This is a genomic window from Streptomyces sp. NPDC029138 (assembly GCF_055564375.1).
Window position 1 is genome coordinate 18,570 of sequence record NZ_JBVHWM010000026.1, and the last position, 57,671, is coordinate 76,240.

At 73.0% G+C, this 57,671-nt stretch carries 47 protein-coding genes and 1 pseudogene (1 of these 48 only partly in view); 25 read left to right on the forward strand and 23 right to left on the reverse strand.

The features are described 5' to 3' along the window. Positions 1-813 (forward strand): aromatic amino acid lyase (locus ACZ4WH_RS21065; protein ID WP_468182554.1); only part of this gene is annotated, 813 nt, incomplete at its 5' end. A 162-nt stretch (positions 814-975) separates the two neighbouring features. On the opposite strand, the gene ACZ4WH_RS21070 is transcribed toward ACZ4WH_RS21065, so the two are convergent. Beyond that, positions 976-1,431, reverse strand: a complete 456-nt coding sequence (locus ACZ4WH_RS21070) for a tellurite resistance TerB family protein (RefSeq protein WP_468182556.1) — start codon at positions 1,429-1,431, stop codon at positions 976-978. Between the two features lie 169 nt (positions 1,432-1,600). Between ACZ4WH_RS21070 and ACZ4WH_RS21075 the strand changes: the two genes are divergently transcribed. Then, positions 1,601-1,969, forward strand: a complete 369-nt coding sequence (locus tag ACZ4WH_RS21075; protein WP_468182558.1) for an ArsR/SmtB family transcription factor — start codon at positions 1,601-1,603, stop codon at positions 1,967-1,969. A 359-nt stretch (positions 1,970-2,328) separates the two neighbouring features. On the opposite strand, the gene ACZ4WH_RS21080 is transcribed toward ACZ4WH_RS21075, so the two are convergent. The 3 genes from ACZ4WH_RS21080 to ACZ4WH_RS21090 form a co-directional block, all read right to left on the reverse strand. Continuing rightward, the gene (locus ACZ4WH_RS21080; RefSeq protein WP_468182560.1) at positions 2,329-3,321 is read right to left on the reverse strand and encodes a sporulation protein; all 993 of its coding nucleotides are present in this window, start codon (positions 3,319-3,321) and stop codon (positions 2,329-2,331) included. Positions 3,322-3,469: 148 nt separating this feature from the next. Then, positions 3,470-3,931 carry a DUF6114 domain-containing protein gene (locus ACZ4WH_RS21085; protein ID WP_468182562.1) on the reverse strand — a complete coding sequence of 154 codons (462 nt, stop codon included), beginning with the start codon at positions 3,929-3,931 and terminating at the stop codon, positions 3,470-3,472. A gap of 5 nt (positions 3,932-3,936) precedes the next feature. After that, positions 3,937-4,635, reverse strand: a complete 699-nt coding sequence (locus tag ACZ4WH_RS21090) for a DUF6230 family protein (protein ID WP_468182564.1) — start codon at positions 4,633-4,635, stop codon at positions 3,937-3,939. 644 nt (positions 4,636-5,279) lie between these two features. Between ACZ4WH_RS21090 and ACZ4WH_RS21095 the strand changes: the two genes are divergently transcribed. Further along, a complete protein-coding gene (locus tag ACZ4WH_RS21095; RefSeq protein ID WP_468182566.1) occupies positions 5,280-5,930 on the forward strand; it encodes a Tat pathway signal sequence domain protein in 651 nt (216 codons plus the stop codon). Between the two features lie 18 nt (positions 5,931-5,948). Here the strand turns inward: ACZ4WH_RS21095 and ACZ4WH_RS21100 are convergent, their stop codons facing one another. Continuing rightward, positions 5,949-6,932 carry a lytic polysaccharide monooxygenase gene (locus ACZ4WH_RS21100; protein ID WP_468182568.1) on the reverse strand — a complete coding sequence of 328 codons (984 nt, stop codon included), beginning with the start codon at positions 6,930-6,932 and terminating at the stop codon, positions 5,949-5,951. A gap of 433 nt (positions 6,933-7,365) precedes the next feature. Here ACZ4WH_RS21100 and ACZ4WH_RS21105 point away from each other — a divergent pair, with 433 nt between their 5' ends. Then, on the forward strand, positions 7,366-8,013 hold the full coding sequence (locus ACZ4WH_RS21105; protein WP_468182570.1) for a ScbR family autoregulator-binding transcription factor: 648 nt from the start codon (positions 7,366-7,368) through the stop codon (positions 8,011-8,013). Between the two features lie 22 nt (positions 8,014-8,035). Further along, positions 8,036-9,238 (forward strand): damage-control phosphatase ARMT1 family protein, encoded by a 1,203-nt coding sequence (locus ACZ4WH_RS21110; RefSeq protein ID WP_468182572.1) that lies wholly within the window; start codon positions 8,036-8,038, stop codon positions 9,236-9,238. Here ACZ4WH_RS21110 and ACZ4WH_RS21115 read toward each other — a convergent pair. Both ACZ4WH_RS21115 and ACZ4WH_RS21120 read right to left on the reverse strand, forming a co-directional pair. Next, positions 9,231-10,496, reverse strand: a complete 1,266-nt coding sequence (locus ACZ4WH_RS21115; RefSeq protein WP_468182574.1) for a cytochrome P450 — start codon at positions 10,494-10,496, stop codon at positions 9,231-9,233. The two genes, ACZ4WH_RS21110 and ACZ4WH_RS21115, sit on opposite strands and share 8 nt — an antisense overlap. Continuing rightward, a complete protein-coding gene (locus ACZ4WH_RS21120; RefSeq protein ID WP_468182576.1) occupies positions 10,493-11,311 on the reverse strand; it encodes an alpha/beta fold hydrolase in 819 nt (272 codons plus the stop codon). The genes ACZ4WH_RS21115 and ACZ4WH_RS21120 overlap by 4 nt, the downstream gene beginning before the upstream one ends. 152 nt (positions 11,312-11,463) lie before the next feature. Here ACZ4WH_RS21120 and cyc2 point away from each other — a divergent pair, with 152 nt between their 5' ends. The 5 genes from cyc2 to ACZ4WH_RS21145 all read left to right on the forward strand — a co-directional run bounded on the left by cyc2 (position 11,464) and on the right by ACZ4WH_RS21145 (position 18,788). Beyond that, complete coding sequence (cyc2, locus tag ACZ4WH_RS21125) at positions 11,464-13,617, forward strand: germacradienol/geosmin synthase Cyc2 (RefSeq protein WP_468182578.1); 2,154 nt, start codon at positions 11,464-11,466, stop codon at positions 13,615-13,617. 115 nt (positions 13,618-13,732) lie between these two features. Continuing rightward, the gene (gene phsA / locus ACZ4WH_RS21130; RefSeq protein WP_468182579.1) at positions 13,733-15,607 is read left to right on the forward strand and encodes an O-aminophenol oxidase PhsA; all 1,875 of its coding nucleotides are present in this window, start codon (positions 13,733-13,735) and stop codon (positions 15,605-15,607) included. 142 nt (positions 15,608-15,749) lie between these two features. Beyond that, positions 15,750-16,313 carry a PDZ domain-containing protein gene (locus ACZ4WH_RS21135; RefSeq protein ID WP_468182581.1) on the forward strand — a complete coding sequence of 188 codons (564 nt, stop codon included), beginning with the start codon at positions 15,750-15,752 and terminating at the stop codon, positions 16,311-16,313. Positions 16,314-16,671: 358 nt separating this feature from the next. Further along, a complete protein-coding gene (locus ACZ4WH_RS21140; RefSeq protein ID WP_468182583.1) occupies positions 16,672-17,799 on the forward strand; it encodes an aminopeptidase P family protein in 1,128 nt (375 codons plus the stop codon). A gap of 53 nt (positions 17,800-17,852) precedes the next feature. Beyond that, positions 17,853-18,788 carry an aminoglycoside phosphotransferase family protein gene (locus ACZ4WH_RS21145; protein WP_468182585.1) on the forward strand — a complete coding sequence of 312 codons (936 nt, stop codon included), beginning with the start codon at positions 17,853-17,855 and terminating at the stop codon, positions 18,786-18,788. A 91-nt stretch (positions 18,789-18,879) separates the two neighbouring features. Here ACZ4WH_RS21145 and treZ read toward each other — a convergent pair whose 3' ends face one another. Continuing rightward, entirely contained in the window at positions 18,880-20,625 is a 1,746-nt protein-coding gene (treZ, locus tag ACZ4WH_RS21150) for a malto-oligosyltrehalose trehalohydrolase (protein ID WP_468182586.1), read from the reverse strand. 177 nt (positions 20,626-20,802) lie between these two features. Here treZ and ACZ4WH_RS21155 point away from each other — a divergent pair, with 177 nt between their 5' ends. Both ACZ4WH_RS21155 and ACZ4WH_RS21160 read left to right on the forward strand, forming a co-directional pair. Beyond that, positions 20,803-21,354: a DUF1707 and FHA domain-containing protein gene (locus tag ACZ4WH_RS21155; RefSeq protein ID WP_364858983.1), complete on the forward strand. Its 552-nt coding sequence runs from the start codon at positions 20,803-20,805 to the stop codon at positions 21,352-21,354. A 110-nt stretch (positions 21,355-21,464) separates the two neighbouring features. Next, positions 21,465-21,878 carry an SSI family serine proteinase inhibitor gene (locus ACZ4WH_RS21160; RefSeq protein ID WP_468182588.1) on the forward strand — a complete coding sequence of 138 codons (414 nt, stop codon included), beginning with the start codon at positions 21,465-21,467 and terminating at the stop codon, positions 21,876-21,878. 327 nt (positions 21,879-22,205) lie between these two features. Here ACZ4WH_RS21160 and ACZ4WH_RS21165 read toward each other — a convergent pair whose 3' ends face one another. Together ACZ4WH_RS21165 and lpdA are read right to left on the reverse strand one after the other, a co-directional pair. Continuing rightward, the gene (locus tag ACZ4WH_RS21165; protein WP_468182590.1) at positions 22,206-23,456 is read right to left on the reverse strand and encodes a M14 family zinc carboxypeptidase; all 1,251 of its coding nucleotides are present in this window, start codon (positions 23,454-23,456) and stop codon (positions 22,206-22,208) included. 137 nt (positions 23,457-23,593) lie between these two features. Beyond that, the gene (gene lpdA, locus ACZ4WH_RS21170) at positions 23,594-25,063 is read right to left on the reverse strand and encodes a dihydrolipoyl dehydrogenase (protein ID WP_468182592.1); all 1,470 of its coding nucleotides are present in this window, start codon (positions 25,061-25,063) and stop codon (positions 23,594-23,596) included. Between the two features lie 100 nt (positions 25,064-25,163). Between lpdA and ACZ4WH_RS21175 the strand changes: the two genes are divergently transcribed. Then, complete coding sequence (locus tag ACZ4WH_RS21175; RefSeq protein ID WP_468182594.1) at positions 25,164-26,090, forward strand: LysR family transcriptional regulator; 927 nt, start codon at positions 25,164-25,166, stop codon at positions 26,088-26,090. Positions 26,091-26,130: 40 nt separating this feature from the next. Here the strand turns inward: ACZ4WH_RS21175 and ACZ4WH_RS21180 are convergent, their stop codons facing one another. The 3 genes from ACZ4WH_RS21180 to glgX all read right to left on the reverse strand — a co-directional run bounded on the left by ACZ4WH_RS21180 (position 26,131) and on the right by glgX (position 31,189). Beyond that, positions 26,131-26,439, reverse strand: coding sequence for a hypothetical protein (locus ACZ4WH_RS21180; RefSeq protein WP_468182596.1), 309 nt, complete (start codon positions 26,437-26,439; stop codon positions 26,131-26,133). Between the two features lie 184 nt (positions 26,440-26,623). After that, positions 26,624-28,993: a malto-oligosyltrehalose synthase gene (treY, locus tag ACZ4WH_RS21185; protein WP_468182598.1), complete on the reverse strand. Its 2,370-nt coding sequence runs from the start codon at positions 28,991-28,993 to the stop codon at positions 26,624-26,626. An 84-nt stretch (positions 28,994-29,077) separates the two neighbouring features. After that, a complete protein-coding gene (glgX, locus tag ACZ4WH_RS21190; protein ID WP_468182600.1) occupies positions 29,078-31,189 on the reverse strand; it encodes a glycogen debranching protein GlgX in 2,112 nt (703 codons plus the stop codon). 198 nt (positions 31,190-31,387) lie between these two features. On the opposite strand from glgX, the gene ACZ4WH_RS21195 reads away from it, so the two are divergent. From ACZ4WH_RS21195 to ACZ4WH_RS21210, 4 genes are all read left to right on the forward strand, one after another. Further along, the gene (locus ACZ4WH_RS21195; protein ID WP_468182602.1) at positions 31,388-32,200 is read left to right on the forward strand and encodes a Tat pathway signal sequence domain protein; all 813 of its coding nucleotides are present in this window, start codon (positions 31,388-31,390) and stop codon (positions 32,198-32,200) included. Positions 32,201-32,253: 53 nt separating this feature from the next. Further along, positions 32,254-33,600 carry a copper amine oxidase gene (locus ACZ4WH_RS21200; protein ID WP_468182604.1) on the forward strand — a complete coding sequence of 449 codons (1,347 nt, stop codon included), beginning with the start codon at positions 32,254-32,256 and terminating at the stop codon, positions 33,598-33,600. A 116-nt stretch (positions 33,601-33,716) separates the two neighbouring features. After that, positions 33,717-34,955, forward strand: a complete 1,239-nt coding sequence (locus ACZ4WH_RS21205; RefSeq protein WP_468182606.1) for an SAV2148 family HEPN domain-containing protein — start codon at positions 33,717-33,719, stop codon at positions 34,953-34,955. 102 nt (positions 34,956-35,057) lie between these two features. Further along, positions 35,058-35,786, forward strand: a complete 729-nt coding sequence (locus ACZ4WH_RS21210; protein WP_468182608.1) for an exonuclease domain-containing protein — start codon at positions 35,058-35,060, stop codon at positions 35,784-35,786. Between the two features lie 80 nt (positions 35,787-35,866). Here ACZ4WH_RS21210 and ACZ4WH_RS21215 read toward each other — a convergent pair whose 3' ends face one another. Continuing rightward, complete coding sequence (locus ACZ4WH_RS21215; protein WP_468182610.1) at positions 35,867-36,730, reverse strand: phosphotransferase enzyme family protein; 864 nt, start codon at positions 36,728-36,730, stop codon at positions 35,867-35,869. A gap of 176 nt (positions 36,731-36,906) precedes the next feature. Here ACZ4WH_RS21215 and ACZ4WH_RS21220 point away from each other — a divergent pair, with 176 nt between their 5' ends. From ACZ4WH_RS21220 to mgt, 4 genes and pseudogenes are all read left to right on the forward strand, one after another. Beyond that, positions 36,907-37,839: a carbohydrate ABC transporter permease gene (locus ACZ4WH_RS21220; RefSeq protein WP_468182612.1), complete on the forward strand. Its 933-nt coding sequence runs from the start codon at positions 36,907-36,909 to the stop codon at positions 37,837-37,839. Beyond that, positions 37,836-38,723 carry a carbohydrate ABC transporter permease gene (locus ACZ4WH_RS21225; RefSeq protein WP_468182614.1) on the forward strand — a complete coding sequence of 296 codons (888 nt, stop codon included), beginning with the start codon at positions 37,836-37,838 and terminating at the stop codon, positions 38,721-38,723. Before ACZ4WH_RS21220 ends, ACZ4WH_RS21225 begins: the two co-directional genes overlap by 4 nt. Beyond that, positions 38,723-40,003 carry an ABC transporter substrate-binding protein gene (locus ACZ4WH_RS21230; protein WP_468182616.1) on the forward strand — a complete coding sequence of 427 codons (1,281 nt, stop codon included), beginning with the start codon at positions 38,723-38,725 and terminating at the stop codon, positions 40,001-40,003. Before ACZ4WH_RS21225 ends, ACZ4WH_RS21230 begins: the two co-directional genes overlap by 1 nt. Positions 40,004-40,167: 164 nt before the next feature. Beyond that, positions 40,168-41,410, forward strand: a pseudogene (mgt, locus tag ACZ4WH_RS21235) (macrolide-inactivating glycosyltransferase). A gap of 156 nt (positions 41,411-41,566) precedes the next feature. Here the strand turns inward: mgt and ACZ4WH_RS21240 are convergent. Continuing rightward, on the reverse strand, positions 41,567-43,810 hold the full coding sequence (locus tag ACZ4WH_RS21240) for an MMPL family transporter (RefSeq protein WP_468182618.1): 2,244 nt from the start codon (positions 43,808-43,810) through the stop codon (positions 41,567-41,569). Positions 43,811-44,239: 429 nt separating this feature from the next. On the opposite strand from ACZ4WH_RS21240, the gene ACZ4WH_RS21245 reads away from it, so the two are divergent. From ACZ4WH_RS21245 to ACZ4WH_RS21260, 4 genes are all read left to right on the forward strand, one after another. Further along, positions 44,240-45,262 (forward strand): ketopantoate reductase family protein, encoded by a 1,023-nt coding sequence (locus tag ACZ4WH_RS21245; protein ID WP_468182620.1) that lies wholly within the window; start codon positions 44,240-44,242, stop codon positions 45,260-45,262. Positions 45,263-45,330: 68 nt separating this feature from the next. Continuing rightward, positions 45,331-45,990, forward strand: coding sequence for a mycothiol-dependent nitroreductase Rv2466c family protein (locus ACZ4WH_RS21250; RefSeq protein ID WP_468182622.1), 660 nt, complete (start codon positions 45,331-45,333; stop codon positions 45,988-45,990). A gap of 274 nt (positions 45,991-46,264) precedes the next feature. Then, entirely contained in the window at positions 46,265-47,761 is a 1,497-nt protein-coding gene (locus ACZ4WH_RS21255; RefSeq protein WP_468182624.1) for a hypothetical protein, read from the forward strand. 60 nt (positions 47,762-47,821) lie between these two features. After that, complete coding sequence (locus tag ACZ4WH_RS21260; RefSeq protein WP_468182626.1) at positions 47,822-48,145, forward strand: hypothetical protein; 324 nt, start codon at positions 47,822-47,824, stop codon at positions 48,143-48,145. A gap of 42 nt (positions 48,146-48,187) precedes the next feature. Here ACZ4WH_RS21260 and ACZ4WH_RS21265 read toward each other — a convergent pair whose 3' ends face one another. The 8 genes in view from ACZ4WH_RS21265 to ACZ4WH_RS21300 are tightly spaced (at most 51 nt apart) and all read right to left on the reverse strand, a layout consistent with a single transcriptional unit that may run on beyond the window. After that, positions 48,188-49,525, reverse strand: a complete 1,338-nt coding sequence (locus ACZ4WH_RS21265; protein ID WP_468182628.1) for a protein kinase domain-containing protein — start codon at positions 49,523-49,525, stop codon at positions 48,188-48,190. Beyond that, positions 49,526-50,539, reverse strand: coding sequence for a protein phosphatase 2C domain-containing protein (locus tag ACZ4WH_RS21270; RefSeq protein ID WP_468182630.1), 1,014 nt, complete (start codon positions 50,537-50,539; stop codon positions 49,526-49,528). Between the two features lie 8 nt (positions 50,540-50,547). Continuing rightward, a complete protein-coding gene (locus tag ACZ4WH_RS21275) occupies positions 50,548-51,216 on the reverse strand; it encodes a vWA domain-containing protein (protein WP_468182694.1) in 669 nt (222 codons plus the stop codon). Positions 51,217-51,267: 51 nt separating this feature from the next. Continuing rightward, a complete protein-coding gene (locus ACZ4WH_RS21280) occupies positions 51,268-51,393 on the reverse strand; it encodes a hypothetical protein (protein WP_468182632.1) in 126 nt (41 codons plus the stop codon). Next, positions 51,390-53,090, reverse strand: a complete 1,701-nt coding sequence (locus tag ACZ4WH_RS21285; RefSeq protein WP_468182634.1) for a TRAFAC clade GTPase domain-containing protein — start codon at positions 53,088-53,090, stop codon at positions 51,390-51,392. Before ACZ4WH_RS21285 ends, ACZ4WH_RS21280 begins: the two co-directional genes overlap by 4 nt. Continuing rightward, positions 53,087-55,798 carry a GTPase-associated protein 1-related protein gene (locus tag ACZ4WH_RS21290; RefSeq protein WP_468182636.1) on the reverse strand — a complete coding sequence of 904 codons (2,712 nt, stop codon included), beginning with the start codon at positions 55,796-55,798 and terminating at the stop codon, positions 53,087-53,089. Before ACZ4WH_RS21290 ends, ACZ4WH_RS21285 begins: the two co-directional genes overlap by 4 nt. Continuing rightward, entirely contained in the window at positions 55,795-57,081 is a 1,287-nt protein-coding gene (locus ACZ4WH_RS21295) for a TRAFAC clade GTPase domain-containing protein (RefSeq protein WP_468182638.1), read from the reverse strand. Before ACZ4WH_RS21295 ends, ACZ4WH_RS21290 begins: the two co-directional genes overlap by 4 nt. A 3-nt stretch (positions 57,082-57,084) precedes the next feature. Further along, positions 57,085-57,671, reverse strand: partial view of a hypothetical protein gene (locus tag ACZ4WH_RS21300; RefSeq protein WP_468182640.1) — the end only. 1,612 nt of this gene lie beyond the right edge of the window; the window shows 587 of its 2,199 coding nt (coding positions 1,613-2,199); its start codon lies off the right edge, out of view; it ends in the stop codon at positions 57,085-57,087.

Here is a 57,671-nt window from a genome sequence, read left to right on the forward strand (position 1 = left end):
CGTTCGGCGTCCGAGCGGGACGGGCTTTCCGCTGTGGGTCGCCGTATGGAGGACCCGTCGGCGTCCGAGCGGGGCGGGCTTTCCGCTGTGGGTCGCCGTATGGAGGACCCGTCGGCGTCCGAGCGGGGCGGGCTTTCCGCTGTGGGTCGCCGTATCCAGGACCCGTACGGATTCCGCGCGTTCCCGCAGGTGCACGGCGCCGCCCTGGATGCCTCGGCCGCGCTGCGCCGGATCGTCGAGACCGAGATCAACTGCCCCTCGGAGAACCCCGTCCTCACCCCGGACGGCCACCTCTATCACCACGGCGGCTTCTTCGCCGCCCCCCTCGCGTTGGCGCTGGACGGCCTGAACCTGGCCCTGCTGAAGACCGCCCAGCTCTCCGCCGCCCGCCTGTCCGCGCTGAGCCGCCCCGACCTCACCGGCCTGCCGGCCTTCCTCGCCACCGGCCCGGCCGGCAGCTCCGGCACGATGATCCTGGAGTACACCGCGAACTCGGCGCTGGCCGAGCTGCGTTCGAGCGCCGCCGCGCCGGCCTCGGCCGGACACGCCGTCCTCTCCCACGGCCTGGAGGAGGCCGCCGGTTTCGCCGGGCAGGCGGCCCGCCAGACGGAACGGGCCCGCGCCGCCTATGCCACCGTCCTCGCCTGCGAGCTGGTGTCCGCCGTCCGGGCCTTGCGCCTCCACCCGGAACCGCCCACCCTCCCCGCCTTCGCCCTCGCCGCCGCCACGCTTCCCACCGGCCTGGAGGACCGCCCACTCACCGGGGACATCGAGACGGCGACGGAGCTGCTGCCCCGCCTGGCGGAGTTCTGAGTGCGGGAATTGTGAGCGCCGTTCCGTGCGGAGCGTCATTCAGTGCGGAACGCCGTTCCGTGCGGAGCGTCGTTCCGTGCGGAGCGTCGTTCAGCGAGGTGCGTGGACGAGGCCACGGCCGAGGTCCGGAGCATGCGCTCATCCCCCCGCGCTACATGAGGCTCAGAGGTCGAACTCGTGCGGCGGCAGGTCCAACGTGTAGCACGCCTCACGCACCACGGCCTGCTCGTCCTTGTCGAAGTCGCCGTCCGCGCCGCCGATGACGATGCCGATCTGGATGACGGCCCGCGCCTCGGCGGGCTTCTTCTTCGCCTTGGCGATCTCCTGCAACACGCTCACCTTGCCGAAGGCGAAGTCCGTCGTCAGCTTGTTCAGGTTCTCCTCGAAGCGGTGGCGGAGGTCGTCCGCCGGGAAGTTCTGCAACACCTCGCTGGTGGCGATGAGCTGGGCCACCCGCTGCCGCTCCGACGGATCCACCGTCCCGTCGGCGGCGGCCACCAGCGCGCACATCGCCATGCTCGCATCGCGGAACGCGCCGCTCTTCAGGTCGTTCTTCCTCGCCACCAACTGTGTCTGCATCTGCGACGCCGACTCCTTGACGCGGTCCCACAGGGCCATGCGCACTCCTCATATCGGCCGGCGGGTGCCTCCGGCACCCCGACGGTGACTTCTACAGCAACGTAGAAACTAACGGGACGGCCGGGAAGTTCCGGAGATCTACACTGACTCCGCGGACACGGCCCGCACAGCCGGAACACAGCGACGACCCCAGCGGAGGAAGGCGACAGTGGCGACAGCGCCCGGCACCGGCTACCAGGACCCCTCCGCCGAGGTGCTCGCCGAGGCGGCCGCCGCCTTCGGACTGCTCGCCACGCCCGCCCGGCTGCACATCGTCTGGGCGCTGGCCCAGGGCGAGAGCGACGTGACCGGCCTCGCCGAACGGGTCGGCGGTGCCCTGCCCGCCGTCAGCCAGCACCTGACCAAACTCAAACTCGCCGGACTCGTCCGCTCCCGCCGCGAGGGCCGCCGCCAGGTCTACTTCGTCGACACCGCCGAACAGGCCGCCCTGGTCGAGGTCGTACGCCTCCTCGTCGGCCGGCTCGCCGAGCGGAAGCCACCCGCCGCCGTCCCGGCCCGCCGGCTCCGTGGCCTCTGACCGCGGAACCGGCACCGCCCTCCAGGAACTGCGGCGCCTGGACACCGGCCCACACGGCCTCACCGACGCCGAGGCCGCCGCCCGTCTCGTCGCCCTCGGCGAGCACACCCCGCCCCGCCCGCGCACCCCCCACCGCACGCCCGCGAGGTGCCGGTGGCCGGCCTCGTGCCCGGCGACGGCGTCCGGCCGGGCCAAGGTGAGACAAGCGAGGCAGAGAAGGGGGCCTCATGTTCCGCAACGGACCTGAGCCTGGCGCCTGCTGATCGTCGCGGTCCTGTTCCTCCTGCTGTCCGTGTCTTGGAAGCTCCCCGACACCGCCCAGGCTCCGCCGGCCGTGCGGCGCTCCTCCTGCCGCTCTCCTAGCCCTCGTCGCCGTCGTCCTCCTCGCCCTCGAAGAAGTCCCCGATCTCGTCGACGACTTCCGCGGCCACCATGCCGCCCACGACGCCCACGGCGAGGCCGGCCGCGCCCGCCGCCACGGCCGTGCCCAGGCCCGGGCCGGAGTGGTGGGGGCCGGGGGAGTGGTGACCGGGCTGGTGCGCGCCGTCGTGGCCGTACGCCGCGTGGCTGCCGTAGGCGTCGCGGTGCTCGGTCACCTGACGGATCCAGCCGTCCACCTCTCTCTGCCAGTCGCGGGCCGGCGCGTCCTCGTGGCGCACGATGAACCGGGTCAGGGCGTCGTGTCCCGATGACCACAGCCCGCCGCGCTTGTCCGCCTCCAGGACGACCTCGACGCCCGTGGGGGAGGCGAGGAAGGTCAGCTCGATCTCGCTCACCGCGTGCGCGTACTGCGGGGACGGGGTCAGCTCGATCTCCTGGTAGAAGGGCAACTGCTGGCCCGTACCGCCGATGCGGCCGTACTCCAGGTCGGCCGAGCGGAAGCCGAAGCCCAGCTCGCCGAGGGCCTCCAACACGGCCTCCTGCACGGGCAGGGGTCGGACGGCCAGTGGGTCCAGGTCGCCCTTGTCCCGGGCGCCGGCCACCGCTACCTCGGTGCGCACGCCCAGCGCGATGCCGAGCGGCTGCCCGTGCAGCTCGGTCACCGGGGTCTCCCAGGGCAGCGGCACGCTGAACGGCAGCTCGCTCTCCTCCTGTTCGCCGAGTCGGAAGCCGCCGCCGATGGTGAACCGCTCGAAGACGACCGCGCCCTCGCTCTCGCCCTCCGCCTGCTCCGCCTCCACGCGGGCGATCAGCTCCAGGCCGATGTGCTCGACCTCCACGGCCGCCGTGCCGCCCCGCAGCAGCACCCGGCCCGCGAGGGCGCCGCCGGGCAGCGCCGCGCCACCGTCCAGCACCGTGTCCACGGAGGGGCCGCCGACCCCGATCGCGCCCAGCAGCCTCTTGAACACCATGCCGTAGCTCCTTCGTCCATCGCGTCACCCGGACGGCTCTCCACCGCCGTCCGACTGCCCGATGAACTCCCGGCAAGGGCAAACAAGTTCCCAAGTCACCTGTTCGGGGGACCCTCGGCTCATGATCCGGCCCGGTCCGGCCTCCGGCTCAGGCCGCCCTCTCCGCCCTCTCCGCCCCCTCCGACGTGAGGGCGCGGGACTCGGCCCGGGCCTGTCGCCGGCGCTTGCGGCGGCTGACGCGTGGTTCCTGGTCCGGGAGCCAGCCGAAGGTGAGGCAGCTGCCGGTGGCGCCGAGGAGCAGGCCGATGAAGAAACCGCCCAGGTTGGAGGTGAGCCAGCTGCCCAGGGAGAGCAGGATGCCGGTGATGGAGTAGAAGAGCCGCTGGGAGGGGTTGAAGAGGATCAGCAGGCCCAGCAGCACCATGAGGGTCGGCAACAGATAGCCGGCCAGGCCCTGCATGCCGATGTGCAGCACGACCTTCAGCGAGGCCTTCTCGGTGAGCAGGATCTCGCCGCCGCCGAGGGCGAGCAGCAGCCCGCCCCAGAACGGCCGGCGGGCCCGCCATCCGCGGAAGGCGAGCCTCGGTCCTGGACGTGGACGGTCCGGCACGGCGATCAGCAACCCGATTCGCTGAAGCGGAGCTTGAGACCCGGCAGCTTGAACACGCCCGCCGTGGTGGCGTAGTTGGTCTGCCGCAGATGAGCGATCCGCACGGTGTCGGCCTGCTGGCTGAAGACGCCGATCGGGCCCTTCACGCCCGCCTTGGTCAGCGTGCTGGCGTCGTTGCCGATCTCGATGTTGTTGAACGCCGCGTCGCCCGACAGCTCGGTGGAGTCGGTGGTCAGGTCGGTCGCGCTGACCTTCTCCGACCCGCTGCCCGCGGTGATCAGCAGGTTGGTGCCGCCGAGGTCGACGCTCTGGCACAGCTTGGTGAGCGTGGCTTGCTTGATCGCGGAGGTGACGACGAGCACCTGGCCGCCGGTGTCCCCGGCGTTCGGGCTGCCCTCCGCCATGTTGTCGAGCCCGCCGAACTGCTCGAACCCGGTGCCGTTGAGTTCGGTCGCGGTGACCGTGAACGGCATGCCGGAGATGGCGAACTGCACACCCAGGGCCCCCTGCGCGGTGAGGACCGCGAGGCCGGCGGCGACCAGGGTGGCGGGTACCGCCATCACGGCGGCCCGGCGGGCCCGGACACGGCCGCGTCTGTCGCCACCGGCGGTGGTCCCGGCGGCGTTCGGGGCTTCGGACGGGGTGTCGCTTCCCGGGGTGTCGGGGGTGTTGCCGGCGGACGGAACGTCCGGGGACAAGGCCATGTCTGCTCCCATGGGCGCGGATCAATGCGGGTTGGGCTTCAGTGGCGCGGTGTCCTGGCGCGGACAGCGGATGCCGCGCACGCCTCCTCACAACTCCCGGCGGGCGCAAGGGCTTTCTCGTTACGCGGCAGTAGCCTCCGAGGAAGTTACCGCCGGTTACATTCAGGGGTCAAGGGAGATGTGAAAAAAGGGTGTCGGATGTGCGCGGACCGCAACCGACCTGCTTCAACTCCCTTTCAACGACTTGACCCTGACGGTCGATCAGGTCTACAACTTCCCCTGTTTCCACGGATCCGTGGCGCCGGATCCAGCAAGCGGCACCAGCCGCGTCGGGCGCGGCATCCGTCGCGTCCCTCATGCGGCACCGGCCGCGTTCCCGGCCTTGTCACGGCAACCGCTCCACCTCGCAGCGCGGCTCCGGCACGGTCACTTCCCTCCTTCTCGCTCCGTGCCCGGCCGCCCTTTGCCCGGCCCGGCCGGAGGTCCTCCCCCGAGGCCTCCGGCGGGTGTCCGGTGTGCCGCCGTCGCGGGTCCGCCGCGTACGGAGAAGGCGTGACGGCCCCGCGCCGGCGGCATCGCCCGCACCACCCGCCACCCCCCACCGCACCTCATCTGTCCCCCCACTTCGGAAGAGAGGCACCCCCATGCGTAAGCGCTCCCTCCTCGCCCTCGCCGGCACCGCCACGGCGCTCGCCCTCACCTGGGCCACCCCGGCCTCCGCGGCCGGCACGGTCCTCACCACCGGCAGCACCGGCGGCACCGCGGTCGCGGTCGGCGACACCCTCACCGCGCCGCTGGCCTCCGGCACCTCCGCCACCTTCTACTCCAGCGCGACGGGCACCAGCGGGATCAAGTGCGCCGGCTCCCAGTTCACCGCCAAGGTCACGGGCAACCCCACCGCGCCCGGCACGGCCACCGAGTCGGTCACGGCGCACACCTTCGACAGCAGCACCTGCACCAGCAACGTCACCGGCGTGCTCGGGGTCAACGGCATCACCATCAACAACCTGCCCTACTCGGCGACGATCACCTCGGACGGCACCCTCACCGTCTCGCCCGCGAGCGGCTCCGTGATCCAGGCCACCGTCCAGCTGCGCACCCTGCTGGGCACCGTGACCTGCGTGTACCAGGCGCCCAGCCTGACCGGTAAGGCCGACAACGCCGACAGCAGCATCACCTTCACCAACCAGCAGTTCACCAGGACCTCCGGCTCGTCGCTGTGCTTCGCCAACGGCTACTTCACGGCCAAGTACGCGCCCGTCACCGACGCCGGAGCCAGGGTCTACGTCAACTGACCGACCGGACCGCCCGGTTCAGCGTCGCCGTAGACGCCGTAGCCGCAGTGTGAGGGCGGCGCCCCCGGTGAGCACCAGCACCGCGGCGGCGCCGCCCGCCAGCAGCGGTGCCGAGGGTCCCGAGCCGCCGTGCGTGGTCTCCGCGACCGGAGTTCCCTTGCCGACGGCTGCCTCGGCCCGCTCGTCGCCCCCGCTGGACCGCTCAGTTGGATTCTCCGCCGGTGAACCCGACTTCGACGACGCCGACGGCGCCGATGAAGCCGGTGCGACCGATCGATCCGGTGCGGCCGATCGATCCGGTGAATCCGGTGAACTCGCCGTCGGTGCGGGCCGAGTGGACCTCGCCGCCCCGGCGGCTTTCCCGCGCTCCGGGAAGATCACGTCGGAGCACGAGTAGTACGTGTCCGGTGTACTGCTGTTCTGCCAGATGGTGTACAGGACCTGACGTCCCGTCCGGCCCGTCGGCAGCGTCGCGTCGACGTGGTACGCCCCGTCGCGCAGCGGAGGGTCCGTGACCTCGGCGAAGGGCCGCTCCGGCAGGTCGGACCACGTCAGCGGCCGCGAGGGGTCGTAACCCTGTTTGGTCAGGTACAGCTTGAACGTGCCCGTGTGCGCGATGGTCGACGCGTAGGTCAGTGTCAGACGGCCGCCCGGTGTCAGCCGCGTCGCCGGCCAGTCCCGCCGGGCCAGGTCCAGGCCCCGGTACGCCGGCAGGTTCCCGCTGCACAGTCTGCCGTCCGGGATCACCTGCCGGTCGCGGCCCGCCACTCCCGCCACGCGCAGGTTGTCCCAGGCGGTGAACGGGCCGCCGTTCGCCGTGATCGCGGCCCGGCAGGCCGCCGTCCGCGCGGCGTCGCCCTGGTGTGAGCAGGCGTAGACCCGGCTGACCGGGTCTATGGGGGCTCCGTGCGCCTGGGCAGACCCCGCCGTCCACGGCAGGAGCAGGAGCGGTGCCGTCGCGGCGGCCATCCTGACGCACTGGCGGGCGGTCATCCGAGTCATCCGGGCGTCTCCTCGGCAGGCGCGGGAACGGGGTCTGCGGCGTCCAGTACGGCCCCGCCGCCCGTCGCGTTCAGCCGGTCCGGCACACCCGCGCGCGGGGGGCGTGAAAGCACCGACCGGTTCGGCTGTTTCGCGCCTGCTTCCACACCCCATTGAGGAGCCGGCGGTCCGCCTCGTATCGTGGCGATCATGGGGTGGCAACACGTCGCCCCGAGGCTGCCGGGCACCGGTCGGCGACGAAGGGGAAACCGATGTGGTCTCGCCCGTTGAAAAGGTGCGGAGCACCCGGCCGGCGTCGAGCGGAGCGGTGACACGTGTCGTGCCGCGCGCGTGGTCCGCCGGACTCCCGTTGCCGTTCGGTGAGTTATCGTATGCAAGGGGTTAAAAACAAACCGCATGTCCTGTTCTTTTTGAACGCGAGGAGGGGTCCAGGATGCCAAGGCAGTTACGTGCCGAACAGACCCGGGCGACGATCATCACGGCCGCCGCCGACCTGATCGACCGGCACGGATACGAATCCACCAGCCTCAGCGACATCGTCGCACACGCGAAGGTCACCAAGGGCGCCCTGTATTTCCACTTCGCCGCCAAGGAGGATCTGGCCCACGCCATCCTGGAACTCCAGGCCAAGGCCGCGCGACAGCTCGTGGACGATGTCGAGAGCCGTGGCTGCTCCTCGCTGGAGGCCCTGATGCGCACCACGTTCGGGATCGCCCGCCTCGCCGTGGACGACCCCGTGCCGCGCGCCGGACTCCGCCTCGCCACGGCGGACATCGCCGTCCGGCCGCCGTTGCGGCATCCGTTCACCGAGTGGCTCGACTTCGCCACCCGCAAGTTCACCGGGGCCGTCCGGGAAGCCGACGTGCACGGCGACCTCGACGTCGGTGTCGTCGCCCACTCCCTCGTCTGCTTCTTCATCGGCACCCGGGTCGCCGGCCGCTCGCTCGAACCGACCGGACGCCTGCCGCGCAGAGTCGCCGAGATGTGGCACCTCATGATCCGGGGACTCGTCCCGGTGCACCGCCGCCCCCGCTATGTCACCCTCGCCACGCAGCTGGAGCGGGAGATCCGCACCGCCTGACACCCGCGATACGGTGACGGACATGCCCGACATCCCCTTCGCACCCGTGATCCTCGGCAACGAACCCGGCTCGTTCCCGCACAGCGTGCTGGCCGAGCGGCACCCCGCGATCATCCGGCAGGTACGGGACGCCTTCCCGTACGGACCCGGGCAGCACACGGCGCTGGACGAGCTGCTGAAGAGCTGCACCGAGGGGACGGTCGAGCCGCTTGCCGCCGACGCCCCGGACCGGGACCGGTGGCACGACTGGGGCCTGGCCGAGTACGCCGGCCGGTCCTGGTACGACGTGCCCTGGCTGTGGTCCGAGAGCTACTTCTACCGCCGACTGCTGGACGCCGTCGGCTGGTTCGGGCCGGGAGCCTGGCAGGGCATCGACCCCTTCCGCCCCTTCAAACGCGCCGAACTCGACGCCCCGGAGACCGACGAGGAACTGGCCGCCCTGGACGGCCTGCGGGACCTGCCCGAGGACGAGCGGGCGCGCGCCCTGCTGCACGGCTCCCTCTGGGGCAACCGCGCCGACCTCGGCTTCCGGCTCTCCGCCGTGGGCGCCGGGGCCCGGGAACCGGCCCCCGCGCTGGTCGCCGACGACAGCGAGACCCTGTGGTCGCTGCTGCCGCCCGCCGGAACCGGCACGCTCGTGCTCGTCGCGGACAACGCGGGCCGCGAACTCGTCCCCGATCTGCTGCTGATCGCCCATCTCCTCGCCGAGGGCCGGGCCGCGCGGGCGGTGCTGCACGTCAAGCCGTACCCGTACTACGTCTCCGACGCCACCACCGCCGACGTGGTCGACGCCCTGAACCGGCTGCGCGCGGCCCGTGGGACGGCCGCCGAGTACGGGAACCTGCTCTGGTCGGCCATGGCCGACGGCCGGCTCACCGTCCGCGCCCACCCCTTCTCCTGCGCCCCGCTGCCGTACGCCGCGATGCCGGACGACCTGCGCGCCGAGTTCGCCGCGGCCACGCTGACCATCGTCAAGGGCGACCTCAACTACCGCCGTCTGGTGGGCGACCGGCTCTGGCCGCCCACCACGCCCTTCCGGGAGACGACCGCGTACTTCCCCGGCCCGGTCGCCACGCTGCGCACCCTCAAGTCCGACGTGATCACCGGCCTGTCCGCCGCGACCGAGGCCGAGTTGGTGGCGGCCGAGGAGCAGAGCTGGCGGACGAGCGGCACGCACGCGCTGATCCAGACCGACCCGAAAGGCGACGGGAAGGACGTCAGGTGATGTGCAGCGGCAGTGACTTCACGCCGTTGATGAAGTTCGACACCAGCCGTCCGGCCTGCCCGGCCAGACGCGGCGGCCCTGGCAGGGCGCGCAGCATCTCCTCGTGGAGCAGCCGCAGTTGCAGCCGGGCGAAGTGAGCGCCCAGGCACACGTGCGGGCCGTCCCCGAAGGAGACGTGCGGATTGGGGGAGCGGGCGAGATCGAGCCGGTCGGGAGCGGCGAAGACGCGCTCGTCGCGGTTGGCCGAGGCGTGGAAGACCACGACCTTGTCGCCCGCGCGGATCGCGCGGCCCGCCAGCTCGGTGTCCCGCACCGCCGTCCGGCGGAAGGTCAGCACGGGCGGATGCCAGCGCAGCAACTCGTCGACGGCGGACCGCACACCCACCTTTCCGGTGCGCAGCAGCTCGTACGCCTCCGGATGCTCCGCCAGCGCCAGCAGCCCGCCCGGGGCCGCGCCGCGGACGGTGTCGTTGCCCGCCACGGTGAGCAGGAAGAAGAACATCTCCAGCTCGGCGTCGGCGAGTTCGGCGTCGTGGGCGAGCGTCGTCATGATGTCGTCCGCGGGATACCGTCTCTTGTACGCGGCCAACTGCCCTGCGTAGGCGAACATGTCCGCGAGCATCGCCGGTGACCGCGGATTGACCGGCCTGCCCGCCCCGTCCAGCACCGGCGGCCCGGCCTCGTCCGGGTCCTGGTAGCCGATGACCCGCTGCGTCCAGCGCAGCAGCAGCCGCCGGTCGCTCTCCGGGACGCCCAGCAGATCCGCCAGATTCAGCAGGGCGTACTCGTCGGTCACGGCGGACACCAGGTCCAGCGTGCCGTCCCCCGCCCGCGCCCCCTCCAGGGCGCCCGCCAGCAGCGTGCGCGCCCGCTCCCGGGCGACCGCCGCGAACCGGTCCACGCGCCCCGGCGTGAAGGCGCGGCTCACCAGCCGCCGCAGCCGCCCGTGCCCCGGCGGGTCCTGGTTGAGCATCATCCGCCGGATGAACGGCAGATCCTGCGGATCGGCGTCACGGATCTGGGTCGCGCCGACGTACGAGGAGTACGTCCCCGCGTCCCTCAGCACGCGTACGACGTCCGCGTGCCGGGTCACCGCCCAGAACCCGGGCCCGGCCGGCCAGCCCAGCACCTCCGGCTCCTCCTGCCAGGCCACCGGATGATGGTCGCGCAGCACGCGGTAGTCGTCGTAGGGCACCCCGGCGGCGTACCGGCGCGGATCGAAGACGTCCGGGACCGGTGGCGCCTCCCGCACGCTCACGCCGCCCCGCCCTGGCCGCCCGCCCGGGTGCCGCCGACGTCGCCCGCGCCGTCGGCCCGCAGGAAGTCCTCGACCGTGCGGACCAAATCCAGCGGGGTCTCGTCCATCGCGTAGTGACCGGCGCCCGGCAGCACGGTCAGCTCCGCGCGTGGATACCAGGACAGCCAGGTCTGCCGCATGACCTCCGGCGACAGCGCCGGGTCCAGCGCGCCGGCCACGGCGAGCGCGGGCACCTCGCTGCCCACGACGTCCGCGGTGAAGTCCTCGCCGGCCCACGAGTCCAGCCAGGCCCGGAACGCCTTGGGGTCGCTGCGCTCCAGCGAGCGGGCCGCCATCCGGTCCAGCCAGGCGGCGGGCCGGCGGCCTCCGGTGGTGAAGTCGATGATCGCGCGCCGGTTCTCCGCCCGGTGCGCCGCGTCCGTGAACAGCGTCGCCTGCTCGCCGGCCAGCGGCATGCCGGAGGCGGGCACGGGGGAGACACCGGCGATCCGGCGCACCCGGTGCGGAGCCACGGAGAGCAGCCGCTGCGCCACCGCGCCGCCCATCGAGTGCCCGATCACCGAGAACCGCTCCCAGCCCAGCCGGTTCGCCAGCTCCACCAGGTCCACGGCCGCCTCGGCCGTCGTGAAAGAGCCCGTGGCGTCCCGGGCCTCGCCGTAACCCCGCAGGTCCACCAGCGCATAGCTGAAGGAGGTGCGGTCCAGGTCCGGCAGGACGGCCGCGTAGGCGGACCGGTCGGCGAACCAGCCGTGCACGGCGAACACCTTGTGGGCGCCGTCGCCGTGCACCTCATGGGGCAGCACGAAGGAGGTCATGCGCCTACCGTGGCCCCCGCGCGCGGGCACGGCAAGGGAACCAACGCCACAACCCCCCACCGGAGTTCCAGGTTTCGCGGGCGGTTCACGCGATGGTGTGATCATGTGTCCCCAGGTGGATGGGGGTCCGGAGCCACGGGTAGGGCCCGGCCATGACGCAGCCGTTCGAACTCCCGCACTTCTACATGCCGTATCCCGCGCGGCTCAACCCGCACCTGGACGAGGCCCGGGCCCACTCCACCCGGTGGGCACGCGACATGGGCATGCTGGAGGGCTCCGGGATCTGGGAACAGGCCGACCTGGAGGCGCACGACTACGGCCTCCTGTGCGCCTACACCCATCCCGACTGCGACGGACCCGCTCTCTCCCTGATCACCGACTGGTACGTGTGGGTCTTCTTCTTCGACGACCACTTCCTGGACATGTACAAACGCACCCAGGACCGCGCCGCCGGAAAGGCCCACCTGGACCGCCTGCCGCTGTTCATGCCGCTCGACCTCGCCACCCCCGTGCCGGAACCGGAGAACCCGGTGGAGGCCGGACTGAAGGACCTGTGGGCGCGTACGGTGCCGTCGATGTCCGTGGACTGGCGCCGCCGCTTCGCCGTCGCCACCGAGCACCTGCTCAACGAGTCGATGTGGGAGCTGTCCAACATCAACGAGGGGCGCGTCGCCAACCCCGTCGAGTACATCGAGATGCGCCGCAAGGTCGGCGGCGCCCCCTGGTCGGCCGGGCTCGTGGAGTACGCGACCGCCGAGGTGCCCGCCGCCGTCGCCGGCACCCGGCCGCTGCGCGTCCTCATGGAGACGTTCTCCGACGCCGTCCACCTGCGCAACGACCTGTTCTCCTACCAGCGCGAGGTCGAGGACGAGGGCGAGAACAGCAACGGCGTGCTGGTCCTGGAGAAGTTCTTCGGCTGCACCACCCAGGAGGCCGCCGACACCGTCAACGACGTCCTCACCTCCCGGCTGCACCAGTTCGAGCACACCGCGTTCACCGAAGTCCCCGCCGTCGCCCTGGAGAAGGGCCTCACGCCCGCCGAGGTCGCCGCGGTCGCCGCCTACACCAAGGGACTCCAGGACTGGCAGTCCGGCGGCCACGAGTGGCACATGCGCTCCAGCCGCTACATGAACAAGGGCGCGCGCTCCAGCTCGCCCTGGCAGCTCCCGAGCGGCCCCGGCACCTCCGCCGCCGACGTCGGCGCGCTGCTGGCCTCCGCCGCACAGGACCGGCTGCGCGCCTACTCCCACGTGCCCTACCAGAAGGTCGGCCCGTCCCGCATTCCCGACCTGTACATGCCCTTCGAGCTCCAGCTCAGCCCCCACCTGGACCTGGCCCGCGGCAACCTCGTCGACTGGTGTCACCGGATGGGCGTCCTCCAGGAGGGCGTCTGGGACGAGGACAAGCTCGCCGCCTACGACCTCGCGCTGTGCTCCGCCGGCCTGGACCCGGACGCCACCCCCGAGGCCCTCGACCTCAGCGCGCAGTGGCTCGCCTGGGGCACCTACGGCGACGACTACTACCCCCTGGTGTACGGCCACCGCCGGGACCTCGCCGCCGCCCGGCTGACCACGGCCCGCCTCTCGGAGTGCATGGCGGTGGAGGGCGCGCCGACGATCGTTCCCGCCGACGCCATGGAACGCGCGCTGATCGACCTGTGGACCCGCACCACGGCCGAGATGACCGTCGACCAGCGGCGCACCCTCAAGACGGCCGTGGACAAGATGACCGAGAGCTGGGTCTGGGAACTCTCCAACCAGCTCCAGAACCGCATCCCCGACCCGGTCGACTACCTGGAGATGCGGCGCTCCACCTTCGGCTCGGACCTCACCCTGAGCCTGTGCCGGATGGGCAACGGACCCGCGATCCCCGCCGAGGTGTACGCCAGCGGTCCGGTGCGTTCCCTGGAGAACGCCGCCATCGACTACGCCTGCCTCCTCAACGACGTCTTCTCGTACCAGAAGGAGATCGAGTACGAGGGCGAGATCCACAACTCCGTCCTGGTCGTGCAGAACTTCTTCGGCGTGGACTATCCGGCCGCGCTCGGCGTCGTCCACGACCTGATGACCCAGCGCATGCAGCAGTTCGAGCATGTGATCGCCCATGAACTGCCGGTGCTGTACGACGACTTCGACCTGTCGGCCGAGGCCCGCACGCTCATGGACGCCTATGTGCAGGACCTGCGGAACTGGATGGCCGGAATCCTCAACTGGCACCGGGAGGTCGACCGTTACAAGGCCGAATGGCTCGGCCGCCGTGCCCACGGCTTCCTGCCCGACCGGGCGCCCGTCCTGTCGCTCCACTGACAGTCCCGGAAACCTCCGCGTACGGAATCGGGCATTCAGGGAACTTCGGTGAGTCCTCGGGAGTCTTGTGGAGTAAGGGGAACAACAGAGCCAGAACACACGGGGGTGTTCTACCTTGACCGAGACCATCGAGAGGCTCACCGGACAGACCACGGGCGAGCAGGCACCGGCGGCGCGGGAACTGAGGCCGTACCTCGCGCGGTTGACCGTCCCGCCGGTCCTGCGGCCCGCCGCGGACGACGTCCTGCGGGAGACCGAGATCGCCCTGCGCCCGACCTGGGTGCGCCTGCACCCGCAGCTGCCGCCGACCCTGATGTGGGGCTACGACGGACACGTGCCGGGCCCGACCATCGAGGTGCGGCGCGGACAGCGCCTCCGCATCGCCTGGACCAACCGCATCCCGAAGGACAGCGAGTACCCGGTCACCTCGGTGGAGGTGCCGCTGCGCACGGACGGCCGCCCGCAGGCCACCACCGAGCCCGGCCGCGAGGGCGTCGAGCCGAACAAGGACGTCGCCGCCCTGCCCGCCTGGTCGGTGACACATCTGCACGGCGCGCAGACCGGCGGCGGCAACGACGGCTGGGCGGACAACGCCGTCGGCCACGGCGACGCCCAGCTGTCGGAGTACCCGAACGACCACCAGGCGGTGCAGTGGTGGTACCACGACCACGCCATGAACATCACCCGGTGGAACGTGATGTCGGGCCTGTACGGCACCTACCTCGTCCGGGACGACGAGGAGGACGCCCTCCACCTGCCCTCCGGCGAGCGGGAGATCCCGCTCATCGTCGCCGACCGCAACCTCGACACCGACGAGGACGGCCGCCTCAACGGCCGGCTCCTGCACAAGACGGTGATCGTCCAGCAGCGCAACCCGGAGACGGGCAAGCCGGTCTCCATACCGTTCACCGGCCCGTACACCACGGTCAACGGCCGCATCTGGCCGTACGCCGACGTGGACCCGGCCTGGTACCGGTTCCGGCTGGTCAACGCCTCCAACGCGCGCATCTTCGAACTCGTCCTGATCGACGAGGACGACCAGCCGGTGCCGGGGATCGTCCACCAGATCGGCAGCGACGGCGGCCTGCTGCCGCGCCCGGTGCCGGTCGACTTCGACGCACGGCTGCCGACCCTGACCGCCGCGCCCGCCGAGCGCTTCGACCTGCTGGTGGACTTCCGCGGGCTCGCCGGACGGACCCTCCGGCTGGTGAACAAGGGCCCCAACCAGCCGGCGGGGGTGCCCGACCCGGCCGGAGACGTACCCTGTCCGGCCGTGCTGGAGTTCCGGGTCCGGGAGAGCTGTGCGGAGGACACCTTCGAACTGCCCGAGGTGCTCTCCGGCTCCTTCCGCCGCCTCACCCACGACATCCCGCACGGCCACCGGCTCGTCCTGCTCACCCCGCCCGCCACGAAGGGCGCCGGCGGCCACCCGGAGATCTGGGAGATGACCGAGGTCGAGGACCCGCACGGCCTGACACTCCCGGCCGAGGGCGTCGTCCAGATCACCGGACCCGACGGCACCACGAAGACGTACCGGCGCACCGCGCGGACCTTCAACGACGGGCTCGGCTTCACGATCGGCGAGGGCAGCCACGAGCAGTGGAGCTTCCTCAACCTCGCGCCGATCGTGCACCCCATGCACATCCACCTGGCCGACTTCCAGCTGCTGGGCCGGGACGCCTACGACGTCTCCGGCTTCGACCCGGCGGTGGGCGGCACCCGCACCCCGATCCGGTACGACGCCGGCCGGGAGATACCGCTCGCACCCAACGAGCGGGGCCACAAGGACGTCTTCCGGGTGCCGGGCGACCAGATGCTGCGGGTCATGGGCCGCTTCGACGGTGCGTACGGCCGGTTCATGTACCACTGCCATCTGCTGGAGCACGAGGACATGGGCATGATGCGACCCTTCGTCGTCATGCCGCCCGAGGCCCTGAAGTTCGACCACGGCGGGGCACACGGCGGCCACGGCGAGGGCCACACCGGCTGAGTGAGCGGGCCGAAAGGGTGCGCTGAACGCGGTGGCGTGACGGCTATGGCTACCCTCCGTCACCCTCCGGGCAGTCTCACCCTTTCGTGTCTCGTCGCGGCCCGCCGCCCCGGGTAGAGCACCAGCCGGAGGCGAGCGAACCATGGAACAGATTGTGTTGCGTCCCAAGCCGATGCCCGGTCAGGACCGGGAGGAGGACGGTACCCCCGGCCCCGCCCGCCGCCCGCACGCCGCGCCCCGGCGCGGACGGCGGCTGCGGACCCTGCTGTGCGGCCTGTGCGCAGGCACCGTGCTGGTGCTCTCCGGCGTCGGCATCGGCACGGTCGGTGCCACGGTGATCGGCATGAGCAGACTCGCCGAGCTGCGACGCCAGGCCCCGCCGCCCGCCCCCTCGGCCAAGGCCGCGCCCACGGCCGCGCCGACCCGCGCCCCCGCTCCGACCGGCCTGGTCCTGGGCGTGGAGGCCGTCGACGCGGAGAAGGCGGGTGCCCTGGTGATGGGCGTGCACGTGCCCGGCCCCGGCTACGCGGCGGGCCTGGTGCGCGGAGACGTCGTACTGCAATGGGGCTCGACCCGTGTGGACACCGCCGCCGATCTGGCCCGAGCCGTCGGACGGGCCAGCCCCGGCAAGGCCGTACTCCTCACGGTGCGCCACGCGAGCGGCGGCTACCAGCAGTTGACGGTGACCCCAGGAGTGGTGACCTGACGGAGCCGGGCCCCGGCCGGGGACAGCAGAGATGCCGCCGGGAACCACAGAGAGACGGCCGGGGCCCGCAGAAAGTCGGCACCCGGGATCGGCCACCCCCGCTCCCGCGCCCCCACCCCAGTCCGCCCCCACCCCACCCCATCCGGGAAACCCCCCACCGCCCCCCCGGCCCCGGTCACGCCGAGAAACCCCCTGGTCACCATCCGTCCCTCGCGTCATCATGGGCCCATGCCGAGCGCCCTCTGGACGGACCGTGGGACGTCGGTCCACGGAACCGGCTCGCGTGGGCCCGTCCCGGCGGGCAGGATGCTGCCCGAGACGCCATCGCCCCGTTTCCGCACCCGCCCCGGAGGCCCGGATGACCGGTAGTACGCCCGCGCCCTTCACCGCCGCCGACCACAGGGCCCGTATGGAGCGTGCCGTGCGCTCCGCCGTCGACGCCGGCCTCGCGGGACTGCTCGTGGCGCCGGGGCCGGACATGGTGTGGCTCACCGGCTACACGCCCACCGCGGTCACGGAGCGGCTGACCCTGCTGGTCCTCGCGCCCGGCCGGGACCCCGTGCTCGTCGTGCCCACCCTGGAGGCCCCGGACGCCGAGCAGGCGGTCGGTGCCGCCGCGCTGACGCTGCGCGACTGGACCGACGGCAAGGACCCCTACGCCGTCACCGCCGGCCTCCTCGACGCCCACGGCCGGTTCGGCATCAGCGACAACACCTGGGCGATGCACCTGCTGGGCCTCCAGCGGGCCCTGCCCGACACCTCCTACGCCTCCCTCACCGACGCCCTGCCCATGCTGCGCGCCGTGAAGGACGCGGCCGAGCTGGAACTCCTGGCGGCCGCGGGCGCGGCTGCCGACCTGGCGTTCGAGGAGATCCGGAAGGTCCCCTTCGCCGGCCGCCGCGAGTCCGACGTCGGCCAGGACCTCGCCGGCCTGCTGCGCCGCTTCGGCCACTCCCAGGTCGACTTCACGATCGTCGGCTCAGGCCCGAACGGCGCCAACCCGCACCACGAGGTCGGCGACCGCGTCATCCGGCCCGGCGACATGGTCGTCCTCGACTTCGGCGGCCTGAAGGACGGCTACGGCTCCGACACCACCCGCACGGTCCACGTCGGCGAGCCGACCGAGGAGGAGCGCCGGGTCCACGACGTCGTGCGCACCGCCCAGGAGGCCGGTTTCCAGGCGGTACGCCCGGGCGTGGCCTGCCAGGAGGTCGACCGCGCCGCCCGCGCGGTGATCAGCGACGCCGGGTACGGCGAGTACTTCATCCACCGCACCGGGCACGGCATCGGCGTCACCACGCACGAGCCGCCGTACATGATCGAGGGCGAGGAGCAGCCGCTCGTGCCCGGCATGTGTTTCTCCGTGGAGCCCGGCATCTACCTGCCCGGCCGCTTCGGGGTGCGCATCGAGGACATCGTCGCGGTCACCGAGGACGGTGGCCGCCGCCTCAACAACACCACCCGTGAGATGGTCATAGTGGAGTGAGAGACCCGAGGAGACCCACTCTCGACGACACCCGGAACGGCGACGCGCGACCCATGACCCAGGCACCGACACCCACCGCGGACACCGTCCGCAGACTGGTCCGCTCGCTGCTCAAGGACGGCGGCGACGGCACCGGGGGACCCGATGTGCGGCCCGTGACGGAGGACCGCGAGCACACCTGGTGGGTCGGCAGCCGCCATGTGCTGCGCCTCGCGCCCGACCGCGAGGCATCCGTCCGCCGCCGCCGCGAACTGCGCCTGCGCGATCTGGTCCGCCCGCAGGTGCCCGTCGCCGTCCCGACCAGCGTCGCGCACGGCGACTGGGCGCCCGGCCTCGCCTACACCCTCGACACCCGGGTGCCGGGCGGCACGGCCGACGAGTACGACGTCTCCGCCGTCGGCGAGGCCGACCTCGCCGGGCTGCTCAGCGGGCTGCGCACGGTGCCGGCCCGCCAGGCGGAGGCGCTCGGCGTGCCACGCACCGCCCCGCGCTCGCTGGAGGCGCTGCGCCGGATGGCCGTGCACGCGGCCGAACGGCTCACCGCCGCCGACGAGTTCGACGCGGCCCGGCTGCACCAGCTCACCCCGCCCGGCGCGGCCCAGCTCGCCGCGCAGTCCGGTACCGCCGTCCTCACCCACCACGGGCTGACCGGCGCGCACGTGGTGGTCAGCGCCGACGGACGGGTCCGCGGCATCCTGGACTGGACCGCCGCGGCCCTCGGCGACCCCGCCGAGGACATCGCCGGGCTCGCCGTCGCCGTCGGCTCCCCGGCGGCCGTCCGCGCCGCCACCCTCGCCGGCTACGGCGCCCGCCCCTGCCTGCGCGGCCTGTGGCTGGCCCGCTGCGACACCGTCATCCGCCTCACCGACCGCCTGGAAGGCCGTACAACCGGCTCCCTGCCCCTGCTGCGGACCCAGCTGCGGCGCGCCTGGGAGCCGATCCTGCTGGAGCGGGTGACGGACCTCCAGGAGGACGAGCCGGAGCCCTGACGGGGCCGCGGAGGGCCGTCAGGGCCACGGCACGGAGCCGCCCGCGGACCCCGGCCTTCCCAGGCCCGTCAAAATCTGTCAGCACCACCTCTCAGGGCTGTGTCAGCACCACGCACGACTCCCCGGGCACCTGGAGCAGCCCGTCCGGGCCCGGCGCCTCGACCGGGTCCCAGGCCGCGAGGACCTCCACCCGGCCGGTGCCCAGCGGAATCGCCGCCGGCTCCTTGCCCAGGTTCACCGCCACCCGTACGTCCCCGCGCCGGAAGGCCAGCCAGCGGGCGTCCTCGTCGTACGCGACCTTCGTGTCGGCGAGGTCCGGGTCGGTGAGGTCGGGCTGGGCGTGGCGCAGCGCGATCAGCTGCCGGTACCAGGCCAGCACGCGCGCGTGGGGCTCGCGTTCCGGCTCCGACCAGTCCAGGCAGGACCGCTCGCGGGTCGCCGGGTCCTGCGGGTCCGGTACGTCCTCCTCCGCCCACCCGTGCGCGGCGAACTCCCGCCGCCTGCCCTGCCGTACCGCCTCGGCCAGCTCAGGGTCGGTGTGGTCGGTGAAGAACTGCCAGGGCGTGCCCGCCGCCCACTCCTCACCCATGAACAGCATCGGCGTGAACGGGGCGGTCAGGGTCAGCGCGGCCGCGCAGGCCAGCAGGCCGGGGGAGAGGAGGGCGGAGAGCCGGTCGCCCTGGGCGCGGTTGCCGACCTGGTCGTGGGTCTGGCTGTAGCCGAGCAGCCGGTGCCCGGCCACACGCGCGCGGTCCAGCGGCCGGCCGTGACTGCGGCCCCGGAAGCTGGAGTACGTGCCGTCGTGGAACCAGCCGCCGATGAGCGTCTTGGCGAGCGCGGCGAAGGGATCCCGCGCGAAGTCGGCGTAATAGCCCTGGGACTCACCGGTCAGCGTGGCGTGCAGGGCGTGGTGGAAGTCGTCGTTCCACTGCGCGTGCAGTCCGAGACCGTTCTCCGCGCGCGGGGTGATGAACCGCGGGTTGTTCATGTCCGACTCGGCGATCAGGAACAGCGGCCTGCCCACCTCCTCGGCCAGAGCGTCGACCGCCGCCGACAGCTCCTCCAGGAAGTGGCACGCGCGCGTGTCGTACAGCGTGTGCACCGCGTCCAGCCGCAGCCCGTCGATCCGGTAGTCCCGCAGCCACGCCAGCGCGCTGCCGACGAAGAACGCGCGCACCTCGTCCGAGCCGGCCGCGTCCAGGTTGACCGCCGAACCCCACGGCGTGGTGTGCGTGTCCGTGAAGTACGGCCCGAACCGCGGCAGATAGTTCCCGGTGGGCCCCAAGTGGTTGTGCACGACGTCCAGGACGACGCCCAGACCGAGTTCGTGCGCCCGGTCCACGAAGCGTTTCAGGGCCTCGGGGCCGCCGTACGGCTCGTGCACCGCCCACAGCGACACGCCCTCGTACCCCCAGCCGTGCCGGCCCGGGAAGGGACACAGCGGCATCAACTCCACGTGCGTCACACCCAGTTCCACCAGGTGTTCCAGCCGGGCGGCGGCGGCGTCCAGGGTGCCCTCCCGGGTGTACGTGCCCACGTGCATCTCGTACAGCACCGCGCCCGGCAGCCCGCGCCCCGCCCACCGCGCGCGCCACTCGCGCCGCCCGTGGTCCACGACCGCGCTCAACCCGTCCGGGCCGTCCGGCTGGCGGCGCGAGCGCGGGTCGGGCAGCACGGGGCCGTCGTCCAGCGCGAACCCGTACCGCGCGCCGTCCTCCGCCTCCGCCTCACCCGTCCACCACCCCGCGCGCGCGGGATCGCGCGCCAACGCGCGCGTGGTGCCCTCGCAATGGAGCGTCACTCGGTCTGCCTGCGGTGCCCACACCTCGAACTGCACGGACGGTTCCCCTTCGTCTGCTCACCGTGATGTCCCGCGTCTCCATCGTGCCGTCCCGGACGATCAATCCGCTCTCGAATCCGCCCTTTGCCGGCAGGTGTCGCGGAAGTACCCGCGGACCGGTACCGATTCCGTGATTCCTGGACACCCGGGGTTCACTGCCCGACAATCACGAGGGTGACGTCGTCCTTCGAGTTCTCCACCTACCCCGCGCGCCTGTCCGACGCGGAGCGCGACCAGGCGCTGCGGGTGCTGCGCGACGGCGTCGCCATGGGCCGGCTCTCGCACGACACGTTCGTGCGCCGCATGGAGCTGGCGCTCGCCGCGCGCCGCTCCGACGAACTCGCCGCCCTCGTCGCCGACCTGCCCCGGGAGAACCGGTTCTCCCGCGCGGTCCTCGGCACCGTGGAGGCCGTCTCCGGGTTCACCGTACGGCTGCGCCGGGCCTGGCAGGCCGAGCGGCTGCCCAAGCTGCTGCTGCCGCACCCGACGCACACCCACCCGCTGCGCATCGGCCGCGACCCCGCGAACGGGCTGCGGCTGAACCACGAGACCGTCTCCCGCGTGCATGCCGAACTCCGCCACCAAGGCGGCCTGTGGGTCCTCAGGGACCTCGGCTCCACCAACGGCACCACCGTCAACGGCCGCCGGGTGATCGGGGCGGTCGTCGTCCGCGAGGGCGACCAGGTCGCCTTCGGCAGGATGGCGTTCCGGCTCGCGGCGAGCTGAGCCCTGCCCGGCCCGTCCTGTTCGAACTGGCGTGCAGCGACGCGCGCGTGCGGTGCCGATCGAGTGAGCGGCACTGCGGAAGACGCGCCGCCGTGCCGATGCAACGGGGCATGACGTACATCACCAGAGCGGCAGCGGCGGCCGGCGCCCTGCTGGCCGCCGCCGGTCTCCTCACCGCGGGCCCGGCCCAGGCGGCCTCCCGTGACGTCCTGCCGGGCAACTGGCTCTATCTGACGGTCACCAAGGGCGATGCCCGGTCCAGCGACACCGGGGGCACGCTGCTGCTGTGCGAGCCGCCCCAGGGACACGCGCGCGCGGCCGAGGCCTGCGCGGACCTGGCCGCCGCCGGCGGTGCCATCGACCGCATCCCGGCCAAGCAGGTTTTCTGCCCGATGATCTTCGCCCCGGTGACGGCCCACGCGCGTGGGCGGTGGAACGGGCGGTCGGTCGACTTCGAGGACACGTACACCAGCGCGTGTGTGATGCGGGCGCGGACGGGGTCGGTCTTCGCGCTGGACGGCTGACGGGCGACTGGCGAGCAGGTGGCGTGCGCCGGAGGCCGGGGTGGCGTGGGGCGCCCGGGTGGCGTAAGCCGACGCGAGGGGTGGTGGGCTCCGGTGCGCGGGCTTGCGCGGGCCCGCCCGGGTCACGCCACCTGTTCCGCGCGCCGGCTCACGCCGCGTGCCCCGCCGGCTCACACCACTGCCTGTACCGTTCGGCTCACGTCACTGCCGGGCCCGTTCGCTGACGCCACTGCGTGGACCGCTCGGCTCACGCTGCCACTGCCCGGCCCGCCCGGTTCACGCCACTGCCCGGCCCGCCCGGCTGACGCCCCGCCCGGACCGTTCGGCTCACGCCGCCTGGTCCCGGGCCTGCTGTGCCGCCACCAGTACTGTCCGGGACTGGTGCTCCACCTGGTGCTCCAGCGGCACCCAGCGGGCCCGGAACCGTTCCGCGAAGGCGTCGCACCAGGTGGCGACGAGTTGTTCCAGGCGCGGCGCCGCCCGGTCGTCCACCTCCCGCAGCACCCGCAGCAGCATCGCCGCGGCCCGCAGCGGCAGCCGCCGTCCGAAGGCGTCCACACTGCCGACGTACGCCATCGTCGTGCCCGCCGGCGAGGTGTGGGTCCAGTCCTCCGCCAGGCCCGGGATCAGCTCCAGCGCCCACCGCGCGGCCCGCAGCAGCGGCCCGTCCACGCCCTCCAGCCGGGGCAGCGCCTCGGCGAGGATCCATTCCACCTCCCGCGCGTCCCGCAGCAGCCGCTCGGCCAGGCGCCGCATGGCCGCCGCCGGTGCCGGGTGCGGCGCCGGGTCGTCCACCAGGTCGCTGGCCCACATCGGCACCTCCACCACGGCCGTCAGACCGCCGTACCGGTGCGCGTGGTACCAGGTGCTGTGCCGGGCGTCGTCCGGCATGCTCGGGTAGGCCACGCCCGTCTCCGGGCCGGGCATCACGTGCACGCCGGGACCGGAGGATGGCCAGCCCGCCGCGTCCGAGGCCCCCGTCTCCACCGGTATGTGCAGCTCCGCCGCGGACTTGGCGAACGGCTCGGCCAGGCCCGGCACGTCCTTGGTCAACTGCACCCAGCTGCCGCCCAGATCGGTGCCGTGCAAGGTCACCTGGAGGTACGGGCGCAGTTCGTCTATGACGCCGGTCAGCGTCCGCGTCTCGGGCGGCAGCCGGTCCGGCGGCAGCACCGACGGCGACCACTCCGGCTGCTCCGCACCCGTCGGCCGGTAGAAGCCGAGGTGGTAGTCGAGCAGGCTGCGCGGGGCCGGGGTCACATGGAGACTCGCGCCGTCCGGGTCCGCGCACAGCAGGAAGTGCCAGGAGGTGTCCGCCCGCAGCTCGCGTTCCGCCAGCACTCTCTCGGCAAGCACCCGCAGGGTGGAACCGCCCGTCGGCTCGTTGGCGTGCGCGCCCGCCACCACGAGCACCGCGCGGCGGGCGTGTCCCACCGACAGCAGGTGCAAGGGTCTTCCCGCGCGCGAGACGCCCACCTGACGCAGCGCGCACAGCCCGGGTTCCTGAGCCGCCAACGCCTGAGCGGCGGCGACCAGTTCGGGAACGCTGGGGTAGCGCAGCTCCGGCAGAGGACTCACCCCCGACTTGTCCGCCCGGCTTCGCCCTCCCAGTCCCGCACGCGACGGGTGAACTGTCAAGCATGCGGCGGGGGAGGCTCCGGGGGGCGCCCGGACGCGGGGGCCCGCCCCCGCCCGGACCCCTGCGCTGCGTGGGTTCACTGCTGGTGCAGGCCGCGTCCCGCGAGTGTCAGGAACACCTCGCCCACCGCCTCCGACAGTGTGGGGTGCGCGTGCACATGCCGGGCCACGTCCGAGGGCTCGGCGTCCCAGCCGACGATCAGCTGGCTCTCGGCGATCATCTCCGACACGTTCGGGCCGACCAGATGCACACCGAGCACCTGCCCGCCGCCGGCCTCCGCCACGACCTTCACCATGCCGCCCTGACCGTGCACCATCCCCTTGGCCACGGCGGTCAGCGGCATCGTGTTGACGTCGACCTCATGCCCACGCGCGCGTGCCTCGGCCTCGCTCAGCCCCACGGAGGCGGTCTGCGGCGAGGAGTACGTCACCCGGGGCACGGCCGCGTAGTCGACCGGCGCCGACTCCAGCCCGGCCAGCGTCTCGGCCACCAGCAGCCCCTCCGCGAACGAGGCGTGGGCGAGGCCGAGGGAGGGCGGCGGCAGCAGGTCGCCGACGACGTGGACGCCCGGTACGGCCGTCTCCAGCCGGTTCCAGTCCGCCGGTACGAGGAAACCCCGCTCGTCCGTCGTCAGGCCGGCCGCGTCCAGGCTCAGATCCTCGGTGACGGGAGCCCGGCCGACGGCCACGAGCAGCCGCTCCGCCGTCACCGTCCGGGTCTCTCCCCGCGCGGTCCGCACACGCGCGCGTACGCCGTTCTCCAGCAGCTCCGCGTCCAGCAACCGCGCGCCCGCCTGGACATCGATCCCGCGCTTCTTCAGACCGCGTGTCAGGTGTCGGCTGACGTCGGCGTCCTCCAGCGGCACGATCCGGTCGGCTGCCTCCACCAGGGTGACCTCGGCGCCCATGGACCGGTGGAAGGAGGCGTACTCCACCCCGATCGCGCCCCCGCCCAGCACCAGGACCGACGCCGGGAGCCCCGGCGCGAACAGGGCGTCGTCGCTCGTCACCACGCGCCGGCCGTCCGGATCGAGCCCCGGGAGCGTGCGCGGGCGGGAGCCGGTCGCGAGGACGAGCGCACGGCGTGCGGTGAGGTCGTGCTCGCCCGGCGCACTGTCCGTACGCACACCGTCCTGCCGTACCGTACGCACGTCCTCCACCCGCACCGCGCGCGCCCCTGTCAGACGTGCGCTGCCCCGCACCACTCGCACGCCCGCGTGGGCGAGATGCGCCTCGACCCCCTTGTGGTTGCGCGCCACGATGTCGTCCCGCGTGGCCACCAGCGCTCCCCAGTCGACCGAGTCCACGGTCGCCTTCACGCCCCAGCGCTCCCGGGCCTCGGCGATCCCGTCGACCAGCTCGGCGGCGTGCAGCATCGCCTTGCTCGGGATACAGCCCCGGTGCAGGCACGTGCCGCCGACCTTGTCGCGTTCGACGAGGGTGACGTCCAGACCGAGGGCGGCGGCGCGCAGAGCGGTGCTGTAGCCGCCGGTGCCGCCGCCGATGACGATCACGTCGGATGTATGGATGCCCGTATCGATGGTCATGGCATCCACCCTCCGTCCACCCCTTGTCATGAGTCCAAGGCAATGTTGTTGTGGAATCCATGCACGATCCTTATGGGGCGACGGGGAAGGGTACGGGGAGTTGAGCCTGCGCCAGATGGAGTACTTCGTGACGGTCGTCCAGGAGGCGTCGTTCACGCGCGCGGCGGACGCCCTGCACGTCACCCAGCCCGCGCTCTCGCACCAGATCAAGGCACTGGAGAAGTCGGTCGGCGGCGCCCTGCTGGAGCGCCTGCCCCGGGGCGTGCGCCTCACGCCGATGGGCCGCGCCTTCCTGCCGCACGCCGAACTCGCCGTCCGCAGCGCGGCCCAGGCCCGCCGCGCGGCCCGCGCCACCGTCGGCGCCGAGGGCGGCGAGCTGCATGTCGCGGCCCTGCACTCCGTCGCGGTCGGCGCCCTGCCCGACGTCTTCGCCCGCTGGCGCGCGGCTCACCCCCGGGTGCTGCTGCGCCTGCACGAGTACGCCACCGACCAGGCCCTGGAAGAGGCCGTGCAGCGCGGCACCGCCGACCTCGCCGTCGGCCCCGAGCCGGCCGGGCGGCCCGGTACCGTCGTGCCCGTCGGCGAGGAGGAGGTCGTCCTCGTCGTGCCCTTCGACGACCGGCTCGCGGGGCGTACGACGGTCACGCTCCCGGAACTCGCCGACCACGCCTGGGTCCGCTGCGCCATGGAACCCGTCGTGCACGGCGAACGCTTCCTCGACCGGGCCTGTGGGAACGCCGGGTTCCGGCCCCGGACCGCCGTGTGGACCGAGCACACCTCGACGGCCGTCCGCATGGCCGCCGCCGGCGTCGGGGTGTGCGCCGCGCCCGCCCACATCGTGCGCGGCGCCGTCGGCGAGGACTGCGTGGTCCTCACCCCCGACCCGCCCTGGAAGCGCTCCCTGACGGTCTACGCGCGCGTGCCACCCACGGGCGCCGCGGCGGCCTTCGTGGACCTCCTACGCGCGGCCTGGCCACCCCTGAGCCCCAACGGTCGGTACGAGAACTGCGAGCCGCCCGCGGCGTGACGGTTTGCCGGGCGGCCCTGCACTGGGTGCTGCGCGGCCATCAGCGGGGCAGCCGTACGCCGTGCAGCCGCCCGCCGGGCAGGTGAGTGCTGTCCGCCCCGCAGCCGCCCGCGCCGCAGCCGTACGCCGGGTAGCCGTACGCCGGGCAGGCGGGTGCTGTGCAGGAGCGCCCCGCAGCCGCCCGCCGGGCAGGTGAGTGCTGTGCAGGAGCGCCCCGCAGCCGCCCGCCGGGTAGCCGTACGCCGGGCAGGCGGGTGCTGTGCAGGCCCGCCCGCAGCCCTCCGCCGGACAGCCACGCGCCGGGCAGCCGTGCCGAACAGCGCCCGCCGGGCAAGCGTGTGCCGCGCAACCGCCTGTCGGGGAGCCTCCCTCCGCCCTCCTGGCCGCCGTACCGCCTCCCGGCCGCCGTACCGCCCCCCGGCCGCCGTACCGCCTCCCGGCCGGCCGTACCGCCCTCCCGGCCGCCGTACCGCCCCCGGGCCGCCTCCCGCCCGCCGCGCCGGACCGTTGCCCCCGGCCCCGCCCCGGCGCTCTCAGTCCTCCGGCACCCGTTCCAGCAGGGCCACCGGCAGTCGGCCCACGAGGTCCGCCACGGGGGCGTGGCCGGTGAACTCTCGGCCCGGTGTCAGGACGTCCGCCCATCGGCCCGGCGGGAGCGGGAGACGGGTGTTCCGCCAGCCGCCCGCCTCCGTGAGCCGCAGGGACAGCCGGGTCACCGCCGTGACCACCGCACCGGAGCGGGCGAACGCCAGGCAGTGGTCGGCCGCCGGGCCCTCGGCCGTCAGCGGGTCGTACGACGCGCCCGCGCCGAAGGCGTCCGGGCGCCGGGCGCGCAGCCGCAGCGCCGCCGCCGTCAGCGCGGCTTTCTCGCCGGGCGCCTCCGGCGGGAACGCCACAGGGCGCCGGTTGTCCGGGTCCACCAGCGACCGGTACTCGCCCTCCGTGCCCTGGTACACGTCCGGCACCCCCGGCATCGTCAGATGGACCAGCGCGGTGCCGAGGACGTTGGCCCGCACGTACGGCTCCAGCGCCTTCCGGAACGCCGCCACGCGCTCGCCGGGCGGCCCGCACGGCCCGGCCGCGACGAAGGACGCCACCGCCTCCTCGTACGGCGGCTCCTGCTCCGTCCAGCTGGTGTACATGCCCGCCTCGCGCACATGCTTCAGCAGCGCCCGCTGCACCCGTTCCTCGTCGGCCGGACCCAGCCCGAACACCGTCTGCCAGGCCGCCCAGGCCAGCTGTCCGTCCGGCACGCCCTCCTCGGGCAGGGTCACCTCGGCGAGCAGCTCGGCCCAGCGGTCCGGGCACTCGGTGAGCACGGCCAGCGCGGCGCGCACGTCCGCGCTGCGCTTGGTGTCGTGGGTGGAGACGACCGTGCCGGTGAGCGGCCACTCGCGCTGCACGCGCGCGCAGTACGCGTGGAACTCCTCCGGGGACACCCCCGGGCTGCCCGGATCGCCGCCCACCTCGGTCGCCGACAGCAGCGGCACATAGCGGTAGAAGGCCGTGTCCTCGACCGACTTGGCGCGCAGCGCCGACGCGGTCTGCGCGAACCGGGTGCGGAACTCCACCCGGTCGGCGTGATCCGGCGCCGACGGCTCGCCGGGCGGCTCGACCAGCAGCCGGCGGACGATGCCGACGGCCTCGGCCTCCTCGGGCACCACGAAGGCCAGCCGGGCCTCCTCGGCGGCCCCCTCGGTGATCACCGCGGAGGCGTCGCCGGAGGAGTACGGCCGGTAGACCCGCATGCGGACCAGCAGCTCCTCCACGGCCGTACGCAGTGCCCAGGGCGCGCGGTCGCGCAGCGAGAGGTCGGGCGAGGTGGCGCACAGCCGGGCCGCCACCCGGGTGAGCCGGTCCGTCTCGGTGGCCAGCTCGTGCGTGAGGACCTTGTACGCGGCCCGTCGGACCGTGGCCTCCCAGTTGCCGCCCCGGTCCGTCTGCGGCGCGGCGAACGCGCGGTAGCGGCCCAGCAGTTCGTACGCTCCGGTGCGGTCCGTGAACAGGCCGTCGACGTGCCGCAGGGCGTCGTACCCCGTGGTGCCCGCGACGGGCCAGGAGGCCGGCAGGTGCTCGCCCTCGGCCAGGATCTTCTCCACGACCGTCCAGCGCCCGCCGGTCGCCTCGTGCAGCCGTGCGAGGTAGCCGTCGGGGTCGGCGAGGCCGTCGGGATGGTCGATCCGCAGCCCGTCGAACACGCCCTCCGCCAGCAGCCGCAGGATCGTGCCGTGGGTGGCGTCGAACACCTCCGGGTCCTCCACCCGCAGCCCGATCAGCTCGGAGATGCTGAAGAACCGCCGGTAGTTCAGCTCCGTGCGGGCCAGCCGCCACCACACCGGGCGGTACCACTGGGCGTCCAGCAGCTGAGGCAGCGGCAGGTGCTCGGTGCCCGGGCGGAGCGGGAAGGCGTGGTCGTGGTAGCGCAGCACGTCGCCGTCGACCACGAGGTGTGCCAGTTCCGAGCCGACCGGGCCGCCGAGCACCGGCAGCAGCACCCGGCCGCCCTGCGCCTCCCAGTCGATGTCGAACCAGCGCGCGTACGGCGACCCCGGCCCCTCCCGCAGCACCTCCCACAGGGCGGGGTTGTGCCGGGGGGCCAGCGCCATGTGGTTCGGCACGATGTCCACCACCAGGCCGAGGCCGTGCTCGTGCGCCGTACGCGCCAGCGCGCGCAGCCCCTCCTCGCCGCCCAGCTCCGCGCGCACGCGCGTGTGGTCCACGACGTCGTAGCCGTGCGCGGAGCCCGGGACGGCCTCCAGGACGGGGGACAGATGCAGGTGCGAGACGCCGAGCGACGCCAGGTACGGTACGGCCGCTTCGGCGGCGGCGAACGGGAACGCGGGCTGGAGCTGTAGTCGGTAGGTGGCCGTGGGCACCCCCGGTCCGGGTCGCGCAGAAGTCATGGGAAGCTACGTACCCCGCTCGACGTCTTTCGTGTCATCGGCCTGTGCCCGTTCACGCACGCGTGTCCCGATTCCAGGGGCGTCCTACGCCGGCCGTTGCAGCACCGTCAAGCTGCGGTCCGGCAAGGTGAGCCTGTCGCCGGCCGCCACCTTCGCGCCCGATCCCGGTGGGACCCCGTCCGGACGGGACGTGTCGACGACCACCTGCCACTGGCGGCCGTGGTCGACCGGTACCAGGAAGTCCAGCGGCGTGGGGGAGGCGTTGAACATCAGCAGGAAGGAGTCGTCGGTGATGCGCTCCCCGCGCGGGCCGGGCTCGGAGATGGCGTTGCCGTTCAGGAAAACGGTCAGCGCGGAAGCCTGCGCCGAGTTCCAGTCCCGTTGCGTCATCTCGCCGCCCTCCGGGGTGAACCACGCGATGTCGGACAGATCGTCGTGGGTGCCCTCCACCGGGCGGCCGTGGAAGAAGCGCCGCCGGCGGAGGACGGGATGGTCGCGGCGCAGCCACACCATCGCGCGCGTGAACTCCAGCAGGTCGCTCTCCAGGGACTCCGGCCAGTCCACCCAGGACAGCTCGTTGTCCTGGCAGTAGGCGTTGTTGTTGCCGCGCTGGGTGCGCGCGAACTCGTCGCCGTGGCTGATCATCGGCACGCCCTGGGACAGCATCAGCGTGGCGATGAAGTTCCGCATCTGCCGCGCGCGCAGTCGCAGCACCTCCGGGTCGTCGGTCTCGCCCTCCGCCCCGCAGTTCCAGGACCGGTTGTGGCTCTCGCCGTCCCGGTTGTCCTCGCCGTTGGCGGTGTTGTGCTTCTCGTTGTACGAGACGAGGTCGTGCAGCGTGAAACCGTCGTGGCAGGTGACGAAGTTGATGGAGGCCAGCGGGCGGCGGCCGTCGTCCTGGTAGAGGTCGGAGGAGCCGGTCAGCCGGGAGGCGAACTCGGCGAGCGTGCGCGGCTCGCCCCGCCACAGGTCCCGTACCGTGTCCCGGTACTTGCCGTTCCACTCGGTCCACAGCGGCGGGAAGTTTCCGACCTGGTAGCCGCCCTCGCCCACGTCCCACGGCTCGGCGATCAGCTTCACCTGGGAGACCACCGGGTCCTGTTGCACCAGGTCGAAGAACGACGACAGCCGGTCCACCTCGTGGAACTGCCGGGCCAGGGTCGCCGCGAGGTCGAAGCGGAAGCCGTCGACGTGCATCTCGGTGACCCAGTACCGCAGCGAGTCCATGATCAGCTGAAGCACGTGCGGGGACCGCATGAGCAGCGAGTTCCCGGTGCCCGTGGTGTCCATGTAGTAGCGCGGATCGTCCGCCAGCCGGTAGTACGACGGGTTGTCGATGCCCTTGAAGGACAGCGTCGGGCCCAGGTGGTTGCCCTCGGCGGTGTGGTTGTAGACCACGTCCAGGATGACCTCGATCCCGGCCTCGTGCAGCGCCCGGACCGCCGACTTGAACTCCAGCACCTGCTGGCCGCGGTCGCCCCAGGAGGCGTACGCGTTGTGCGGGGCGAAGAAGCCGATGGTGTTGTAGCCCCAGTAGTTGTTCAGGCCCATGTCGACCAGCCGGTGGTCGTTCACGAACTGGTGTACGGGCATCAGCTCGAGCGCGGTTACCCCGAGCTTGGTCAGGTGTTCGATGACCGCCGGGTGGGCGAGGGCCGCGTAGGTGCCGCGCAGCTCTTCCGGGAGCCCCGGGTGACGCATGGTCAGGCCCTTGACGTGGGCCTCGTAGATCACCGTGTGGTGGTACTCGGTGCGCGGCGGGCGGTCGTCGCCCCAGTCGAAGTACGGGTTGATCACCACCGACGTCATGGTGTGCGGCGCCGAGTCCAGGTCGTTGCGCCTCTCGGGGGCGCCGAAGTGGTAGCCGTACACCTCCTCGCCCCACCGGACCGACCCGCTGATCGCCTTCGCGTACGGGTCGAGCAGCAGCTTCGCGGAGTTGCAGCGCAGCCCGCGCCCGGGGTCGTACGGGCCGTGCACCCGGAACCCGTACCGTTGTCCCGGCATCACGCCCGGCACGTACGCGTGCCGTACGAACGCGTCGCTCTCGCGCAGTTCCACCGCCGTCTCCGAGCCGTCGTCGTGCAGCAGACACAGCTCTACTCGGTCCGCGGCCTCCGTGAAGACCGCGAAGTTGGTTCCGGCGCCGTCATAGGTGGCGCCGAGCGGATACGCCTCTCCAGGCCAGACCTGCATGGATACGACTCTCCCAGGTGTGCCGTCCGCCGGGGGCCGCCTTGGCCCCGAGTCTCGTCCGAAAGTGAGGCAACCTCCCGTGGCTCACCCGCCCTCTTACCCAGTGACCAGTGCGCACGGCGGTTCTGGTACCCGCCGTGTGCCGAACCAGCGGGGCAGATGCGTACTCCCGGGGACCAGGGGGAGTAGGGGGAAGATGTGCGTGAGACAGTCCACCGCCATCTGGGCAAAGTACTGACCGGTGCGGCCCTCGCGGCGGCGGGGACCGCCGCGATGGTCGCTGTCACCTTGCCGGGCACGGCGGGAGCGGACGACTCCGGAGGGGCCGGCGGCGGTACGCGGGCCGCGCGGCAGGCCGGGCAGGGCCCGGACGCCGCACCGCCCGGCGTCGTGGAGCAGGCACCCGCCGAGGAGAAGCAGGGCACGGGCCGTGACCCGCTCACCGACGACGAGATGCGGCGGGTCGAGAAGATCGCCGTGGCGGGACAGCTTTCGGCCACGGCCCGGGACGTCGACGGCGACCGGGGACCGCAGCGGCTGAGCGTCGACCTCGCCGAGCCGGAGGCCGCCGAGGCGGACGACCCGGACGCGCCACGACGCGCCGACGTGACCTTCTACGACTACAAGAACGACACACTCGTCACCAGGACCGTCGACCTGAAGACCGGAAAGGTCGAGCAGACCGGCACCCAGCACGGCGTCCAGCCACCGCCGGGCCGCGCCGAGAACGCCGAGGCGGCCCGGATCCTGATCGCCGACCCGCTGGGCGCGGGCCTCAGGGCGGACTACAAGGACGCCACCGGCAAGGAACTCACCTCGCCGGACCAGCTGGAACTGAGCGGCGGGATCTACGAGGCCTCGCCGGGCGCGCAGCCCGCGGTGCTCGGCAAGTGCGGCGCGCACCGGTGCGTGCGGCTGTTCTCCAAGGTCCGCAACGGGCCGTGGATCGACACCCGGGATCTCGTGATCGACCTGAGCGCCCGCAAGGCCGCCGCCCTCGACCGCGGCTGACCGGCCGCCACCGACCTTCACACCCGTACCTCCGGTAAGGGAGTCACCCCTTCATGCCCGAGAAGCACCTGTCCGGTGGGACCCGGCCGCGCGCCCTCGGCCGCGCCGCCCGCACGACCGCGGCCGTCGGAGTGTCCCTGGCCGCGCTGGCCGCCGGCGCGACGACGCTCGCCGGCCCGGCCGCGGCCCGGCCGCAGACCGCGCCCGCCGCGGCTGCCCCCGGTTGCAGCGCCGCCTACACGATCGAACAGAAGCTGACCACCGGCACGACCTGGCGGATGTGCTGGCGCTACGACAGCAAGGCCGGCCTCGTCCTGGAGAACATCTCCTACCAGCCCAAGGGTGAGGCCAAGCCGATCAAGGTCCTCAACAGCGCCAGACTCGGCCAGATCCACGTCCCGTACGACGACGGGAAGCACGAGTACTTCGACCTGACGGGCCAGGACTTCGCCCAGGAGCTGATGGAGCTGTCGCCCGGCGAGTGCCCCGGCGGCACCATCAAGACGGTCAAGGTCCCGGACGGCGACCCGCGCCACCCGAACGTCAAGGGCCTGTGCGCGACCACCCGTTCGCGTGGCCACGCCTACCGGATGCACGACCTCCTCCAGCCGGACAGGACCTACCAGCAGCAGGGCAAGGACCTGCTGGTCTACACGGTCAACCAGGTCGGCTGGTACGAGTACATCACCGAGTGGCGCTTCCAGGACGACGGCACGATCAGCATGAACGTCGGCGCGACCGGCAGCCTGTCCTTCGAGGACTACAACGCCCAGGACGGCCGCGGCTGGCCCATCGGCAAGGGCGCCAAGGACTACTCGACCAGCCACAGCCACAACGTCTTCTGGCGGCTCGACTTCGGCCTCGACGGCTCGTCGAAGACGAAGGTCGAGCAGTACGACTCCACCGTCAGCGCCCCCGCCGGGCGGGAGGGGCCGACCGCCAGGACAACCCGCACCAAGGTCGGCAAGGAACTCGCGGGCGACTACAAGACCTACCGCTGGTGGCGGGTGGTCAGCGCGGCCGGCAAGAACAAGGACGGGCATGCCCGTTCGTACGAGCTGGTCCCCGGCCCCACCACCAAGTACCCGGGCCGCGGTTTCACCAAGCACGACATGTACGTCACCGAGTACGACAAGTGCGAGCTGTTCGCCAGCAACAACCTGAAGTGCCCGACCGGCCACCCGAAGTCCGTCGACAAGTGGGTGGGCGGCCAGGCCCTCACCCACCCCGTGGTCTGGATGAACGTCGGTTTCCACCACATCGCCCGGGACGAGGACCAGCAGCCCATGCCGGTGCACTGGCAGGGGTTCTCCATCGCCCCGCGGGACGTCACGGCTATGAATCCGCTCACTCCGAAGGAGTTGGCATGGCAGAACGGACACTGGGAATGGCGTAGTTGAGCACAGCAGTCGGGAAACCGACCTGTCCATCCGGCTGCACCGCCGACCGCTCGCGGAGTACCCTTCCTTGATCGTTGAGACGGGAAAGGCCCGGGGGAGCGGAAGGCGGTGCACGGGTGGGCTCGGGAGGGCTGGAGCTGCCTCCTGGTGACGAGGGTCACGAGGGGAACTCCACAGACGTCCCGCCCGGCGCGGTGTCCCTGGCCCGGCCGATGGACGCGGGTTCCATCGGACCGGAGCTGGACTGGGACGCCGACGCCTGGCGTGAGGTGCGCACCCGCGCCCAGCGGGCCGGCCGGGCCTACATCTGGCTGAACCTCGTCGAACAGCGGCTGCGCGCGGTCGTGGCGGCCGTGCTGCGGCCCATCTACGAACCGGTCCACGGTGACGAGTGGGTGGTCGCCGCGGCCGGCCCTGCCGGGCAGGAATGGGTGCAGCGCGCGGTCGCCGTCCGCGAGGTCAGTCGCCGCAAGGGCTACCTGCTGGACCCGGCCGACGACAACGTGCTCAGCTTCCTCACCCTGCCGCAGCTGCGCGAACTGGTGGTGCAGCACTGGCCGTGCTTCGAGCCGTACTTCGACGAGCGCCGGGACCTCGAACTCGCCCTGGACGAGCTGGAGGTCACCCGCAACGTCGTCTCCCGCAACCGGGCCCTGTCCGAGGCGGTCCTCAGCCAGGCCGAACGGGCCTCCGCCCGGCTGCTGGAGATGCTCGGCGCGGGCGGAGACGTGCCCTCGGCGCGCCGGCTGCCCGTCGACGCGGTCGAGGACCTGGTCGGCGACCGGTACGCCGACGTCGTCGCCGTCCACGCCGACCGGGTTCGGCTGCTGCGCCGGTTCCCGGCCGAGGACATCTTCGGTGGCGCCCGCCGGCTCGACGCCATCGGCATCGGCCTCAACCTGCTGGTGCAGAACTTCTCCGGGCGGCGCCTGATCCGGCTCGCCGAGAGCGGCTGCCGGGTACGGCTGCTCTTCCTCAACCCGGCCTCCAGCTCGGTCAAACGCCGCGAACGCGAACTCGGGATGAAACGGGGCGAACTGAGCCGCTCGGTGGAGATGAACATCCTGCACATGCGCCGGGTGCGGTCCCGGCTGCGCGACCCGGGCGCGTTCGAGATCCAGGTGTACGACGAGACACCGCGCTTCACCGCCTACCTGGTGGACGGCGACGGCGCCGACGGCATCGCGGTGGTGCAGTCCTATCTGCGCGGGGCGCGGGGGATGGAGTCGCCGGTGCTGGTGCTGCGCAACGGCAGTCGGCTGGTCAAGTCGGACGATGTGGGCGAAGCCGGTCTCTTCCCGACATACCGCGAGGAGTTCGAGCTGGCTTGGGCGGATTCGCGCCCGGTGTCGTAGGCGGTCGGGGCCGGGAAGCGGAATGCCATCGTCTGATTGTCAGTGCCGCGTGCGATGGTGGAGGCCACTGGGGGAAAGCACCACCAAGAAGGGGGGCCGCCCATGGGCTGGCACCGGGAGTTGCTGATCGGCTTCGACCTGGAGACGACCGGGACCGATCCGCGCGAGGCGCGCATCGTCACGGGCGCCGTGATCGAGGTCAGGGCCGGTGAGCCCATGGGGCGCCGGGAATGGCTGGCCGATCCGGGCGTGGAGATCCCGGCCGACGCGGTCGCCGTGCACGGCATCAGCAACGAACGCGCGACGGCCGAGGGCCGTCCGGCCGACCGGGTGGCCGACGCCATCGCCGACGTCCTGGTGTCGTACTGGAAGACGGGCGTTCCGGTCGTCGCCTACAACGCGGCGTTCGACCTCACGCTGCTCTCGGCGGAGCTGCGGCGGTACGACCTGCCGTCCCTGACCGACCGGCTGGGCGGCACCCGGCCCGCCCCGGTCATCGACCCGTACACCATCGACCGCTGGGTCGACCGCTACCGCCGCGGCAAACGGAACCTGGAGGCGGTCTGCGCCGAGTACGGCATCGTCCTCGACGCGGCCCACAACGCCACCGCCGACGCCCTCGCCGCGGCGCGGCTCGCGTACGCGATAGCCGACCGCCACCCGAAGATAGCGTCCCTGGGCCCGGCGGAACTGCACCGCCGCCAGATCGAGTGGTACGCGCAGTGGGCGGCGGACTTCCAGGCGTTCCTGCGGCGCAAGGGAGAGGCGGACGCGGTGGTGGACGGCGCGTGGCCGCTGCGGGAGTTGGCGGCGGGCGCCCGGTCCGCCTAGCTGCGGGAGGCAGCCCGTAGCGCCGGGCTGCGCAATCCGTCCGGTGCCGGGCTCCTGTCGGTGCCGGGTCGCGCCATCCGTCAGAACGGATACCAGCGCACCGTCTCGTCCCCGTCCCGCAAAGACGCCACCCGGCGCCGGAACTCGGCCAGCGCCTTCGGGTTGGACGGCGCGTGCTGGGAAACCCACGCGCAGCTGGCCGTCTCGCGGGCGCCCCGCAGGACCGCGCAGCCCTCCCACTCCCGCACATCCCACCCGTACGCCTCGGTGAAGGAGTCGTACGCCTCGGCGGGCAGCCCGTACCGGTCGCGGGAGAGAGCCATGACCACCAGATCGTGCTCGCGCAGATCGGCGGAGAAGGTCTCCAGGTCGACCAGGACCGGCCCGTCCGGCCCGACGTGCACATTGCGGGGCAGCGCGTCCCCATGGATCGGCCCCGGCGTCAGACGCGGCGTCAGCGCCGCCGCCTGCGCCGCGAAGCCGTCGCGGCGCGCACGGAGATAGGCCGCGTCATCAGGGTCGATCGCGTCGCCCGCGAGCCGCAGCCAGCGTTCCACACCGCCCAGCAGATCTCGGGGCGGCAACCCGAAGGGAGGGGAGGGAAGTGCGTGCACCCTGCGCAGCAGCACGGCAAGATCCCGCGGCTCGGCCGGCCGTACGGGATCCGGCAGCCGGTGCCACACGGTCACCGGGTGGCCGTCCACCAGCAGCGGCTTCACCTTGGCCGCCCGCACCGCCGGTACGCCCGCCTCGGCCAGCCAGCCGGCGATGGCCAGCTCGCGCTCGGCCCGCGCCAGCAGCTCCGCGTCCCGGCCCACCTTCACCACCAGGTCGCCGGCCGCGAACACCGCGTTCTCACCGAGGGCCAGGAGCCGCGCGTCCCGGGCCGGGTCCGGCAGCACTCCCGCCGCGGCCAGTACGTCCCGCGCGCGTGCCTCGTCCATCGTCGTGCCTCCGTGCCGTCTTCCCGTGCCGTGTCCGTCCGGTCCTCGGCCAGTCTCGCATTCGCCCAGGTCGGCCACCGTGCGCGGGCCGGGCCGTCGTGCGCGGTCCCTTGACGGGGTACCGGGCCTTCACGACCATGAACACGCCAACCGGAGCAGGCAAAGGGGCTGATTCCGTGACAGCAGTGGCCGAAGCGCGGACACCACCGGCCGAAGCGCGGCGGCCGGTCGGTCGCCGCGTCGCCGATCGCGGCGCCTGGTTCCTGGTCCTGCCCGCCCTCATCCCGATCCTCCTGCTCAGCGTCGGCCCGCTGCTCTACGGCATCCTGCTGGCCTTCACCGACGCCCAGTCCGGCCGGACGGCCGCCACCCGGTGGATCGGCGCCCTCAACTTCCGCGACCTGCTGCACGACACCCTGTTCTGGGAGTCGTTCCGGATCGGACTGGTCTGGGCGGTCGGCGTGACCGTGCCCCAGTTCCTGCTGGCGCTGGGCCTGGCCCTGCTCCTGAACCAGGACTTACGCCTGCGCGGCCTGGCCCGCGCTCTCGCGATCGTGCCCTGGGCGATGCCCGAGGTCGTCGTCGGCATCATGTGGCGGCTCGTCTACAACCCGGACGCCGGTGTCCTCAACGAGACCCTGCGCGACCTCGGCCTCGGCGCCGGCCGGGACTGGCTGAGCGGCCTGGCCACCGCGCTGCCCGCGGTGATCGTGGTCGGTGTCTGGGCGGGCCTGCCGCAGACCACGGTCGCCCTGCTCGCCGGACTACAGAACGTCCCGCGTGAACTCCACGAGGCGGCGGCGGTCGACGGCGCGGGCGCCTGGCGCCGCTTCCGCACGGTCACCTGGCCCGCGCTCAGACCGGTGGCCCTCGCCATCACCGCGCTGAACCTGATCTGGAACCTCAACTCCTTCGCGCTGGTCTACGTCCTCACGAACGGCGGACCGGGCGGCAGGACCCGGCTGCCGATGCTCTTCGCCTACGAAGAGGCCTTCCGCTACGGGCAGTTCGGGTACGCGGCGGCGATGGGCTGCGTACTGGTCGCGGTGGTATCGGTGCTGCTCGCGGTGTTCCTGGCCGGCCGACTGCGGGGCGGTGACGAGGGATGAAGACCTCGGGTACCTCGCGCACTTCACGCACTTCGCGGGCCTCGCGCACCCAAAGGAGCCGCAGCGCCGCCCGCGCCGGCCAGTACGCCGCCCTCCTCGGCTACCTGCTCTTCCTGGCCTTCCCCTTGCTGTGGCTGCTGTCCACCGCGCTCAAGTCCCCCCGCGAGCTGGGCAGCCCGCACCCCACCTGGATCCCGCGCCACCCGACCCTGGCCAACGTCCGGCAGGCCTTCGCGGAGCAGCCGCTGGCTCACGCCGCCCTGAACTCCCTGCTGGTGGCGCTCGGCACCGCCGTCGTCGCCGTACTGATCGCGACCCCGATGGCCTACGTCATAGCCCGGCACCGCACCCGGCTGGCCCGGGCCGCCACGGGGTGGGTGGTGGTCAGCCAGGCGTTCCCGTTCGTACTGGTGATCATCCCGCTGTTCCTGGTGCTGAAAAACCTGCGGCTGATCGACTCGCTGATCGGACTGGTGCTGGTGTATGTGGTGTGGGCGCTGCCGTTCGCGCTGTGGATGCTCGCCGGGCACGTCCGGGCGGTGCCCGCCGAACTGGAGGAGGCGGCGGCCGTGGACGGCGCCGGGCGCGTGAGAACGCTCGTGTCGGTGACGGCGCCGCTGCTCGCACCCGGCATCGCGGCGACGGCTCTGTTCGCGTTCGTCACCGCGTGGAACGAGTTCTTCTTCGCGCTGGTGCTGCTCAAGAGCCCCGGGAGACAGACCCTCCCGGTGGTCCTCACCCACTTCATCGGCGCGGAGGGCGTGGCCGACCTCGGCCCGCTGGCCGCCGCCGCGTTCCTCGCCACCCTGCCCTCCGTGGCCGTCTTCGCGCTCGTCCAGCGGCGGATCACGGGCGGACTGCTCGCCGGGGCGGTGAAGCGCTGATGCGGACCAGAATCGCCCCGGCGCTCGTCGTCCTCCTGCTGCTCCTCGCAGGCTGCTCCTCGGGCGGCGGCACGGACGGCGGCCCGATCACCCTGCGTTTCCAGTCCCTGGCCTGGCAGCAGGAGTCCGTCGCCGCCAACAAGGAGCTGGTGAAGGAGTGGAACGCGGCTCACCCGGACGTCAAGGTCGAGTACGTCCAGGGCAGTTGGGACAGTGTGCACGACCAGCTGCTCACCTCCTTCGAGGGCGGTGAGGCCCCCGACGTCATCCATGACGCCTCCGACGACCTCGCCGACTTCGCCTACGGCGGCTACCTGGCCGACCTGACCGGCCTGCTGCCCGCCCGGCTCAGGTCCGACATCCCGGAGAGCAGCTGGGAGACGGCCACCTTCGGGCGCGGCGTGTACGGCGTGCCGTTCCTCCAGGAACCCCGGGTGCTGATCGCGAACGCCGACCGGCTGCACGCGGCGAAGGTACGCATACCGACACCGGAACACCCGTGGAGCTGGGCGGAGTTCCGGCAGGTGGCCAAGCGGCTCAGCGGGCCCGGGCGGTACGGCGTGGCCTGGCCGCTGAAGGAGCCCGTCTCCGCCACGCTGAACCTGTCCCTGTCGGCGGGTGGCCGGCTGTTCCACCGGGGCGCGGACGGCAAGGTCACCGTACGGTTCACGGCCGGGGACGCGGTCGTGCCACGCACCGTGCACGACCAGGTCGCCGTGGACCACAGCGCGCCCGCCTCCACGCTCGGCAGCGGCGGCTCGGACACCCTGCCCGGTTTCTTCGGCGGCCGGTACGCGATGGTCCCGCTGGGCTTCTCCTACCGCCAGCAGATCGCGCAGCAGGCGCCCGAGGGCTTCCGCTGGGAGGTGCTGCCCGCACCGGCGGGCGCCGACGGGCTCACCCAGGGCGTCAGCCCGCAGACCCTGTCCGTCTCCGCCGACTGCCCGCACAAGAAGGAGGCGGTCGCGTTCGTCGACTTCCTGCTGCGGCCGGAGAACATGGTCCGCCTCGCACTCGGCGACTGGATGCTGCCCACCGGAACCCAGGCCCTGAAGGACCCGGCCCTGCACACCACGGAGAACGGCTGGGCGACCGGTACCGCCCTCGCGGCCCGACTGCGCCCGGCGCCCGCCCAGTCCGTGCGCGGCTACCCGGAGTGGAAGGACAAGGTGGCCACCCCGGCCTACCAGGAGTACTACAGCGGCGCCATCGGCCTCGCCGAGCTGCGCCGCCGTCTGGAGAGAGACGGCAATCTGGTGCTGGCCCGCTACCAACGCTGAGCGCGGCTACCAACGCTGAGCAGGGCTGCCAAGGCTCAGCGCGGCTACCAACGCTGAGCCCGGCTGCCAACGCTGAGCCCGGCTGCACGGCCCGCGCGGAGCTGCCGGCCTGAGCCGGGCTCAGGCCGGCCCGGACGCGCCGCCCGGCCGGGCCAGGAAATCGATTGAACGAGACGTCTCGTCTCGCCTAGCCTCCCGGACATGACCGCACCCGCCCACATCGCCATGTTCTCCATCGCCGCCCACGGCCACGTGAACCCCAGCCTGGAGGTGATCCGTGAGCTGGTCGCCCGGGGCCACCGCGTCACCTACGCCATCCCGCCGGCCTTCGCCGACAAGGTGGCCGCCACCGGGGCCCGGCCCGTGCTCTACACCTCCACCCTGCCCGGCCCGGACGCCGACCCCGAAGCCTGGGGGAACACCCTGCTGGACAACGTGGAGCCGTTCCTGGACGACGCGATCCAGGCGCTCCCGCAGCTCATCGAGGCCTACGCCGACGACATCCCCGACCTCGTCCTGTACGACATCACCTCCTACCCGGCCCGCGTCCTCGCCCACCGCTGGGGCGTCCCGGCGGTGTCGCTCTCCCCGAACCTCGTCGCATGGGAGGGCTACGAGGAGGAGGTCGCCGAGCCGATGTGGGCGGAACCGAGGAAGACCGAGCGCGGACAGGCGTACTACGCCCGGTTCGAGGCGTGGCTGGCCGAGAACGGGATCAGCCAACACCCGGACGTTTTCGCCGGCCGCCCCGAGCGCTCCCTGGTGCTCATCCCGAAGGCGCTCCAGCCGCACGCCGACCGGGTGGACGAGCGCGTCCACACCTTCGTCGGTGCCTGCCAGGGCGACCGCGCCGACCAGGGCGACTGGCAGCGGCCCGCCGACGCGGAGAAGGTCGTCCTGGTGTCGCTCGGCTCGGCCTTCACCAAGCAGCCCGCGTTCTACCGTGAGTGCGTGCGCGCCTTCGGCGACCTGCCCGGCTGGCATGTCGTCCTCCAGGTCGGCCGGCATGTGACCCGCGCCGAGCTGGGCGACGTACCGGCCCGTGTCGACGTGCGCAGCTGGGTGCCGCAACTGGCGATCCTGCGGCAGGCCGACCTGTTCGTCACGCACGCGGGCGCCGGCGGCAGCCAGGAGGGGCTGGCCACCGGGACGCCGATGATCGCCGTACCGCAGGCCGTCGACCAGTTCGGCAACGCCGACATGCTCCAGGGGCTCGGGGTCGCCCGGCACCTGCCCGCCGAGGAGGCCACCGCCGACCGCCTCCGCGAGGCCGCCCTCGCCCTGGTGGACGACCCGGAGGTCGCGCGCCGGCTCAAGGAGGTGCGGGGGGAGATGGCCCAGGAGGGCGGGACCCGGCGGGCGGCCGACCTCATCGAGGCCGAACTACCGGGCCGCCGCCCGAGGTAGGCGGCCGTCAGAGGTACGCCGTGGTGTCGAGCCGGGCAGACTCCGCCTGTCCATCTGGTTCCCCCCGTGATCGGCGTACCTGTCCGCACAGCGAGAGCACGGACAGGGCCCGTCGGTTCCCAGGGGAACCGACGGGCCCCGCGTCAACGGGCGGAATCAGACAGTCAGCCGCTCGCCCCGGTCGGGCACCGGCGTCGCCACCGGCTCCGGGGACTCGTCGTGGGTGAGGTCCGGCAGGCGGTGCAGCCACTTCGGCAGGTACCAGTTGCGCTCGCCGAGCAGCGCCATCACCGCCGGCAGCAGCACCCCGCGGATGACCGTGGCGTCGATCAGGACGGCCGCGGCCAGGCCCACGCCCATCTGCTTCATGGACTGCATGGACAGCGTGCCGAAGATCGCGAACACGGCGACCATGATGACCGCGGCGCTGGTGACGACCCCGGCCGTGGTGACCACGCCGTGCCGGATCGCGTCCTTCGTCGTACGGCCGCGCATCCGGGCCTCGCGGATCCGGGAGACGACGAACACGTGGTAGTCCATCGACAGCCCGAACAGGATCACGAACAGGAACAGCGGCAGCCAGGTGACGATCGCGCCGACGCCCTCCGCGCCCACCAGCGAGGCACCCCAGCCGTGCTGGAAGACGGCGACGAGGATGCCGTAGGCGGCGGCCACCGACAGCAGGTTGAGCACGATCGACGTGACCGCGACCGTCAGCGAGCGGAACGACAGCAGCATCAGCAGGAAGGCGAAGACGACCACGAACACGAAGACCGGGACGACGGAGCCCATCAGCTGGTCGTTGAAGTCGTTGTTGCCCGCGACCTGCCCGGTCACCGGCGCCCGCACGCCGTCGACCTTGCCGAGCGTGGCGGGCCGCACCTCGTCGCGCAGCTTCTCCAGGCTCCGCGTGGCCCGGTCCATGTCGGAGCCGCCGACCAGCGGCACGGACACCAGTGCCACGTTCCGGGCGTCGTACACCTTGACGTCGACCGGGCCGCGCGAGGCGCCGGAGGCGACCGCCTGCTTCTTGAAGTCGGCCAGGGCCTGCCGGACTTCGGGGGCGTCGATGTCCTCGGCCTTGACGACGACCTCAGCCGGTTCGCTGCCGCCCGGGAAGGCGTCGTTGATGCGGTTGTACGTCTGCACGATCGGCAGTGAGTCGCCGAACTCCTGGTCCAGGGTGAGCTGCTGGGTCTTCATGCCGAGCGCGGGCGCGGCGATCGCCAGCAGCGCGCCGGCCGCGACGACGACCGAGACCAGCGGCTTGGCCAGCACGCCCCGCAGCACGGCCGTCCAGAACCGGCTGTCTCCGTTCCCTGTGCGCTTCCGGCGGCGCAGGAACGGAAGCCGCCCCTTCTCGACCCGCTCGCCGAGCAGCGACAGCAGCGCGGGCAGCACGGTCACCGAGCCGACCATGGCGACGGCCACCACCATCAGCGAGGCCAGACCCATCGCCTCGAACTCGGCGAGCCCGGTGAACAGCATGCCCGCCATCGCCACGCACACCGTGACACCGGAGACGATGATCGCCCGGCCGCTGGTCGCGGCGGCGATCCGGAGGGCGGTGCCCGCGTCCCGGCCGGCCTCCCGCTCCTCGCGCTCCCGGCGCAGATAGAACAGGCAGTAGTCGACGCCGACGGCCATACCGACCAGCAGCATCACGGAGTTGGCGGTGTCGCTCATCGGCTGGAGGTGGCTGACCAGCCCCATCAGGCCCATCGTCGCCATGATCGCGGTGATCGCGAGGGCCACCGGCAGCAGCGCGGCCACCAGCGCGCCGAACGCGATCAGCAGGATGCCGAGGGCCACCGGCACCGCCGAGTACTCGGCCTGCTGGAAGTCGTCCCCGAAGGCGTCCTTGTACTGCTTCTGCATGCTGGCGCCGCCGATCTCCTCGATCCGCAGCGAGTCATGGCCCTTCTGCACCCCGGCGACGGCCTTCAGTACCGGCTCGATCCGGTCGGCGGCCGTCTCCGCGTCACCGCGCAGGTCGAACTGGACCAGCGCGCTGCGGCCGTCCCGGGAGACGGTGTGCGTGTCGTACGGCGAGGTCACACCCGTCACCTTGCCGGTGCCCTCGACGGCCTTCACCACGTCGGCGACGGCCGCGCGGAACCGCGGGCTGGTGGCCTTGACGGCGCCGCCCTTCGACTGGATCAGGACCGTCTCCCCGGCCGGCTCCTTGATCCCGGCGTCATCGATGATCTTCGCGGCGGTGTGCGTCTCGCCCTTGAGCTGATCGCTCTCGTTCACGTCGACCCGGCCCGCCGCCGAGCCGAGCCCCATCGCCAGGACGACGAACAGCACCCATATGCCGACGGCCGCCCAGCGGTGCCGGGCGCTCCAGCCGCCGGCGCGGGCGGCCAGCCCCCGCACGCGCACCTCTGTGTTCCCCATGACGGGTCTGCCCCCTCGTGTGCGGTGACGGCCCCCTGCCGCCACGTCTGCGCTTGCTCCTGTTCGACGGTAGGGGCCGGATAAAGCCATCTCGTCGTACCGCCCGGTGAACCGCGCGGGGTCCGGATCACCGCTGGGGAGGACGGCGGCCCCTTACATCTATCGCCGGTTCTCGGGGGCGGCTCTCAGGGGCGCGGTGTCCGATCCGCCGTCAGGGACCCCCTTTGTCATTACGAAAACTTGTTGAACAAGTCACAGCTGCGGAGAGGAGTTGAACCCGACCCCGCCGATCAGCCAGAGTTTCGCCCAACCCGGCCCGCGCCCAACCCGGCCCTCGCCGGACCCGGCCGTCGTGCCCGCCCCCACGGGGCACGACGGCCGCACCACACCCTCACCGCCGGGCCGGACGTGTGTGCGAGGCTCTGCCCCATGCGCTACATCATCATCGGGGCCGGCGCGGTCGGCGGTACTGTCGGCGGGCGGCTGGCCCAGGCCGGGCGGGAGGTCGCCCTCGTCGCCCGTGGCACGCACCTGGCCGCCCTCAGTGAGCACGGGCTGCGACTGCGGGTTCCGCAGGGAGAGTTGACGTACCGGCTGCCCGCCGTCGACGGGCCGGGACCGCTCGGCGAACTGCGCGCCGACGACGTCCTCGTCCTCGCCGTGAAGACCCAGGACACCGTGGCCGCCCTGGACACCTGGGCCGACGTGCCCGTCGCGGGCGGCGGCACGGCGGCCGAACTGCTGCCGCTGGTCTGCCTCCAGAACGGCGTCGAGAGCGGCCGGCTGGCGCTGCGCCGCTTCCGGCACGTGTACGGCGTCTGCGTCTGGCTGCCGTCGGCGTTCGTGGAACCCGGAGTCGTCTCCGCCGCCGGCAGCCCGCTCACCGGCGTCCTGCATCTCGGCCGTCTCCCGCACGGCACCGACGACACCGCCCGCCGGATCGCCGCCGACCTCGCGGACGCGCACTTCGAGGCGCCGGTGGTGCCCGACGTGGCGCGCTGGCAGTACGCCAAGCTGCTCGGAAACCTCGGCAACGCGCTGGAAGCGGTCAGCGGGCCGGTGACGACCGAGGAGGCGCAGGCCCTGTTCGCGCGCGTGCGGGCCGAGGGCGAGGCCGTGCTGGACGCCGCCGGCATCCCCTACGCCGGTGCGGCGGAGCAGCGCGCGGCCCGCGGCGACAAGGTCACCCTGGTCCCGCTGGACGGGGCTCCCCGCGGCGGCGGCTCCTCCTGGCAGTCCCTCGTCCGGGGCACCGGCACCATCGAGGCGGACTACCTCAACGGCGAGATCGTCCTGCTCGGCCGGCTGCACGGCGTCCCCACCCCGCTGAACGAACTGCTGCAAGGCCTCGCCAACCGGTTCGCGCGCGAGCGCCGGGCGGCGGGTTCGCTGCCGGTCGCCGAACTGGTCCGACTGGCCGACGAGGCGGTGCGACGCGTGACCGCTGTCTGAAATGGGCCATACAAAGGGATGGGTATTGGGTCGGGATTCTGGGCCACCGGCGCACTAGCGTCGGCGCCATGACGCACAGCAGCACCGACATGGACCCGGTCACCACCGCCACCGCCACCGCCGCCCCGGCCCGGGTCGACTTCTTCTTCGACCCGGCCTGTCCCTTCGCCTGGATCACCTCCCGCTGGCTGCTGGAGGTCGAGCGGCTGCGCCCGCTCGACCTCCGGTTCCGGGCGATGAGCCTGTACCTGCACAACACCGGAAACGAACTCCCCGACTGGTATCGGGACTTGGTGGACCGCTCGATCGGGCCCGTGCGGGTCGCCGTGGCCGCCGCCGAACGGAACGGCGAGAAGGTGCTGCGCGCTCTCTACACCGCGTTCGGCACCCGCATCCACGACCGGGGCGTCCAGGACTTCGACACGGTGATCACCGAGTCGCTGGCCGAACTCGGCCTCCCCGCCGACCTGTCGGCCGCCGCGCACGACCCGTCGTACGACGACGCGGTCCGCCGCAGCCACACGGCCGGCGCCGAACCGCAGACCGGCGGCTACGTCGGCACGCCCACCCTTCACATCGACGGCACCGTGTGGTTCGGACCCGTGCTGCGCGCCGTCCCGCGCGGTGCCGAGGCGGCCGAACTCTTCGACAGTTTCCGGGTACTGGCCCGGCACCCCGACTTCTTCGAACTGAAGCGCACCCGCACCGGCGCGCTCCGGTTCGACTGACCCGAAGCAGGGTTGGCCGATAAACGTCCCTCCGGCGGGCCGGCCGCGCCGCACGTGTGACACGGCGGCACCGGCCGGCGCAGAACCAAGAGCCGCCGCGGTCCGACGTCACAGGGGAGCGCCGGACCGCGGCGGCCGTTACCACACGACCGTCCCCCGGCACCGCCCGTCACCGAACCCGGCGACAAACCCGCGGGGTTGTCCCTAGGGTGAACCGCGCGGAAGGCCTGAGGGGGACGGACGGATGAGTGTGACGGGCAGACCATTGCCGTCATTGCCGCAGTACCGCAAGGACGGGGTGACCCGGCGCCTGAGCGCCTCGGTGCACCTCGACGACGACTTCGCCCTGTACGCCGACCGGCTGCTCACCGGAGACCGGCTCAACGCGATCGGGCTCAGTCTCAACATCAACTTCGTCGCCCTCGCCCGGCACGCGCGCGTGGCCACCCGCCGCCGGGCCGCCCTGGACCGCCGGCTCGCCTGCCTCCAGATGGCCGTACCCCTCGCCCTCCTCGTCGGACTCTGGGGGCTGGTCAACGGACACCGATCACTCGGATGGGTGGCGATTTTCGGCCCTCTCGGCGCCTACGCGATCGCCTGGACACTGGTCCGCCACACCCAGGCGCGCAGCCGCGTCATGGCACGGGAGGTGTTCCTCTCCGCCGAGAAACCCGAGCAGACCGCACCCCCGGTGGAACCGGAGGCCGAGGCCGCGCTGCACGACCTCAAGCGCGCCAACGTCCTGCCCTACGCCGACGAGGCCGCCTACACCAAGCCGTTCGTCGGCAGCGGCGACAAGATCAAGGAAGTCGTCTGGCAGCCCATCGACATCAGCAGGCCCGCCGACGCCCCGGGCGGCGGGAAACTGCCGATGCGCCCGTTCGACGTCATCGACCTGCACACCTACGTGGCACGGCACATGGAGAACATCTCCGGGCTCCAGGGGCTGCGGGCCAGGAACCGGCTCTACGTCCTCGGCGGCAACGCCCACCTCATACCCGAGCTGGTGCCCGACCCCACCCGGCGGCCCCGCGCCCAGATCCCCAAGCAACTCGTGCAGGCCGGCCTCCAGACACCGGGCGCGGGCATGCGCACCCACCTGTGCCTGGAACGCGTCGGCGAGGGCGGCCGGCTCATCGTCTCCATGTACCTGCGGGCGATCCTCCAGCACCCCAGCCTGACCTGGGAGGTGGCCGCCTACGCCATACCGCCGCTGGACGGCCGTTTCTACCGCGTGGACCGGCTCCCGGTCGCCCCCTGGGAACGCTGGTGGGACCTGTTCCGCTACGCCACCCGCCGCACCGGCCCGGAACTGCGCGGCGCCCTCGGCCGCATCCTGCGGCGCCACCGCTGGCAGAGCGACCACGACAGGGCGCTGACCAGGACCCGCCGCGCGATCACCAAGCAGCACGTCCGCCACGACTACGGCGCCACGGGAAGCCTGCGCGAGGACCTCGGCGCCTGGGACGAGGCCGGCTACATCGAACGCACCGACGCGCAGGACTTCCTGTTCCGGCTCCAGCAGGGCGTGCTGACCGCCACGGAACGTTTCCTGCGGGACCACAACATCGACACCAGTTCCTTCGACAAGGCCGTACAGGTCATCAACACGCAGACCTACAACATCGGTAACGTCAGCGGTCCCAGCAACTTCGGCGCCCACGGGACGATCCTCCTGGGCGGGCAGCAAGGGCCCGGACCCCAGGGCGGCCCGGGAGCCCAGGGCGGCCCCGGTCCCGCGGGTTCAGGCCCGCCCGCGCCGAAGCCGTAACCCCATCCATCCGACGGCTCCTCCGGTCCGGGGTGAGCCGCCGGGAAGCGAGGACAGGACATGAGCACCTACAACTTCGGCAACGTCAACGGCCCCGCCAACTTCGGCGACCACGGCCAGATCCAGATCAACCACGCCCACCCCGACCTGCCCACCATGATGGACCTCGCCCAGCGGCTCACCGACACCCTGCGCGTCGAGTACCCGGAACTGGTGCCCCAGGGGCAGATCATCGAGGCCCAGTTCCAGGAGTCCGCCGACGACGGCCTGCCGCCGAACCGCGGCCGGATCCGCTCCGCGCTGGAGACGATCGCCATCGCGGCGTCCGCCGGCACCGGCAGCCTCGCCTTCACCCAGCAACTCATCAACGCCCTCGGGCTGTGACCGGCCGAAGCCCCGCCGCCACGGGGCTTCGGCCGAGGGACGTCACCGGGCCCGCACCACCGCCCGGACCCCGCCGCCGAGGTCCAGGTCGAGCCCCGACCGCAGCGGCACCGTCTGACCGGGCTCGATCTTCTGCACGGTGCCGTCCGAGCGGGTGCCCGTCCAGGTCTCCCGCGAGCGGTTGGCGAGCCCGAACCGCCCCGGCTTCTTGGGGTGTTCGACCAGCTCCGCGACGAGCGCCGCATCCGAACAGTCGTGCCGCGTCGGTTCCGGCAGCAGATGGTGGGCCTGGACCCGGGCGGCGCGGCGCAGCCGGATGTGGTGCTCGGTGCGGGGCGGGGGAGTGGTCACCGTCAGCCGTGGCGGCAGCACCAGCCGGGTCCGGCAGCCCCAGCAGTCCCGTGGCGGCGGGTTCTCACCCGGCTCGGTCATGTTCTGCCGCCCGCACGAGGCGCACTCGACAACCGCGTCCAGCACCGCCCGCAGCGCGTCACGCCACTCCGACTCCCGGACCCGGGCGGCCGGATCGCGCAGCCCCGTCGTGAACGACCGCCGGAACAGCTCCCGCAGCCGCTCCGCCGCCGCGTCCCAGGTCGCCAGCACGGTCGCGTGCTCCAACGGATCCGGCGCGTTGGCGTCGTCCGCCGGGTCGAACACGAACAGCGGGCTCTTGCCGTACAGCTTGCGCTCCGCCGCCTCGTCCAGGCAGTGGATGCCCAACTCGCGCCTGCCCTTGAGCGGGTGATGGTTCATCAGCAGCATGAAGAGCAGTACGGCGAGCGAGTGCAGGTCGGACTGGGTGCCGGGGCGCGCGCCCGGGTCCGCGCGCACCAGCTCGGGCGCCATGAACTCCATGGTCCCCGAGATGCCGCTGGCGTCGCCCTCCACCACCGCGTTGTCGTTGTCGCAGACCAGGACGTCACCGGTGTCCGGGTCGAAGAAGATGTTCCCCCAGGAGATGTCCCGGTAGGCGATGCCCCGCGAGTGCAGCGCCTGATAGGCCTCCACCGTGTACAGGCAGGCCGTCAGCAGCGCGCGCGGGCTGGTGCGCAGCTGCCGCCGGAACAGTGCCGGAAGGCCCTTGTAGCGGTCCGGGCGCAGCCCCATCAGATAGCCGAACGAGCCGCGGTGTTCCGGCACGAAGGCCTCCGGCCACAGGAACCGGTCGTCGGCGAAGTCCCGGGTCACCAGCTCCCGGACGATCGCCTCCTGGCCGGCGGTCGCGCAGGTCGGGTAGTACCACTTCAGGGCCCGTTCCCCGTCCGGCGTCCGGACCCGGTACACCTCGCCCTGGCCGCCCGCGCCGAGGAAGTCGAGGATCTCGACGTCGTCACCGTTCTCCGCCGCGAGGTGCGTCCCGCCATCGAGCATGCCGCTCATCTACGTCTCCGTTGTCCGTTCCGTGTCCACCTCGCCGCCGGCCGGGCCGGGTGGCGTCTGTGCGTCCGTCGTACCGGGCTCCGTGGGGGCGCCGGGAGCGTCGGGAGCGCCCGGGGTGTCGGCCGCGCCGGGTGCCGCTGAGGAGTCCACCGAAGCCGGGGCGTCCACCGGGGCTGGGGCGTCGGCCGCGGTCTCCGCCGGGCGTACCGCCGCCGCCAGGGTCGTGTCGTCCCCGGAGTAGCGGGACGCCTGGGTGAGCCAGTCCGGCAGGGCCTCGCGGACGCCCGCGCTGCCCTCCGCGGCGAGCCGCCCGGCCAGCCCGGTGACGAACTCGCGGTACCCGTCGCCCGACGCGAAGCTCTTCGACAGGCCGTCCGTGGAGAGGACGACCAGCCGGGGCGCCCGCGCCTCCTCGAACACCGGCGCCCAGTGCATCCGCATCGCCCGCCACGCCTCCCGCCCGCACAGCGACTCCGTCTCGTCGCCCAGATCCTCCTCGGCGGGTGCGAGCGGCCGGACCAGTGTGCCGTCGTGTTCGACCACCGCGAGGTCCCCGTCGCCGATCTGCCAGGCCACGAACAGCCACGGCGTGAGCACCGCGCCGATCAGCGTGGTGCCGTACAGCACCAGCTTCTCCTCGGTCCCCGGCTCCCGGGAGGCCTCCTCCACGACCGGGCGGTTCCGGTCCCAGTGGCCGAGGGCCTCCTGCCGCCACTCGTGCACCAGGGCCCGCGGGAAGTCGTCCCGGGCGTACGTCATCAGCCGTGCCAGCCGCCCTGGCTCATGGCAGTCGTGCGCCGCCCGCCCGAAGGCGGCGGCCAGCGCCAGGAACCGGTCCACGGCGAACCGCGCGCCCAGCGCGCTGCGCGCGTGCACCGCCGAACCGTGCCCGTCGGCCACCGCCAGCACCAGCGGCTCCGTACCGGACCCGGTGCCCTGGCAGGCGTACCAGTCCTGGTTGCGGTGCTTGCCGACGCCCTGGACGCTGTCGGCCAGCGTCTCCCACCGTCGCACCCCGAGCGTCACCACACGTCGTCGTCATCGTCGTCGTCCAGCACCGGCGGCGCGTACGGCTGCTTCGCCGTGCTCACCCCGGGCCCGTCACCGGCGACCGGCTGGGAGGCCGCCTTCACGGCCGCCGTGGACGCCCATCGGATCGCCGCCGCCAGCTGCTTGGGGCTGTTGGCGTCCAGTGGTTGCAGCTCCGGGTTGCCGAGGAACTCCTGGAGCACCCCGCGGTCCGCGTCCGTGCCGATCGCGATGGCCACCCGGACCGCCTTGCGGCCCCAGGGGGTGGCGTCCACGGCCTTCAGGCCCGCCTTCCAGTCGTCGGTGGGCACGCCGTCCGACACCAGCGCCAGCACCGGCTTCAGCGCCCGCTGCGGCATCGGCGGGGTCTGTAGCTCGCGCGCCACCAGGTGCAGCGCCTCGCCTAGGTTGGTCATGCCGTCGACCTGTACGTCCTGCCAGGTGAAGTCGTCCACCGGGACCGGCGTCTGGTGGTGCCACTGCGCGGTCGTGGAGAAGGTGACCGTGCGCAGCAGCAGTTGGGCCGCGGGGTTGTCGTGGGCCACCGACCGCATCTCCGGAACGGCTTCTCTGATCGCGTAGTTGAGCTTGGCGATCTTCTCGCCCTGCATCGAGTACGAGCAGTCGAGCAGCCAGATGAAGTGGACCGGCCGGTTGGCCATCGGCCCGCCGGGAATGTCACTCACGCCGCAGTTCCTTTCATGTGAGAGGGGTCATCGAGAGGGCAGCAACAGCAAGGCCCCGAGGACGAGCGCTGCCACCGCCAGGAGCAGGGCGGCGACGAACAGGCCCGCCATCACCCGCCGGGCCCGGCCGGCGGGCGGAGTCACATGGTTCATGCCGGGGTGTATCCGCCTTCCCTGTCGCCGTCCCTGCCGCTCGCCCGGGCGCTGTCCGGCTGCCGCCGGGGCCACGGCACCCGGCCCGCCCCGCCCCGGGACTGCCCGGTCAGCGGGCCGGTGCGCAGCCCGGAGGCCGCGAGCAGCCACAGCACCGGTTCGGCGGCCCGCCGCTGCTCGCTCTCCAACGGGCCGGTGCCGGTGGCCGCGTGGGCGCTGACCGCCCAGTAGCGGGCCGCCCGGAAGTCGTGGCCGAGGGCCCGCACCAGCGCGCCCAGGCCGATGTCGCCGAGCCAGTCGTCGATCCGGCCGTCACCGGGCGCCGGGAGTGAGGTCAGCCGGTCCAGCACGTCCCGCTTGGTGACGACCGCGGCCACCGGCAGGCGGCGCCGCCGCCCGGTCAGCGCGGCCAGCTCACCGGTCAGCCGCTCGTACGTCGTCCGGGGGCCCTGCCCCGAGGGCCGCGCCTGCTTCGCCCGTTCGGCGTCCGCCGGGAGGAGTCGGCCGCGCACCGTGGGATCGGCGAGGACGTCGGCGACCAGGACGACCCCGTCCGCGTGCGCCAAGTAGCCCTGCGCACGCACCCGTTCGGCGTCGCTCACGGACTCGCCCATCGGGTCGTACAGGTACAGCAGCCGGCGCCGCCGGCCCCGGGCCACGGTGAGCATCAGGGCGCGCGGTGGCCCACCGGTCGTGGCATGAGCCCAACCGGACCGGTTCAGCTGCTGGTTGACCCCGGAGTGGGCGCCACGGTCGGCCGCGGTGGCGTACTCGACGCGCAGCCGGCCCTCCCTGGCCCAGGAGTGCAGGCCCTCCACCATGGCCGTCATCAGCATCGTCTTGCCGGAGGAGGTGCCGCCGACCAGCGGGGTGTGCACCACCCGGGTGGTGGCGACCGCCTCCGGGAGGATCTGCTCGCAGCGCGGGCACAGCGCTGACAGCTTGCCCCGCCCGGTCAGCCGGGTGGCGGGCAGCCGGCGCCCGCAGCCGCACACATGCCACAGGGCGCCGTACCGGCCCGGCCGCAGCTCGGCGTGGCGGGCCGGGCAGCCGGGGCAGCGGTGCAGGGCCAGCGGCACCGGCGCGTAACAGCCCGGGTGGGGGCAGGTGACGCCCAGGCCCCGCAACAGCGACCAGCCGCGCTCCAGCCCCCGCAGCAGAGGCACGCCCGCCGCCCAGCCGAGCCACACCACGCCGAGCAGCAGCGCGAAGACCAGCAGCGCCCAGCCGAGCAGCACCGTGGCGAGCACCGCGCCGATCAGCGCGCCCGCCGCCGTGCCGGGGGCGATCAGGGTGACCAGCAGAAACCGGCCGAGCGGCACCCGGACCCGGCGTCCCCGGGGGCGCCGGCCACGGAACAGGTTCCGTACGGTCCGGTCCATCCAGGGATCGGTGAAGGACCGCCACAGCATCCGCATGCCGTCCCGGGCGGCGCTCGCCGCGTCCGCCCACGACTGCCGCCACCAGTAGGCGAGTTCGGCGGGCTCGGCGGCGCCGACACCGGGCAGACGCGGGTCCAGGCGGCCCGTCTGCCACGGTCCGAGCCCTCGCCACACCGCGTGCACGCCCCGCCCGAGGAACTCCCACAGCGTCCGGAACAGGCACACCGTGACGGCGACCAGCCCGCACCAGACGAACAGGGCCAGCAGCACCCGCAACGCCAGGTGCAGATCCGTGGTGCTCCCTCCGGCGTTCACCGGACGCCTCCGTCGGCGGGCGGCTGGACGTCCCCGTGCCAGGTCGTCCGGGCGTCCTCGCGCCGGCCGCGCCCGGTCAGCCGGCCCGCGAGCCGGCCGAGGGCGCCCGGCCGGTTCCACGCCCGGTACGCGTCCAGCCGGCCCCGGCCGGTGCGCCGCAGCGCCTCCTCGACCGCCGCCTGGTCCTCGGCGGGCAGCGCTCGCACCACCGGCCGCAGCACCTTGGTCAGCAGCGCGGTGCGGGTCGCCTCCCAGCCGGGATGGGTGTCCTGGTAGGCGCTCCAGTCGCAGAAGCGGGCGGCGACGTACGACGGCACGGTCCGCAGCCGCTCGGCCACCGTGGCACCGCGCGCCGCCCGCTCGTAGGCCGCCAGCAGTGCCGGGTCGCCCGAGCGGGCCAGCGCGTACAGCTCGCTCTCCGGCACCGGCACGGTCAGCAGGCGCCGGGCGAGGGCGTCGTACACCCGCCGGGTCACCTGCTCCGGTACGGGCTCGGCCGCGCCGTCCCGCAGCGCCCGGACCCGTTCCACCCAGTTCTCGCCCTCGCCGTCGGTGCCGAGCAGCGCGGCGAACTCGAGCAGGAGCAGTGGCGCCCGGTGCGCCGGGGCCAGCTCCGAGCCGAAGCAGCGCAGCAGGTCGGCGGCGAGCAGCGGGACGGCGGCGTCCTCGGCCGGGGCGGCGAGCGCGGCGGCGACCAGCAGGTCTCGGGTGCCGGCCAGCCGGTGCGCGTCCGAGCCCAGCTCGTTCAGCAGCAGGCTCGCCTCCTCGCCGGTGGGCAGGTCCCCGGGCCACACCAGACGGAACGCCGTGTGCAGGACGGCCGGTTCGGCGTGCGGCGAGACCCCGGCGGTGTGCAGCACCGCCCGCAGCCGGCCGCGCCGGTCACCGCCGGCCGGGTCGGCCGCGTCACCGAGGACGCACATCCGCAGATGCGGGAAGCCCGGGTCCAGGGCGACGGGCAGCCCGGACCCCGCGAGCCGCCCGGCGACCGCGGCCGGATGAGCCGCCGCTAGCGCGTTCAGCGCCCCGAACAGGGCGGTGCGCAGGGCCGGGTGGCCGTGTACGGCGTCGAGGAGAGCGGCATCCGGCCGGTCGCTCACCGGCTTTGCGCTCACCTGTTCCAGGTCGCCCGCCGGCTCGCCGCTCGCCGGCTTCCGGTCGTCCGCCGGTTTTGCGTTCACCGGTTCCCGGTCGCCGGCCCGCTTCGCGCTCATCAGCTTCCGGTCGCCCATCGGCTGTCCGCTGGCCAGCCTCCGGTCGCCCGCCGGCTGTCCGCTCACCAGTTCCAGGTCGCCCGTCGGCTCTCCGCTCACCAGTTCCCTGGCGGCCCGGCCCGCGAACTCAGGCAGCAGGTCCGTGCAGTCGACGTCGAGCAGGTCGGCGAGGTGCAGCAGCGCCAGGGGCCGAGCGGTCGCCGGCCCGGTCGCGTCGGCGATGCCGTGCCGCAGGGCCGGTGCGAGGTCCCGGGCCAGCGCGGCCCGCACCTCGGGGATCAGCGAACCCGCGCCCAGCGCGGGCACCGGGCCCCGGCCGCGTACCGCCAGAGTCAGCACGCGGGCGGCGAGGGGCGCCGAGACGGCCGTCGGCACCTGCCCGTCCAGCCGGGCCAACAGGGCGGCCAGCGCGACCGGTTCGCCGTCACCGGGGTCGCCGGAGTCCCCGTGCCCGGAGTGACCGGAGCGCACGCAGCTCTCCCCGGTCTCCCGTGCCAGCTCTCCGATCAGGGCCGTCAGCGTCGGCCCGGGCAGTGCGGCGGCGTGGTCCGTGGCCCAGCGGGCCGCCGCCGCCCGGGCGGCCGGAGGCAGGGTGATGCGCTCGGCGAGCGCGGTCACGGCGAGGGGACCGACCTCGCCGGCGGCGTCCCCGGCGGCATGGACGGTGTCCCGGAACAGCTCCGGCCGCCCGGCCGTCCAGATCCGCGCGCAGACGTCGGCCCAGGTGTCCGGCACGGGCTCCTCGGCGGTCCGGCCGGTGCCGTCGTGCACCCGGAACCGGTGGTCGTGCCCGACCGGCTCCGAGGAGGGCAGCGCCCCGACGATCTGCTGGCGGGCCTGCTGAGGTCGCCGCGTGTACGTCGTGAAGGTCAGCCGGTGTGCCTGCTCGCGGGGCAGGACCGTGCAGGCCAGCGCGATCCACTGGGCCACGTCCGCGCTGTCCCGCTCCACCAGCACGATCTGCCGGGCGTCGCTGCCGTCGGCCAGCGTGCGCAGATCGGCGAAGAACGCGGCGAGCCGGTCCGCGCGGGACCGGGCGAACGCCACGAGCCCGTCCCGGCGCAGCAGCCCCGACGGCTCGAACCGGTCGATCGGCTCCGGCCGCCCGCCCGGCGGAGTCGCGTCCGCCCAGCGCGGCGACTCCCAGGCGGTGATCGGCAGCGCCCCGTCCGGCAGCCGGGTACCGGGCGGCAGATGCACGGCGTGGGCGTGGAAGTTGCCCCACCGGCCGCTGTAGTCCGCGCCGGTGTACACCGACCGGCACAACAGGCGTCCCCCGTCGGACAGTTCCGTGCAGCTGAGGGAGCGCGGGAAGGCCTTCAGCTGCTCGCCGTCCGGCCGGTCCGGCAGGTCGCGCGGCGGCTCGTACCCGATGAGCTGTTCGGCCTCCCGCAGAAGCGTGGCCGGTACGCCGGCACTGACCGCGGTGAAGCGGAAGCCGGACCCGTCCGGGCCGGGTGGCGCCGAGGTGTAGTGCAGCTGGTCGAGGCTCACCGGACCCGCTCCTTCCCGGCCTTTGCCTTCGCGGCCGAGGCCTTGTCCTTCGCGGCCGGGCGGACGGGCAGCAGTCCGCGCAGCGACAGCAGCCACAGCAGCGGGTCCTCCACCCGCACCGGCTGCGGGCCCGACTTCGGCACGTCGGCCGGTGCGTTCGCGGGCGGCGGCGCGCCGAGCGCGGACAGTCCGAACAACGACAACTGGGCGAAATCGTGGTCCAGTTGGCGCAGCAGCGCGCCCGAGTCCCAGTCGGTCAGCAGGGCGCGGAGTTCCTCGTGGACGGCGAGCCGGTCCTCGGCGTCGTAGGCACCGCCGGGGTGCGGGGCGTTGTGGAGCAGCGGGGAGTGCGGGTCGAGCAGCGGCCCCAGCATGTCCGTCTTGGTGACGGCGACGGCGATCGGGGTGGTCACCCGGCCGCCCGCCTTGCCCTTGCCGTGGGTGCGCAGCTGGGCGGCGAGGTCGGCGGTGATCTGCCGGGGCGAGGTCTCCACCACGGGCAGCGGCGGACCGTCTTGCACCGGCAACCGGTCGCGTACGGAGCCGAGTTGCAGCGGGTCGACCAGCAGGATGATGCCGTCGGCGGCGCTCAGGTAGCGGGTGTAGCGGTCCATCGCCTCGGCGTCCGCGAGGTCCTCACCGGCCGCGTCGAAGAAGACCAGCGTGGTGTGCCGGGTGCCGGAGCCGCCCAGCAGCCCCCGTCGGGGCAGGCTGAGCCGGTACAGCAGCGGGTCGTTGAAGCCGAGGGCGGCCGGCCGGGTGGCGTCGGGCAGCCGCAGCCGCTCGTACAGGTCCTCGGCCATCTCCTTGTCCCGTGCCTGCGTGTGCTGCCCCATCGCCGCCAGCGACGCGTGATAGGCCTGCCCCACCCGGTGGTCCAACTCGTTGCGCAGTACGGCGACATAGGTGCTCTTGCCGGAGGCCTTGGCGCCGACCAGGGCGATGATCCGGCTGTCCTGGTCGCAGTAGTCGCTGGGCAGATCGCTGTGGCAGGACCCGCACACCCGTACCGGCGTCGGTACCCCGCAGTCGGGGCAGGGGACGCTGCTGCCGGAACCACCGGGCCCGGCGAGTCCGGCGAGCCTGCGCGCCGGTGCGAACACCGGGCCGCGCATCCGGGCCGCCGGAGGCACCCCCGGACCCATGAACGCGGCCCACGCTTCGTCGGGTTCGGGCCCGCAGGGCGCGCCGCCGCGCACGCCGTTCGGGGTCATCAGACAGCGGTACGGCAGTCTGGCCGCCGGCGCGCGGGTGAAGCAGTAGGGGCAGATCACGGTCGTCATGGCTCAGCGCACCACCAGGCTGGTGAGAGAGGGTTCTTCGAGTCGGACCGAGGCGGCGTGCTCCCCGAGCAGGAAGCCGCGCAGGGTGTAGGGAGGCGGGCAGGGGGCGGCCGGCAGCTCCCGCTCCAGGCTGCCGTGCCGGGCCAGTTCGGGCCCGGGTATCCGCAGGAGGGTCGTGCCGTCGGCGGCGTTGCGGGGGCGGAGGGTGCCGCCGCGCGCGACGCACACGAACTCCGGGACCTCCGCGAGCCCGCCGGGCGCGCTCAGCGTGACCCGCAGCAGTGTGCGGCGACCCCGGCCGAGCAACCGCCGTGGTGCGCGCACGAGTTGATAGGAGACGGCGGCATCCGCCGGCAGCAGCGCCTCGGCCGCGTCGGGCACCACGACCACCGCGCCGGGCACCCGGGGCACCGAGGCGGCCCGCACCCGGACGGCCCCCGGGCCGACGGGCAGGTGCAGCCCGCCGCGCCGGTAGGCGTGCGCGGTGACCGTGCGTTCCCCGCCGCCCGTGGCCCCCACCGGCGTCCAGCCGACGACGAGGTGCGGGACGTCCTCGGGCCAGTCCAGGACGATCCGCACCTGTCCGTCGG

Coding starts and splice junctions, on each gene's coding strand:
- ACZ4WH_RS21070 (WP_468182556.1), bottom strand. CDS start 1,431: ATGGCCCTGTGGGACCGCGTCAAGGAGTCGGCGTCGCAGATGCAGACA.
- ACZ4WH_RS21080 (WP_468182560.1), bottom strand. CDS start 3,321: ATGGTGTTCAAGAGGCTGCTGGGCGCGATCGGGGTCGGCGGCCCCTCC.
- ACZ4WH_RS21090 (WP_468182564.1), bottom strand. CDS start 4,635: ATGGCCTTGTCCCCGGACGTTCCGTCCGCCGGCAACACCCCCGACACC.
- ACZ4WH_RS21095 (WP_468182566.1), top strand. CDS start 5,280: ATGCGTAAGCGCTCCCTCCTCGCCCTCGCCGGCACCGCCACGGCGCTC.
- ACZ4WH_RS21100 (WP_468182568.1), bottom strand. CDS start 6,932: ATGACTCGGATGACCGCCCGCCAGTGCGTCAGGATGGCCGCCGCGACG.
- ACZ4WH_RS21105 (WP_468182570.1), top strand. CDS start 7,366: ATGCCAAGGCAGTTACGTGCCGAACAGACCCGGGCGACGATCATCACG.
- ACZ4WH_RS21110 (WP_468182572.1), top strand. CDS start 8,036: ATGCCCGACATCCCCTTCGCACCCGTGATCCTCGGCAACGAACCCGGC.
- ACZ4WH_RS21120 (WP_468182576.1), bottom strand. CDS start 11,311: ATGACCTCCTTCGTGCTGCCCCATGAGGTGCACGGCGACGGCGCCCAC.
- cyc2 (WP_468182578.1), top strand. CDS start 11,464: ATGACGCAGCCGTTCGAACTCCCGCACTTCTACATGCCGTATCCCGCG.
- ACZ4WH_RS21135 (WP_468182581.1), top strand. CDS start 15,750: ATGGAACAGATTGTGTTGCGTCCCAAGCCGATGCCCGGTCAGGACCGG.
- ACZ4WH_RS21140 (WP_468182583.1), top strand. CDS start 16,672: ATGACCGGTAGTACGCCCGCGCCCTTCACCGCCGCCGACCACAGGGCC.
- ACZ4WH_RS21145 (WP_468182585.1), top strand. CDS start 17,853: ATGACCCAGGCACCGACACCCACCGCGGACACCGTCCGCAGACTGGTC.
- ACZ4WH_RS21160 (WP_468182588.1), top strand. CDS start 21,465: ATGACGTACATCACCAGAGCGGCAGCGGCGGCCGGCGCCCTGCTGGCC.
- lpdA (WP_468182592.1), bottom strand. CDS start 25,063: ATGACCATCGATACGGGCATCCATACATCCGACGTGATCGTCATCGGC.
- treY (WP_468182598.1), bottom strand. CDS start 28,993: ATGACTTCTGCGCGACCCGGACCGGGGGTGCCCACGGCCACCTACCGA.
- glgX (WP_468182600.1), bottom strand. CDS start 31,189: ATGCAGGTCTGGCCTGGAGAGGCGTATCCGCTCGGCGCCACCTATGAC.
- ACZ4WH_RS21200 (WP_468182604.1), top strand. CDS start 32,254: ATGCCCGAGAAGCACCTGTCCGGTGGGACCCGGCCGCGCGCCCTCGGC.
- ACZ4WH_RS21210 (WP_468182608.1), top strand. CDS start 35,058: ATGGGCTGGCACCGGGAGTTGCTGATCGGCTTCGACCTGGAGACGACC.
- ACZ4WH_RS21215 (WP_468182610.1), bottom strand. CDS start 36,730: ATGGACGAGGCACGCGCGCGGGACGTACTGGCCGCGGCGGGAGTGCTG.
- ACZ4WH_RS21225 (WP_468182614.1), top strand. CDS start 37,836: ATGAAGACCTCGGGTACCTCGCGCACTTCACGCACTTCGCGGGCCTCG.
- ACZ4WH_RS21230 (WP_468182616.1), top strand. CDS start 38,723: ATGCGGACCAGAATCGCCCCGGCGCTCGTCGTCCTCCTGCTGCTCCTC.
- ACZ4WH_RS21240 (WP_468182618.1), bottom strand. CDS start 43,810: ATGGGGAACACAGAGGTGCGCGTGCGGGGGCTGGCCGCCCGCGCCGGC.
- ACZ4WH_RS21245 (WP_468182620.1), top strand. CDS start 44,240: ATGCGCTACATCATCATCGGGGCCGGCGCGGTCGGCGGTACTGTCGGC.
- ACZ4WH_RS21250 (WP_468182622.1), top strand. CDS start 45,331: ATGACGCACAGCAGCACCGACATGGACCCGGTCACCACCGCCACCGCC.
- ACZ4WH_RS21260 (WP_468182626.1), top strand. CDS start 47,822: ATGAGCACCTACAACTTCGGCAACGTCAACGGCCCCGCCAACTTCGGC.
- ACZ4WH_RS21265 (WP_468182628.1), bottom strand. CDS start 49,525: ATGAGCGGCATGCTCGATGGCGGGACGCACCTCGCGGCGGAGAACGGT.
- ACZ4WH_RS21275 (WP_468182694.1), bottom strand. CDS start 51,216: ATGGCCAACCGGCCGGTCCACTTCATCTGGCTGCTCGACTGCTCGTAC.
- ACZ4WH_RS21280 (WP_468182632.1), bottom strand. CDS start 51,393: ATGAACCATGTGACTCCGCCCGCCGGCCGGGCCCGGCGGGTGATGGCG.
- ACZ4WH_RS21295 (WP_468182638.1), bottom strand. CDS start 57,081: ATGACGACCGTGATCTGCCCCTACTGCTTCACCCGCGCGCCGGCGGCC.